We start from the raw sequence: 53576 nt of genomic DNA, 5'->3' as shown, positions 1-53576 counted from the left end.
TGATGACGCGAATGCTGTCGACCCGCTGGTCTCGATATTGGTTGTGACGTGGCCGGTCTGGCCGTCATTGTTCAGATCAACACCATAAAAGGCCTCGACATCCACGACATTGGCTATGCCGGTCCCGCTAACATATTGGCCTGTGGCATCCGTGGTCCATTCGGCATACGATCCGTTCGCATTTTGCCACAGCACCTTGTAGCCACCACCCGATGCTTCGGCCTGAAGTGCCTGCCAGCCTGCAAGCGAGTTTTGCCCAATAGACTGACCACCGTAAATCAAAGCAATGTTCGAACTGCCGCCATCCAGCACATAAAGCCCTTGGCTGGCATGTTGTAACGTTGTTCCCTGAGTATCGATATCTGAAAGCTGCATCGCAGACTTGATATTCGACCGGGAATACTGCTGTAGCCCGTCAAGAAACTGGACCAACTCTACGTCGTCTGCAATCGTGAAGGTTGTTCGCGTGATGACGTCCAAAAACTCGTATAAGACGCCGTTTTCAAAGAATAAATAGTTACTTATCGCGCTGACAAATCTGACAGTGTCTGTGCCGGTTCCACCTGTAAACGTGCCTGCGTTGCTTCGCACGACAGCCAGATCATTGCCTTGGTCCCCAAAGACTTGGTCAGCGCCGGTACCTTGGGCCACAAAAATGATATCGTTGCCTTGGCCGCCATAGATGGTGTTGTTGTTGCTTCCGTTGGACAGCGAGTGAATGGTGTCGTTTCCGTCGTTCCCACGCAAGACGTTCTGCGCAGTGTTTCCGATAATGATATCAGCGCCCGACCCGCCCGACGCGTTTTCAATCACAACGCCGTGCGCGATTGTGAAACCACCTTTTACCCCAGCGGCAAAGGAAACCGCCCCACCGCCCGTGACGGAATAATCCAAGGTGGCAGCCCTTAGGTCGATCTGTGCGTTCGAACTGCCTACATGCTGGATCGTGTCAATTCCACCAGTATCCCAAATGGCTTGGTACCCTGTTCCTGCGACGTTTGCAGAGGGAAGCGTGTAGGTGTTGCCCCCGGAATTGTGCGATGTATTCGCCCCATACATGGCCTGCAACGCGGCAATATCCAAAGCCCCAAGCCCCGTTGAACCACCGTACGTTGCGTTAAAGTACAGCGCCCCGTTTTGTGAAGTCCATCCATCGTTATACGACATCACAGTATAGACGCCCTGATTGAGGTTCGCTGCGCCAAACGAGTCGAATGGCGACGTTACACCGTTCAACACGGTTGTTCCCAATCCGGTGTCATGAGGATGGCCCAACCCGAGGGCGTGACCTAATTCATGGACCAAAGTGGTAAAGAAATACCCGCCCGGATCACCGTTTCCGTTGAAAGAAGCAGTCCAGTATGACGTGTTGAACGCACCATAGGACGTCCCGTTCGATGGCGAATAATGAAATCCGAGAGTTCGCGGGTTATCAAAGAATGAAGAAGGCGCAATAACCTCAACCAAGTCGGCGAAACCGGAGGTGACTTCGACAAAATTAATGTTTGCAACGGCTTCTATTGCGGCCAGCGCCGCACGAAACTCCGCCTTATACTCCGATGACCAAGCGAGTGTATCGGAGAAATGCCCGAAACTGTAGGAAATCACTGTCGTGGTCGACGGATTCCCGTCACCATATGCATAGGTACCCTGGATAGAGCTGAGAGGAGAACTTACGGAAGGTCTGGGGATTGTTGTAACAGTGGCCATTATTCTGTCTTAGAAATTAGGTGTTATTGATTGCGCTGAAACTGTTCGAACAAAGTGTTCTTTTTGGGGCAAACGCGTACCGGAGTGCCTCCTGCAAACTACAATATTAACGGCAATTCAAGAGTTACCTTCTCGAAGGCCAGACGCATTTTTATTAAGCGCATACATGAAAAAGATTATTGCCAATAAACCGGCCGGATAGCGCACATAGTTCGACTTAATGCACGCAAAATTGATTTTCATGGCGGTCCATACCTGCGACAGTTTTGAGCACCTGTAGTGACAGAAGCAAAGGCGTGCGGATTTCTTCTTTAGTCCCGAACGGCAATTCTTCTCAGATCCCAAAAGTTTGGCTCGAACAAGGTGCCTTTCGTTCCGGGTTTCGAACCCAAGGGCGCGCCAGCACAAAGGGCCCAAATACCCGGAGGGTAAGGGCCCCTAGCTGCGACGCCCAATACCGCCGCTCATGTGCGAAGCAAAGCCTTGCCATGGGTCAGACCGTTCACCTTCTCCAGGATGGAGTCCGCGTCAATGCTATGGTGCCGATAGAGGTCGCCGATTGTCCCTGTCTGGCCAAAATGTTCGACCCCTAATGGGATGGTCTGATGTCCCTGTACGGCACCCAGCCAAGACAATGTCGCGGGGTGTCCGTCAATCACGGTAACCAGCTTGCAGTGGCGCGGCAGACCGGACATCAAAGTTTCGATGTGGGACCGAGCCGTCTGATTGCCGCGCGAACGCGCCCGTTGCGCTGCCGTCCACCCGGCGTTTAGCCGATCTGCTGAAGTCACCGCCAGCACTCCGATGTCTTTGCGTCCTTCGCCCATCACGCCAGCGGCTTTGATCGCTTCGGGTGCAACGGCCCCTTGATAAGCGATTACGACCTCGCAATTCGGGCCCGGCCTCCGCAACCAGTATGCACCATCAATGGCACCTTGACGGAACTCATCGTCCACGCGTTTGCCAAGCTGTTCAATCGGGTTTGTCGTCAAGCGCAGATAAACCGAACCGCCTGTTTCGTCACGCAGCCAGGTGCGTTCGTCCGGCTGCCCTTCGCCGTCGCGCTGAAGATAATCAAAGGCCCATTCCATGATCACGGCCAGTTCATCGGCAAAGGCTGGCTCAAAGGCCGCCAGACCGTCCTGGCTCATCCCGATCAACGGTGTGCCAATGGATTGATGTGCGCCGCCTTCTGGGGCCAGCGTAATGCCCGAAGGCGTGCCGACCAGCATAAAGCGCGCATCCTGATAACAAGCATAATTGAGTGCATCGAGGCCGCGGCTGACAAAGGGGTCATACACAGTACCGATCGGGATAAGCCGCTTGCCGAACAGGGAATGCGAAAGGCCCGCAACGCCCAAAAGCAACATGAGGTTCATCTCGGCAATACCAAGCTCGATATGTTGCCCTTCAGGAGTAAATTCCCATTTTGCCGTCGAGGGGATACGGTGTTCAATAAAAGCGTCGGCTTGCTCGGATCTGGCAAACAGTTTGCGCCGGTTTACCCACGGGCCAAGGTTTGTTGTGCCTGTGACATCAGGAGACGTCGTCAGGATACGCTCGGCCAATTGACTGTCGCCCTTCGACAAGTCATCCAAAATCTTGCCGAAAGCCATTTGGGTCGAGATTTCGCGGCTTGTGTCGATGTCAATAGATGGAACATCCAGCTTGTCATCGAAATAGCGTCGCGGACCTTTGGCAAAGAAGGAAACTTTCGACAGAAAGTCTTTCAGCGCTTCCGGGTCCTGCACTGCCGCAAGTGGCTCCCATTCCTCACCGGCAGGCACGCCCATGTGTTCTTGCCACGCGACGAACTGGCTGTTGTTCATCAGCCCACCGTGGTTGTCCTTGTGGCCCGCAATTGGCGTACCCCATCCCTTGATCGTGTAGGCCAAGAAACAAGTAGGGCGGTCATGTTCGATGGCAGCAAAGGTTTGGGCCATGGTCTCAACGCAGTTGCCGCCGAGGTTTTCCATCAATGCAGCGAGTTCGGCATCTGTGCGCCGCTCGATCAGCGCCGTCACATCCCCCTGATCCCCAAGATCGTCCATGAGGCGCTTTCGCCAAACCTCGCCGCCCATGAACGTCAGGGCCGAGTATTCCTGGTTCGAGCAGGCATCAATCCAGTCTCGCAGCCGATCGCCGCCAGGTTCTTTGAAGGCCGCACGCTGCAACACGCCGTGCTTCACGCGCACAACATCCCATCCGAAGGCATCAAAGATTTTCTCAATCCGTTCGAACAATCCTTCACGAACGATGCCATCAAGTGACTGCCGGTTGTAGTCGATAATCCACCACGTGTTGCGCAGGCCATTTTTCCAGCCTTCCTGCAATGCCTCGTATACGTTGCCTTCATCCAGCTCAGCGTCGCCTACAAGCGCCACCATTCGCCCCATCGGGGCATCTGCCCCCCAGTTTTTGGCCTTGACGTAGTCCTGAATGATCGAAGCAAACGAGGTGATCGCGACACCCAAACCTACCGAACCTGTCGCGAAGTCGACATCATCGATGTCCTTTGTCCGGCTGGGATAGCTTTGCACGCCACCAAACCCGCGAAAGTTTTCCATCTTCTCGCGGGTCTGGTTGCCCATGAGGTACTGCATCGCGTGGAAAATCGGTGACGCATGCGGTTTTACCGCAACCCGATCTTCGGGCCGTAAAGCCGAAAAGTAGAGCGCAGTCATGATCGAAACCATCGACGCAGACGACGCTTGATGACCACCGACCTTTATCCCATCAACCTTGGGCCGGATATGGTTGGCATGGTGGATCATCCAATGCGACAGCCACAGCAGACGCTGTTCAACGATTTTCAACTGGTTGGGATCATACGGCATGGTGGTCTCCGGGACTCAGGCGGCACTGCGGGCAGGGTAGGGCAAAGCTTGCTCTAAATCTGCAAGGATATCTTCAACGTCTTCCAACCCGACGGAAAGTCGGATCAGGCCATCGCTGATTCCATGTTCTGCTCGTTCTTCCGCAGTATACGTCGAATGGGTCATGGATGCCGGGTGCTGGATTAGGGTTTCTGCGTCCCCCAAGGACACGGCGCGCTGGATCATGTTCAGGCGGTTCATGAACTTGATGCCACCGGACAGGCCAGACTTGATTTCAAAGGCGATCATGGCCCCCGGCTGCGACATCTGGCGTCGTGCGACATCGTGCTGGGCAAAACTCTCAAGCCCCGGGAAATACACCTCACTGACGGCAGGGTGTGCCTGAAGGTAATCGGCAACAACCTTGGCGGACGCACAGTGGCGATCCAGTCGCAGGTTCAGTGTCTTCAGCCCGCGCAGGATCAGCATTGCGTTGAATGGTGCCATCACTGCGCCTGTCATGTCCTTCATGCCGACAAGCCGGATCTCAGAAATCTGCTCGGCGGTTCCGACCACAAGACCCGCGACCACATCGCCATGCCCGCCCAGATATTTGGTGGCGGAGTGAAGGACGATGTCCGCGCCGTGCTCGATCGGGCGGGTCAGATAGGGGCTGGCATATGTATTGTCGACTACAACCTGCGCACCAACAGAATGCGCGATCTCTGAACTGGCGGCGATATCCACCAAGCGCATGTTTGGATTGGCTGGGGTTTCGAAGTAGACGACACGGGTTTTTTCGGAAACAGCGGCTTTCAGGTTCGCGGTGTCCGTCATGTCAACATGGGTAATAGTGACACCCCATTTTGCCAGACCGTGGCGCATGAAAGCGAATGTGCAGCCATAGAGTGTTTTGTCGACAATGACTTCGTCACCTGGCGACAACAGGGTCCAAAGTACGGCGGTAATTGCGCCCATCCCACTGGAGAGCGCGAGCCCAGCCTCGGCACCTTCCAGCACGGCAATACGCTTTTCAAGAAGGTCACAAGTAGGGTTCGATATCCGGCTATAGATATGACCTGCGCGCTCGCCAGCAAACATTTCACCGCCTGCCTCTGCGGTTTCGAAGGAGAAGGTTGAGGTCAAGTGGAGGGGCGGGGTCAGTGCACCATCATTTTCAAATGGGTTGTAGGCATGATGAATGGCGCGAGTGGCAAATCCGGTTGTGTGGGTCACGGTGGGCTCCTGATCTAAGTCGTTATCACTTTGCGCCTTTACTTTGAGCAATGGGTTGCGAATAATGCCACGTTGAGGACCTACATTGGCATATTATGCTAAAAAATGGAGATAAGATGGACGCCAAGGACAGGCAAATCATTCGAGCGTTACAGCGGGATGGGCGTATGACGAACCAGGATCTTGCTGATGAGGTCAATCTGTCTCCTTCACCGTGTTTGCGGCGGGTCAAAAACCTTGAGGCCAGCGGTGTCATCAAGGGATACAGTGCCGATGTGGACGCTGCTGCATACGGGATGGCTATAACCGTCTTTGTCCGCATCCGGCTTGAGCGGCACAATGAAACAGATGTGCAGAAATTCGAAAAACGCGTTCGGATGATCGATGAAGTTCTAGAATGCCACGTGCTGACCGGCGCAATGGATTACCAGTTGCGGGTATTGGTATCGGACCTCGAAGCATACGAAGACTTTATTCGAAACCGAATTCACCCGATCGGCGGGATAGCTTCGATCGACACCAGCTTTGTTTATGGAACAGTCAAGAAAACAGCGGTGTTTCCAGCCTGAGATGGTTTGAGTTCTCGAAAGTGACCCTTAGCATTGAGTTCTAGATTGTTAGGATGCGGAAGAACCAGTTTCGAGTTTCCGTGACTGTGAGTATTACCTCGGTTAGGTAAAATTCGCCGACTGGATGCGTCTCCGTAAAAGTAACATAATCATCATTACGCGAGCTTCCTGCAAATCAAAGGTGAATTAACCCAACACTGCCCGGACGCTCCACCTACAATTCGCATTACTTCAAAATCTCAAGGTCGGGTCACAACAAAATCCGGCACGATCGCTGCCTGTTTGATCGCTTCCTCGACATCATGCCCGGCGAAGAATCCAAAATCCGAGACAAGTGCCGAAGCCACTCCGGCATGACGCGCGCCCAGAATGTCAGTATGCAAACTGTCACCCACCATCAGAACGCGGGATTTGTTGACAGGCCCAAGTCGCTGAAAAGCAAGATCATAGATATTGCCGAATGGCTTTCCATAAAATTGCGGGGCTACACCTGTCCGGTCGGCCAAACGGTGTGCGAAAAGACCTGGTTCTTTGGAAAAGCCGTACTCGCGCGGGGCAACGATATCCGGGTTGCCCACCAATACCGGGCGGGGGCGGCTTAGCAATGCCGCCTCCAACATCGCCTGCCGGGCTTCGGTCCAGGCGGCTGACCCGATCATCAGAAAACCATCAACAGATTCGTAGGGCTGCGGGTCATCCTCCAGATAGGTTAATTTCAAACCTTCCAAGTCGCGAAGACCGGCGCTGGGTGTCGCCATCAAACCCCAATGCAGCCCACGTTGGCCATTCAGCCCGGACAGCAACGTAGCCCGACTGGTGATCACATCCTGCGGCGCGAAGTCATATCCCAGTCTGGTGTATTTCTCCAACAGCGTGGCGTGGGGAAACCCAGCGGCATTCGACACCACCAAGACACGTTTGCCCGCAGCCTTCAGTGACTTGATCCGTTCGGGCGTTTCGGGGATCGCCGTGTCGCCTATATTAAGAACCCCGAACGCATCCAGAAGAAACACGTCAAACTCATCCTTAATTTCGGAAAGAGTCTCGATACGACGATAGCTCACGTCGTTCGGTTCAATATCTGGAAGGCGGTGCCGGACGGCTTCGTAAGCCTTGAAAGCCTCTTGCGCTGAGAATCCGGTCAAATGATCGCTCCTCGTACTTTTGCCGAAACCCACTCGCTGATCATGACCGCAAAAAGAATTACAATTAGGATCAGGCTCACTTGCGGCCACGCCAGAACGTTAAGCGAGGCCGAAAGCTGCAACCCGATGCCACCGGCGCCAACCAGCCCAAGCACTGTGGACTCGCGAATGTTGATATCCCAACGAAAGACTGCAATTCCGGCAAATGCTGGCAGGATTTGCGGAACGATCCCATACGCCATGACTTGCCACCGCGAAGCACCGGTGGCTGTGATCGCCTCGACCTGACCGTGATCAATCTCTTCAATCGCTTCGTAAAGAAGTTTAGCGCAGAACCCGATTGAACGGATGGCGATTGCTATGACACCTGCGAACACGCCCGGTCCAATTATAGCGATCAATAGCAGCGCCCAGATCAGCGAGTTGATTGAGCGGGTCGAGACAATGACCAACAAGGCAATGGGGCGGATGAACAACGCCGACGGAGTAGTGTTGCGGGCCGCCAAAAAGGCAACAGGTACAGCCAAGCACAGAGCGATGATCGTGCCCAGAGTAGCAATGTTCAGGGTATCCCAGATCGGGCGACCCAACTGGGTGATATAGTCCCATTTGGGCGGCGTTGCTCGGGTCCATATATCGTTGGCGATACGGGGCGCGTCCCAGACAAAAAACCAGGTTGTCGATTCTGAAATGAGCTGCCAACAGTAGACAAAAATCGCTACGCCCAAAAGCCAGCCAAACCAGCGAACCAGGCTTTGGCCCGTCGTCCGCCTGCGCCAGATTTTTGTATCGTCGCGTTCAAGAACAGGCATTACTGAACCCTCGCGCGGATAATCCCCGAAAGGTATTCAAGGGCCATGACGATCCCGATGATAAGGATCAGAATGGCGGCTGCCGTGTCATATTCATATCGATCAAAAGCAGTGTTCAGTGTCGCGCCAATGCCGCCTGCCCCCACCAGCCCGAGAATAGCGCTTTCCCGGAAATTGATATCGATCCGGTACATGGAAAGACCCACAAGCCTAGGCATGATCTGAGGCTGAACCCCGTAGTTGATCCATTGCAGCCATCTTGCACCAGAGGCCTGGATCGCCTCTGCCTGAACTTTGTCCATCGCCTCGATATCTTCAGCCAAGAGCTTGGAAAGAAATCCAATTGTCGCGAAGGACAGCGTCAGAAATCCTGCCAGCGGGCCAAATCCGAAAATGGCCACAAGCAAAATAGCAACGATAATTTCCTGCAGCGCCCGGCTTAACGCGACAATGCCGCGGCAAATTATATAGATTGGCAACGGGGCGATATTACGTGCAGCCCCCAATCCAATCGGGATCGAAATCAGGATACCAACAACCGACGCGGCCACGGTCATCACAATGCTTTCCAGAAGGCCGGCCCAGATATCTGACCACCGTGAAATGAAATCCGGGCTGGTAAAGGCAAGGACGAACGCCCATCCCCTGTCCAGTCCCTCATAGACCCTTCCCCAATCAACATCGATGGTCATGAAAGCCGCGATCAGGTAAGCGAAAAACCCAAGTATCAATGCCCTGCGCAGCAACGTGTTTTTGATAAAGGCCGGTTTGCGCCAACCTTTTCCCAGCATGTCGTCAAGTTCTCGATGGCTCATTCTGCGGCCTCGACATCTTCATCCTCATCCACTTTTTCGATGGTCGCTTCCCAGTCTTCCTCGCCGTAAATCTCGGTCAGCTTTTCCGGGGTGAGCCCTGTTGGGAGACCATCAAAAACGATTTCGCCAAAGCGGAGGCCTACGACACGGGGAACAAACATCTGGGCTAGTGCCACGTCATGGATGTTGATAATGGCCGCCAGCCCGCGTTCCTGACACAGTTCGGTGATCAACCGCATGATCTGACGACTGGTCTTCGGATCCAGCGACGCGGTCGGTTCATCGACCAGCAACAACTTTGGGTTCTGGATCAGAGCGCGGCAGATACCGACCCTTTGGCGTTGACCACCTGATAACTCGTCCGCGCGTTTGTCAGCCATATGCAACAGTCCCACGCGGTCCAGAAGGCGGAAAGCCTCGTCCACATCGGACTGCGGATACCGCCGCAGAAAGCTGCGCCAGAAACCGACATACCCTAACCGACCGGACAATACGTTTTCCATCACGGTGAGGCGTTCGACTAGGGCATATTCCTGAAAGATCATACCCATTTCGCGGCGTGCTTTCCGCAACGCACCCGAGCCGAGTTTGGTCAGATCCATGTCGTCCAGAAGAACACCGCCGCTTGTGGGCTCAACCAAACGGTTTATGCAGCGGATCATGGTCGATTTACCCGCGCCCGAGGGTCCGATCAGTGCAAGCACCTGCCCTTTGGGAACCTCAAGATCGACGGCCTTCAGTGCCTGATCTCCGGTCTTGTAGGTTTTTGTTAGCTTTTGAAGACGCAGCATAAATTGCCCCCGATTAGGGTGATTAGCGGGCCTATTCAGGCCCGCCGGATTGACCAAGGCTTATTGGCAGGCGTAGGAGACGCCGTTTGCCGCGTCAATTTTCCGAATGACGTCCCAAAAGTCCTTGTAGTTCATATCGATAAACTGGGCCTCGTTGGACTTGGAGAACTCTGCCTGTAACGCGGTTCCTTCCCAATCAAACGTGAAGAAGGCCTCTTTAATCTTGTCCTGAAGCTCGGGCGGAAGGTTGTAAACAGTGCCGAAACCAGTAGTCGGGAAGGTTTGAGACTTGTAGATCGACACAACTTGATCAGCACTGATAACATCTCGTGCGATCATACGCTGCATCACAGAATTGGCGACAGCACCTGCAGGATAATCCTTGTTGGCCACACCGAGAACAGTATTGTCGTGCTTGCCTGAGAAGACTGGTTCAAAATCACGATCTGCAAGCATGTCATACTCACCCTTCAGGATAGCAGATGGCGCTTTGAAACCCGAATTCGACGTGGGCGACGAGAAAGCAAGCTTACCGCCCTTGATGTCTTCTACCGACTCCACACCTGATCCTGGAAATGTGATCAATTCCATCTCGTAGCCGAAATGTCCATCTTCCGACGCCATAATTGTAAATGGGCGGAAACCGGCACAATTCACTGCCAAAGGGTTAGATCCAGTGTTGAAACCCGAAATATGCAAACGTCCAGAGCGCATAGCCTCAATTTGCGCCGCGTTCGATTGAACTGGAAATATCTGGGCATTTTTGCCAGTTACACTTTCAAGATGGTCAATGAACTCAACCCAAGCATCCCGGTAGACCGCCGGATCCTCAACCGGTGTATACGCAAAAATCAAGGTGTCAGGATCAATCCACTCATTGGGATCAGTGGGGATATCCGCAATCAAATCCCCATCCACGTCGCAAAATCGCTCGTCCAGATCACCCCTCGGGCAATCTTGCGCCGAAGCTGTGCCGGAAAGCGACATAAGCGAAATTGCCGATGCCCCAATCAATAATCTGATGTCTATCTTCATGTTTTCCTCCCAGTCATGCGCGGTCTTTTTGCAGTCCGCTGTTCGTCATTCGTTTCAGTGTTTACGGGGCGACGAGAACATCAACCTCGGCACCGTTGATCGCGTTAAGCAATTCTCCTGTTGGTTTCGTGTCGGAAACTATGGAATCCAGGCTGGTCAGGTCTCCGACCTGAGACAGGCCTTTACGGCCAAATTTCCCTGAATCGATTAAAAGATGTCGATTTGCTGCGCGCGTCAGCATCATTCTTTTGACAGCCGCAAAACCGCGCACGGTTTCTGAAGGGCCTTCAACCGAAAAACCCGACGAGCCGATCATGCATCTGTCGACATTGAACCGAGACAGGAATTCCAGCGTTTCGGTTCCAATCGTCGCAGATTCGGTTGCCAGATATTCTCCTGGACAAAGCAAAACCTCGGCAGCCCCATGGCCGAGGGTCATTGCCACCGGAATAGAATTCGTAATCACTGTGCAAGGAGTGCCGAGATAGGCCAATGCACGGGCCATTTCGATTGTGGTCGAACCGGAATCGATCATGACCGTTTCACCATCGCGTACCAACCCCGCCGCGCTGATACCTATGCGTTCGCGTTCCTCAATCCGCGCGTTGGCTCGCTCGTCCAGACCTGGATAATGCCCTTGTGCCGGGGCAGATGCCCCTCCGTGCGCGCGTGCGATCAGGCCGTCATTCGACAGGGCGTCAAAATCCCTGCGCACCGTCTCGTTAGAGACGTTGAAACGCTGGGCCAATTCATTGATGCGAACGTGCGGGCGAAGCTTCAACTCCAGCAGTATTTGCTGGCGCCGGTCGGATTTCTTTACCCTACCCCGACCCTTTTCAATCGTTTTGGCACGTATTTTCGTTTTGGACATCCAACAACCCAATCAGGTTTCAAGCCCCACCTTTGTGGGATTTCGGGCATAATGCAATAATTTTTGTTGCATAACCCTCAGTAGGTTGTGACAATTCGGAAGAGTCTAAAGCGCAAGGCAAGAATGTGTGAATTGAACCGTTTCAAAGTGAAAACCCAAAGACCACCATTAACGACTGAAGGTTATTCTGGGTGCGCTTTTGATACCGTGTCATTGAGGGCAGCATGAGCGACGGCAACATAACAGACCAGATTGCAGCACTTCCGATGCGCTGGGACAGGGATGGAAAGCTGCGTGTTCTGATGGTGACTTCGCGCGATACAGGACGGTGGGTCATCCCAAAAGGTTGGTTGATGGAAGGAAAGAAACCCTGGCATGCCGCCGAAATTGAAGCACTGGAAGAAGCAGGTGCAGTCGGGGCAATCTCGAAACAGCCAGTTGGTCATTTTTTCTATGACAAACGCTTTGAGGGCGCGAATAGCGTTCGTTGCCGCGTAACCCTCTATCCCATGGTCGTTGAAAAACTGAAACGGCGTTGGAAAGAACGGGACGAACGGACACGTCACTGGTTTTCACCAGGGAAAGCGGCAAAGCTGGTGGAAGAAAGAGATCTCTCAAGTATTCTGAAAAATCTGACGGGCAATCAGAACGCCCAGTCTGTCATTAACAAGCTTCGAAAAGCTGGATGAGAAAGCGCCTGACAAAACAAAAAATACTGGGCGCAAAATAACCAAAGGGAGGAATGATAATGAAAAAACTTACATCCACGGCCGTCGGGTCGCTGATTGCAATAGCCGCGTCTGTGTCGGCAGCGCAGGCAGACAAGCTGACACTCTATTGCTCCGCGCAGGAAGACTGGTGCCAACTCATGGCGCGTAGCTTCGAAGATGCGACGGGCATCGACGTCAACATGACGCGTAAGTCGTCAGGTGAAACTTTTGCTCAAATCCGTGCCGAAAGCTCAAACCCGAAAGGAGACGTGTGGTGGGGCGGCACGGGTGACCCGCATTTGCAGGCCGCTGAAGAGGGCCTGACAATGGAATACATGTCGCCAATGCGCGACCAGCTTCATGATTGGGCGATTTCCCAGGCCGAGAGTGCCGGAAACAGAACGATAGGTATCTATTCCGGCGCACTTGGGTATGGCTATAACGCAGACCTGCTGGCGGCCAACAACCTGCCTGAACCCGCCTGTTGGAAAGACCTGCTAAAGCCTGAATACAAGGGCCACGTTCAGATGGCCAACCCGAACTCGTCTGGTACGGCCTATACGACGCTGGCCTCGATGGTGCAGATCTTTGGCGAGGATGAAGGTTTTGAGTTCATGAAAGGCCTGCATTCGAATATCAACCAGTATACCAAATCCGGATCGGCACCAATCAAAGCAGCTGGTCGTGGCGAGAACACGATTGGCATCGTCTTCATGCATGATGCGGTAAAGCAGGCCGTATCGGGTTTCCCGATCAAGGTCGTCGCGCCGTGCGAGGGTACGGGATACGAAATTGGCTCGATGTCCATAATTGAAGGCGCCCGCAACGAGGAAGAGGCTAAGAAGTTCTATGACTGGGCACTGTCGCCCGAGGCGCAGAACCTTGCTCTTCAGGTCAGCGCGTTTCAGGTGCCATCGAACAAGAGCGCGGAAACATCGGAAAGCGCGCCTGACATGAGCCAGATCAAGCTGATTGACTATGACTTCAAAAAGTATGGTTCCTCAGACGAACGGAAACGTCTGTTGCAGAAATGGGACGAAGAGGTTTCGGTTCTGCCGCAGTAAATGACTGACCAGACTTCAAAAAAGACCCGCCCGGTTCTGATCTTTTGGGTCATCGCCGGGTGGGTCGGGTTTTGCCTGCTGCCGTGGTATATGGTCGACGGCGGCCTGTGGTCATTCGAATGGCTTTTTGACGGCTACCCGTTTGACGAAGATTATGCCCCCGCTGCATTCCTGATCGCACAGGGTGAGAAGCTTTGGCTTGCCCCGCTGTTGATCGCCCTGACCTTACCCCTTCTGGTGTTGAAACGAGCGAAATCTGACCCGCTCTATGCCCGTGTTCTGATCCTTTCCGGTGCACTCGGCTTCGGCTGGTTGATTGCACAGGGCTTTGGGATTGGCATCAGGGGTTTCAATTTCAATTGGTTGGCAGCCTATTTTGGTGAACTTGGCGATCGCCAGTTCGGCATGGGCTATGGTGCAATGATTTGCGCATCAAGCTTTCTGTTCCTGTTGACCCAAGGCATTGCGGCAAGAGGTGCCATCAACGGTGACGTCTTTGTTGTCAGTGCGATTGGCGGTGTGATTACTATCGTCACCGTCTTTGTCTTTTTTCCGATCGCCAAGATGCTGTTCGCTGCTTTCGTCACTGAAGATGGCGCATATTCGATTGCTGTCTTCTTCTCAAAGTTCTTTGATGGCCGGCTTTGGGGGTTGGGGTGTTTTTATGGTGCCAGGTGCGGCGCGGCATGGAACTCGCTGTTTCTTGCCATCTTGGTTGGCTTCGTCACGACTGCCCTGGGTTTGTGCTTTGCACTGGTCGTGACCCGCTCGGGTTTCCGCTACAAGCGCATGCTGCGGGCTTTGACTGTTCTTCCGATCATCACCCCGCCATTTGTGATTGGGCTCGCGCTGATCCTGCTTTTTGGCCTGTCAGGCTCAGTCACACGGTTCGTCGCCGATCTGTTCGGCACGCAGCCAACGCGCTGGCTGTACGGAATGCCAGGCATATTCATCGCACAGGCCCTTGCGTTCACACCCATTGCATTCCTCGTTCTAATCGGCGTGGTGGAAGGCGTCTCGCCATCTATGGAGGAAGCGGCACAGACTCTCCGCGCCAGCAGGTGGCAAACGTTCAAGACAGTGTCCCTGCCTCTGATGCGCCCCGGACTTGCCAATGCATTTCTTTTGGGCTTCATCGAAAGTATGGCCGACTTCGGAAACCCACTTGTTCTGGGTGGGAATTTCGACGTTCTATCGACCGAGATTTTCTTTGCCATCGTAGGGGCGCAATACGACCAAGGACGGGCCGCCGTTCTGGCCATGGTATTGCTGTTTTTCACCCTTTCGGCCTTTTACGCACAGCGTGTTTGGCTGGGTAAGAAAAGCTATACAACCGTAACAGGCAAAGGCGACGCAGGCGTGCACCCTTTGATGCCGACAGGCCTTTCTGTTCCCGTGCTGGTATTCGCCCTTGGCTGGGCGGTGTTCACGATCATTGTCTATGCAATGATCATCTACGGCAGTGTGGTCGAGCTTTGGGGTGTCAATAACTCCCTGACCCTAAAGCACTACGTCACTGCATTCTCTGTTCGATTTGAAGAAGAGGGCATTCGTTGGACCGGCGCTGCTTGGGACAGCTTCTGGACCACCATAACCATTGCGGCAATTGCTGCACCTCTGACGGCGGCGGTTGGGCTGGTAACGGCTTACCTGTTGACCCGGCAGAGCTTTGCAGGAAAGAACACTTTCGAGTTTGGAACCATGCTGTCCTTTGCTATCCCCGGTACGGTGATTGGTGTCAGCTATATTCTTGCCTTCAACGTTCCGCCAATCGAAATAACCGGCACAGGCGTTATCCTTGTTATCAGCTTCATATTCCGCAACATGCCGGTTGGGGTCCGTGCGGGCATCGCCAGCATGTCGCAACTTGACCGCAGTCTTGATGAATCGTCGCTGACCCTTGGTGCAAACTCGTGGCAGACATTTCGTCGTATCATTCTGCCGCTGCTACGCCCCGCGATACTGGCCGCACTTGTTTACAGTTTTGTCCGTGCGATGACGGCGATCTCGGCTGTGATCTTTCTGGTCAGTGCCGAATACGACATGGCAACCAGCTATATTATCGGGCGGGTCGAGAATAACGACTATGGTCTAGCCATTGCGTATTCGACGACGCTTATCTTCGTGATGCTGGCAGTTGTTGCGTTGATGCAGCTGATCGTTGGTCGCACTCAGATCGGGCGTCGAATGACGCAGTCACGCACCAATGTTTAGGAGATTTTGACATGAGCCTGCAATCCAAGGCCGCGCCGGTACGGTTCGAGAACGTGTCGAAAGTGTTCGGCAAAAACGTTGTGGCTGTTGATAACATTAACCTTCATGTCGAAGCGGGAAAACTGGTCACGCTGCTTGGTCCGTCAGGCTGTGGGAAAACAACGACGTTGCGCATGATCGCCGGGTTAGAAATGGCAAGCTCTGGCAAGATTATGATTGGCGACCGGGACGTCACCAAACTGCCCGCAACAGATCGCGACGTATCAATGGTGTTTCAATCATACGCGCTGTTTCCCCACATGAGCGTGCTGGAGAACGTGATGTACGGCCTCACATTCTCGGGCTTTGCCAAGGATGAGGCTCGCAGCCGCGCCTTGCATGGCTTGCAATTGGTAGGGCTCAAGGGGTTCGACAATCGCCTTCCCTCCGAACTCTCGGGTGGTCAGCAACAACGTGTCGCCGTCGCGCGAGCGCTGGTTCTTGAACCACAGGTTCTGCTGTTTGACGAGCCGCTATCCAACCTCGATGCCAAGCTGCGACGCCAGGTGCGCGAGGATATCCGGGCCATCCAGCAAGACCTTGGATTAACGGTTGTCTATGTCACCCACGATCAGGAAGAGGCCCTGGCCGTCTCTGACGAGATCGTCGTGATGCGGAACGCCGCGATCGCTCAGATGGGTACACCTCGCGAGCTTTATGACGCCCCGAATGACCGGTTTGTTGCCGATTTCATAGGCGAGGCAAACCTGCTCAACTGTCAAATCATTGCAACCGACGATGATACGGCAACAATCGAGATCGAAGGTTACCGCCACACTCTGCCGCGTCGGGGTTTGACCAATGGGGCCGCGACCATCGCTGTACGACCCTCGCGCCTTGTGATTGGTTCTGATGACGGCATCGCCGCTACAGTGGCCAAGGCAACCTATGTTGGCGTGCGGATGGAATACACGCTGACCGGCGCATTTGGTCAGGTTTTTGCGGTCCACGATGATGTTGATGCACCGCTTGTACCGGGTACCGAAATCAGGATGGGGTTTGCGGGCAAAGGACCGGTACTTCTGCCTGACTAGATGCCGAATTTACTGATCATCACTCACCCCGAGGTCGTTATTGATCCGGATACCCCCATTACGGAATGGGGTCTGAGCACGACAGGTCGCTGGCGCGCCGCATCCTTTGCCGCCAGTGAAGCTATGGCCAATGTCAGCCATATCTGGGCCAGCAGCGAACGAAAGGCTCGCGACACTGGTGAGATTCTGGCTGCGCCCTTGGGGTTGCCCTTATATTTCCACCCGGATCTTGGCGAGAATGATCGGAGTGCCACAGGTTTCCTGCCACGGGAAAAGTTCGAGGCGGCCGCCGACGCATTCTTTGCCCAGCCGGACATTAGCTTTCGCGGTTGGGAAACTGCGGCCGATGCTCAGAGGCGCATTCGTCGTGCAGTGTCGGAGATCATTCGTGCCCATGGAGCCGGAGACCTCGCAATCGTTACACATGGCGCGGTCGGTACATTGTTGTGGTGTGAACTTTCTGGAAATCCGATTAACCGCCAGTACGATCAACCGTCACAAGGCCATTATTGGCAGGCAAGCCTGACAAATCTACGACCTTATTCCACTTGGTTATCAATGGCCTAGACGTTAAGCACCCCAAGCGTTCTCTGCGATTTCCAGCAAGCTTTCAAATACATCTGGCGTTCCGACGATCACACGCCCACCGTCGCGGATCATCGCGTCGGCGTCTTGATCTTCGACAACACCACCCGCTTCCGTAACCAACAATTGCCCAGCCAGACAATCCCAAGCGTTCATGTGTTCTTCCACATAACCCAGAAGTCGCCCGGCTGCGACATAGGCCAATGACAATGCACCACTGGCGTTTCTGTGAAACATGGAACCGCGCTCGATCAGCGCTGCGACCACCGGCACGACGTGGCGAGTTTCGATCCGGTTCGAATACCCCACAGAAACCGTCCCGTCCTGAAGAGCAACCCCAGAGGCCACGTGTATCGGTGAACCGTTCAGTGTCGCGCCCTCTCCACGTGTTGCCACAAAGGTTTCGTCCATATTCGGATCCCGGATCACACCGACCGCAGTGCGCCCTTCGGTGACACCGGCCAGAACAATCGTCCATACCGGTATGCCATTGACGAAATTCGTAGTTCCATCAATTGGATCAATCACCCAGTCAAACCCGCTCTCACCGGTGGCAGTGCCGTGTTCTTCGCCAAATATCCCGTCTTGCGGCCAGGCATCCATGATCTTTTGGCGAATGAAGGTTTCGACGTTTTTGTCCGCCTCACTCACCCAGTCCTGAGCACCTTTTTGATCGATGACCAGATTACTCCTGTCCAAGAAGTATTTCTCTGCAATCACCCCAGCTTCTTCACAGACCGCGATGGCAAAATCTCTGCGTTCCGAAAGACGATTCATGGCCTGTCCTTTTGTGTTTGTGTATCTAGGGCCAACATTGCGGTCCAAGCGGAAGGCTTGCAATGACTGAGTTGCAGCACCGTTCAATTCAATTCATGCCGCTTCGAGGTTGCCGAGCAATATGGACGTCATATCGGCGGTTATCACCCCGTCTATGGCAACAACATCCATTCCAGTCTGATAATCAACGTTGCTTTTTGTAATTCCCGACAAGTCCGCATCTGAATCCAAAAAGACCCATTGAGGTTCATGCGCAGTGGTTTGCCCAACGGCCACCTGCAAGATCGCCAGTGCATCCAGGGCATTGATGGTTCCATCTTGATTGATATCCGCCGCGATCAAGTTCTCCGCATCGGCAGGTCCCCATGTCGGATCGAGGCCAACCGAAATGCGTAACACTTGCAAGGCATCCAGGGCGTCGATCTCTTTGCTCGCCGTTGAATAATGTTTGACGACGTCCAGTCTTCCGGGGAAAGTGCCATCCGGAAGGTCCAAATCAAATTGCCCCTGATCGTCAGCCGTGACAGATACCGTGCCACCACCGTCAGGAGTGAACTTGATCTCTGCATCCGACAATCCGGGATTTGCAGATTGGCTGTCCACAGTGATTGGCCCAAGCACGCCATCCGAACTGTCGGGCGTCAAACCGCCGAAATCACCAAATTCAACCGGAATGTAATCGGGGCCTTCAAACCCGGCCCCGAAAATATCGGTACTGGTCAGCGATCCACCCGAAGCAGACTGAACCTGCACCACCTCGCCCCGATACTCTATCCGCGCCCCTTGAGTGGTGCTGGTAAAGGTCAGTTGCTGAGGGGACCGCAACAGCAAATAGTCGAACATGTCCAGACGGTCCACACCCGGTTGAAAATCCGTGATCGTGGTCAGACCGCTGCCCGACTGCATCACGAAAATGTCGGCCCCTGCCCCACCTGACATAGTCGTAGCACCTGTTCCGGCTATCAGTATGTCATCGCCATCTCCGCCAATCAGGGTGGTATCCAGAATACTGCCGCTCAGCATGTCGTCTGAGGTCGTCCCCGACACTGTTCCAAACCCTTTGTCCACGATCCCCAGATCATCGACAGGAACCGAAATTACAGTGACTCCAGCGTCTTGTTGCGACGTAACCAGAATCTGCAACTCATTGCCGACATGTGCAATGCTCAGCGATTCAACATTCTGCAATCCACTAGTCAAAGTGTCGGCGAAACTGTCCAGATAGACCAGCTGGCCTTCCGGAGTCAGCGTGAACAATGTAAGCCCATCGTCGCCGCCACCCGCCACGACGAATACGCGCCCGTTGATGTCCACGACCTCAAGGTCCTGCACTGATTCAAAGCGGGTCGTGAGCGAATCCAGAATATGGTCTGTGGCGCTCAGGCTGCCGTCAGCGTTCAATTGAAGCACACTGAGCGAGTTGCTGCCTGCACCCGCCACGATTACCCAGGGCTTGCCGTAGGCCTCGATCGTTTCGATGGCTGTCGGAGTCGAGATTCCAAGGGTTCCGAGGGCTGAACTGTTGTCAATCTCGGTCAACTGACCGGAAATGCTGTCGACCCGAAAAGTTGAGACTGTATTGCTGACCGCATCACTTGAGATCAGGAAATGGTCTGTTCCTGCGCGCAACGTCTGCATCGCGCCACTAGAGCCAGCAACAAGGCCAGCAAGGCTCAGCGTTCCGTCCTGATTAACAAGATATGTCCCGATTTGACCCGTTTCTTCATGAGCCATTGCTAGAACATCCATGGGCCCGATCGACACTTGAACAATGGCCGAGATATCTCCGCCTCCCGTCAGAGATCCGGTTTCAGTAAGGGTGTCCAGGGTGCCATCCGGGTTTAGGTCATATCCGACCAACCCGACCGCCATATTCACATCCAGTACAAGTTGTTCGGTTCCCGCCAGCGTTATTGGTGTACCACTGCGACCAACGTGAAACGTGATTGTGCCGCTGTAATATTCCGTGTCGACCAGTTGAGGCATCGCGCCCTCGACCAGCCTCCAGACCGCGACGCCGCCGCCCGGTCCGGCGACGGTATAAAGATACGTGGTTCCGTTAAGCGTTTTTAAAGCCGTATCGCCGATACCTGAATCGAGCGCCGCGCTCCCCGTTGCCACCACACCTTCGAATTGAAGCATCACAGCCACACCTCCTGCGCCACCCCTGGCCTTGACCAAAAGATGACCTGATGCACGGACCGAAACAAAAGCGGAATTGTGGTGAAAACGAGAAGTTCGGTTTCAGATTAACTCAATTTTTCACTTTCGATCGCAACAGTAACCAGCGGGAAAGACAGATGAGCCAGCCGTTATCAGCGCGACATGTCTTCCTTTTCGGTGATCGCGGAAACCACATGTGAGGGTAAGATGACCAAAGCACCAGAGTTCAACAACCGTCCGGCGGCTGAACCTTCGGAAACGGACCGCAAGCAACACATTCGTCAGTGGATCGATGGAAAACTTGGTCGCTGGGCAGGGCGCGGCGCTGCCGGTGGGTTGATTTCAACTTTGATGGCCTTGCCCGCGTTATCACAAGTCACAATTGAAGAACTGTATGCTTTTCAATTCGCGGAAACCATTCCAGGCGTTCGCTCTGTCAAGTTGTTGAAGAATGGCGATGTTCTTCTAAAAATGGCCGATGGCCGCACAATGATTGTGGCGGCTGAAAACGTCCAGATCCTGGACAGCGGTGCCATCATGATCGCTGAGAATGTGGTTCAGGAGATTGCCCAGTTCAGCGCTGTGGAAGCAGGCGCGTCCGCAGGCGGCATCAGTGGGGCCGGCGCGGCGTTGGGCGGATTGGGTCTGGCCGGGGCGGCTGCGGCCGCAGGAGGTGGCGGCGGTGGCGGTGAAGACAGCCCCGTCGTATCCGAACCCATGCCGACATACACAAGCCTCAACCTCGCAGAGCTGCAATCCACTGCACTGAACAATGTCAGCACCAACGCCATCGCTCCCGAAGGGACTGCGACTATCGAAGTCACAATAGGGTCACTGGTCAAAACCGTGACACCCAACCCCGATGGCAGCTGGAGCATCTCTCTGACAGCCGCCGAGGCCAGCGCGCTTCCACAGGGGGTGTCGACGGTGACCATCAGGAACCTGGATGGGTCGGGGGCTGAGCTGTCGACACAATCCGTTCAGTTTGACATCGATACGGTCCCGCCAAGCCTGTCAATCACCGGATTTTCTGACGGGCCGGTACTCAACCTGGCCGAACAGGCCACCGACCTGACGGTCACCGGTGTAACTGATGCTGAAGACGGGCAAATCGTAACGGTTTCACTGAACGGGCAAAGCTATTCCGGTACGGTTTCCGGTGGACAGTGGAGCGTAACCGTCCCGGCGGCTGACCTTAGCGCCTTGCCTGACGGCGCAATCGTAAATGTAACGGCAGACGTGACTGACGCGGCTGGAAACCCGGCCGCACAGGCCAGCGGAAGCGTTGATACGGATTTCACCGCGCCAAGTGTTTCTCTGGATCTAGTTGCGGGTGGATCAATTGACCTGATTGATGTGGCTGGTGACTTAACCTTAACGGGTTCCACCACGGCCGAGGACGAGCAAACCATCATCGTCACGTTCGACGGTCAGGTGTACACTGGTACTGCGACAGGCGGAAACTGGACTGTCACGATCCCCAATTCCGACCTCGGCAGTCTGTCCACCGGAACACCTGCTGCAATTGTTGTGGCGGTCGAGGATATCGCTGGCAACCCGGCCGCGCCGATTCTTGTTACTGTACCTGTGGACCTGACCGGCCCCTCAATTTCGATATCTCCGCTTTCCGTCGGCGCTGTTCTCAGCACCGCTGAAGCCGGGTCTAGCTTGGCTATAAGCGGGACAACCGCCAATGTCGAAGATGGTCAGCAAGTCACCGTCACACTGGATGGCCAAACATATACCTCAACAGTGACGGGCGGAACATGGACTGTAACAGTCCCAGCGGGTGATCTGGCATCTTTGGCCGACGGAGGCAGCTTTCAAATCACTGCAGACGTCAGCGACGCAAACGGGCTGGCAGCCCCTCAGGCTGATGTGACACTATTGAAAGACGTCACAGCACCAACCCTCAGCATCGACACATTCTCGACCGGCGCATTCATGAATGCTGCCGAACAGGCGGTGGACCTGACAATATCGGGCGCAACGTCGGCCGAAGACGGTCAAGTCGTGACCGTCACTTTGAACGGTCAATCTTACAGTGCTACAGCAGCCGGAGGGTCTTGGAGTTCAGTTGTCCCCGCTGCCGACCTTGCGGCCCTCTCTGACGCCGCCACCATAACGGTCACGGCTGATGTTTCCGACGAAGCAGGAAATCCGGCATCACAGGCCAGCAATAGTTTCACGACCGATTTCACACCGCCTACCCTGGGAATAACCGGTATTTCTGACGGCACTGTCATGAACGCTGCTGAGCAAGGTACCGACCTGATTGTCTCGGGAACCTCTGACGCTCAGGATGGAACGGTCATTACCGTGGAGGTCGCACGCACAGACGGAACTGTAGATGTAAGCGGTACCGCAACGGTAACCGGTGGTGTCTGGACCTATACGGCAACAGTTGCCGAGCTGTCAGGCCTCCAGGATGCGAGCACCTACCACGTCACGGCTTCTGTTTCCGACGCGGCTGGGAATGGCAACCAAACCTCGAAAAGTTTTACAACCGATTTTACGGCGCCAGCAATCACGACCGACAGTTTGCCGGTTGGCTCCGTATTGGATGTAACGGAAAAAGCTACAGACCTGACAATTTCAGGCACGACGACCTCGGAAGATGGCCAAACAGTGTCTGTCACGTTTGGCGGGCAAACTTATACCGGTATTGCATCGGGCGGAACCTGGGCGATCACTGTGCCAGCCAGCGACCTAGGCGCGCTGTCCGATGGAACAAACCACACCATCACCGCAACAGTTGACGATATCGCCGGCAACAGCTCGGTTGCGGCAAGCAGTTCGGTAACGACGGACTTTCGGCCTGTTCTGATGCTGGACGATATCGGCGTGAACAACACGGTGGCCCTTGCCGACGCTAAGGTGTCAGGCATTACTGTCAGCGGTTCCTCTGCCGGGCTTTCAAACGGCCAAGTCGTGGAAGTCTTGCTGAACGGCAGTCCCGTCGGTAGCGCGACAGTAACCGCGGACGGATCCTGGACACTGGCTGTCGCGTCGTCAGATTTCGCCGCCATAGAGGCTGGGGATGATCTTATTATCTCTGCCCAGGCAACTGTTGCAGGGGGACCTGATCCCTTACCTGTATCGGATCAGGCGGTTGCTCATGAGCCTGCTGCCTACGTGATCTCTGAGGTCGGACGCAGTGGGTCAACCGTTACGTTTGCCATTTATGCCGATGCAAATCGTGACATCTCTGGTGGCCTGGCTTTTACAGCGGAGCTTGAGTTCGACTCAGCCGTTGCCACATTCGACATCGGATCAGACACGGAACACAGTGCGTTTGATTTGTTCCTGGCAAACCCAGGCACAGGTGACATCATCAACTTCGCTGGGGCGGCGACTGTTTTTTCTGATTTGTCCCAACCTCTTGTCACCTTCACGATGACAGTACAGGACGCTGCTCAACCCATTGAGTTAACGATAAAATCACCTGAAGGTGGCCCTGTTGCAATTCAGTTTGGCACCAATGGCAATGACATCCTAACCGCGGCAAACACGGATACAATCATTCGTGGCGGTGGTGGCGATGATAGTATTGACATCACCGAAGCTGGGCGGGACGTCGTTGTCTTTGAAGCCGACCCTAATAACAATGGCGTAGACAGCATAACCGGCTTCACAATTGGGTCTGCAGCAGATGTAACCGACGCCCTAATGTTCAGCGGACTGAATGTCGCCACGCTCCGCGGTGATGGTACGGGTTTCGAACTGCTTTCTGTCGGTGGCACATTGGGCATAGACACTGGATTTGTAGGCCTCGATACCGTTCTTGCGGACCTCAATGCCGTTACACTCGAAACGGCTGTAGAAAGCCTTGCCGGGGCATCTACAGGTGATGAGCTCTATGTGATGGCAACGGACGGAACGGACAGTGTTCTGATCAAAGTTGATTTCGTGACACCAGGCGACGCCAACGTCGAAACCCTCGCCACTTTCCATGGTTTGGGCGATCTCAGCGGCTTGACCGCGGACAACATCATACACACCGACCCAACCGGCGCGACCGCCTGACGCGGCTTCGAAACAAATTGGCGCCCATCATTTTCCTGAGGCAGTTATGGCACAGAATGGCTTAACCCCAATCACACGATTACGACATGGTCATCGGTTCTGGAAACGTTACACGTCGTTCGAATTCGCGCGCGATAAGGTCGACTGCCCGGTGGCAGAGGCAGAGATCCTTCAGGCAGCAGCCACTTTTCCAATCGCATTTTTGAAATCCGACCGGGGATTTTACCCCGTCGCAATCTTATCGGTGACACCAGACAAACCGACGCCATTCGTGTCAGCGGAAGGGGATTGGCGTGCAAGCTATGTTCCTTCTGCACTGCGATGTGCACCGTTTCAATTCCTGCCACCTGAACTTCACGATAAAATCGGTGAGGGGGAGTTTGACTTGCTTGTCAACGAAAGCTTGGACTTGGTTACCGACAACCCCGAAGATGAGCCGTTCTTTGACAAAACCGGAGAGTTGGGGCCGGAACTGCAAAAAGTCCAAGCGTTCTTTCGCACTCTCACAGCATCACTGGAGAACACAAATCAGTTGTGCCGTACGATAGCCGGTATGGGGCTTCTTTCTCCACTCGCCTGCGCACAAACGGACGAAAGCCTCGACGGTTACTTTGGTGTCAACGTGGTTGCCTTGCAGCAAGTTCCTTCAGCGCATCTTTCATTGCTCGCCATGAACGGTGGCCTGCGCCTCATATATGCCCACCTAGTTTCCTTGACCCATTTTTCGTGGCTAACGACCGCTCAATTGCGCGCCGAACAAATGGTCAAAAGGTCGTCGCCAAGCGTACGATCTGATGCTTCGGATTTTCTAGAAGCGCTGGCCGCCGCCCAACAAAAAGAAAGCCTGCTGGACCATCGGTGGCAGGAGGGTCAGTATGCGATTTAAAAAGTATTCACTGCATCTTGTCACGCTCAGTCTGCTTTTGGTCTCGATTTCTGCCTGCACCCGCCCGCCCGATTTGACGCCAGTTACGATGTCCTTTGCAGCCCAAACAGCCGGCGCCAGGGCAACAAAACCATCAGAAACACTAAGCCACAGCGCCTTCGGGCAGCGGGTGAAAAAGGCGGTCGAGAACAGCCCCAACCTGGCGCAAGTCAAATCCAGAATGGGCATCGCGAAAGCCAAACAAGACGCAGCTGAAGGCGCTTTTCTCCCGGAGGTTTCGCTGGGGCTAAACGCACGATCTGAAAGGATTGCCTCAGATGTAGCGGATGTATCGCCGTATGTGAGGGTCTCACAATTGGTCTATGACGGAGGGGCGTCCTCAGGGGATCTGACCGCTGCGCGGGCACGTGTCTTGGAAAGCAGAGGCGATCAGATTCAAACAGCCTCATCCACTGCTCTCGCAGCTATCGAGACCTATGTATTTGTCCTGGATCAACGAAAGATTCGAAGCATCGCAGCACAGAATATTCTGACACATGAAGAGCTTGTTCGCCAGATAACCGACCGAACAGAAAACGGTGTCGGTTCGAGTGCCGACGTTCTGGCAGCCCGGTCGCGCATGTCCGATGCGCGCACAAAGCTGGCTGATGCGCATGCGCGAACAGACCGCGCCGAAGCGCGATTCCGCGAGGTATTCGGGGATGAGCCCGGCGCTCTTTCTGCACCAGTTCCGGCACCTGGACTGGAAAGAAGTGACATGCAGATCATAATGAACAGCCCTCAGGTTCGGCGGTCCGATGCAAGCCTGCTTGCTGCCAAGGCAGAATGGTCCGCAGCGCAAGCGCGTCGCAGCCCTGATGTCAGGGTCGCCGCATTCGCGAACCAGAATAACAATCGTGACGCGAACTTTGGAGTGGATTTTTCTTTCAATTACGAGCTGGACAGCACCGGCCAGCGCCGCGCTGCAATAGCAGCGGCGGAATCGCTGGTCAAAGAGACCGAGTTTGCGCGCGAGCAGCTTATCCGCGAAATAACGCGAGAATTGGGTTTTATCCGTTCGGATCAAAAAGCGGGTGCCGATCGGTTACAAGAAGCCCGGATTGCCGTGGAGGCTAACGCGGAAAATGTCGCTGCTTCCCGCGAACAATTTTCGATCGGTCGCCGTGGCCTCATTGAAATTCTGGATGCGCAGCGGGACTACGTTAATGCTCAGGAACGTTTGATCCTTGCGGAACAGAGCTACTTTCTGACCAATTATGCAGCCCTAAGCCTGACCGGCGACATACTCGACCTGCTCGGCGTTTCATTGGGCGACTGGGGCAATACGCAATGAACGCATCTGACCCTGCCCCCAATGCTTCGCTGCTTACACCGTTTGAAGCCTGTCTGTTGAATATCTCGTCGGCACTTGAACGGCCATTGAGTCTCGCGGCGCTGCACGCGGCGCAAAGTGGCGCGGACGGGGATCTGACAATACGGGACATTCTCACCCTCGCGCAAAAGGCGGGTATGCAGGCGGGGTATGGGGCAAAGCGCCTTTCCGATTTGGATAACAATCTGACACCCACCCTGTTGCTGTTGGCAGAGGGTAAAGCCGTTGTCTTTCACGGACGAAGGCAGAAAGGTACTTTATTGGTCTTCGACCCAGAGCTAGGTGAAGGTGTCGGTGAGATTTCCGAAGACAGGCTGGCAACCTGCTATACCGGTTATGCAATCCTGTTCCGGCGCCATCACGACGGTGAAACATTGGGGGTGCCCGGTTCACATGGCGGTCACTGGTTCTGGAACGCACTAACCGCAAACCGGTGGTCATACATTCAGGTCGCGCTAGCAGCGGCGCTGGCAAATCTTCTTGGTTTGTCCACGTCCGTATTCATCATGGTGGTCTATGACCGGGTATTGCCCAACGAAGCAACGGAGTCGCTGATCGCTTTGACCGTGGGTGTGGCGTTGGCACTGTGTTTTGACTTTACCCTCAAGTTGCTGCGGGCGGGGTTTATCGACAAGGCCGGGCAGAAAGCCGACTTGTTGATGGGCCGGCGCATTTTCGACCAGTTGCTGAACATCCAGATGAAATCGCGCACGGGGTCTACCGGTGCCATGACCAGCACCATTCGCGAATTTGAAACTCTGCGAGAGTTCTTTACATCCGCGACGCTGGTGGCCGTTGTCGACCTGCCGTTCATTGGATTGTTTATCCTGGCGATCTTTCTGGTAGGCGGACAACTGGCTTTGATCCCTGCACTGGCCGTACCGGTGGTGCTCCTGACAGGTTTGGCGGTGCAACCAATTTTATCAAGAATGGCAGAACGAAGCTTGTCCGACGGGCAGTCCAAGCAATCAGTTCTGGTTGAGGCTGTCTCGGGACTTGAAACCATTAAAACAACGGCAGCAGGCCGAAAAATGCGCGCACGATGGGAACAGGCCATCGAACAGCAATCAGCGCATGGTGCGCGAAGCCGGACTGTCACGCAATTTGCCCTGAACCTGACCGGTTTCACCCAACAGGCCGCGCAAGTGCTTGTTGTATTTCTTGGTGTTTTTCTGATCACTGACGGGCAGGCCAGCATGGGTGCCCTGGTCGCTTCGGTAATGTTGACTGGACGGGCGTTGGCCCCTCTGGGTCAACTGGCGCAGACTTTGACGCGCGTAAACCAGGCCAGATGCGCCTATCGCAACCTCAATGCGCTAATGCACGCAGAAAGCGAACGCCCGGAGGGGCGCACATGGCTGACCCGATCTGATTTCAAAGGGGCAATTGCCTTTAATAACGTGTATTTTTCGTATTCTGACCAAAGCGAAGATACCCTGCGAGGCGTGTCTTTCACTATAAAGCCTGGTGAGAAAGTCGCAATTCTAGGTCAAATCGGATGCGGGAAAAGCACGATTGCGCGCCTGCTGTTGGGGCTTTACACGCCACGAGTAGGCTCGGTCATGATTGATGGGCTCGACATACGTCAGATCGACCCAGGTGACTTGCGGCGCAATATTGGATCTGTCCTGCAGGATGTCTGGCTTTTTTCGGGGTCTGTCCGGGAGAATATCGCCAGCGGTGCAGTCCGACCCAGAGATTGCGATATAGTCGAAGCCGGTCGTATTGCCGGTGTCGAAGAATTCGTGAACAGCCATCCGTCGGGCTATGACCTTCAACTCGCGGAACGCGGTGAGGGGCTTTCCGGGGGTCAACGGCAAGCAATCGCACTTGCAAGGGCACTTGTCGGGCGTCCTCCGGTTTTGCTTTTTGATGAGCCAACCAGTGCGATGGACGTCAAAACCGAAGCCCAACTGGTTCAACGCCTGAGTACGTCAACCTCCGGATCAACCCTGGTCATTGTAACGCACAGAACCAGCCTGCTGGAGCTTGTGGACAGGGTTATCGTTCTGGAAAACGGAAAAATCGCAGCTGATGGACCCAAGAGCTTGCTGACGCAGCACATGCGCCAGAAAGGGAGGCACTTGAATGTCGCAGCATCCTGATCTGGCGAAGTTGGCGCGCGAAATGCAGGGGCGCTCTCCCGTTCGTTGTTCATTGCTCTTGCTGTTGATCCTGTCCTGTATTGTCTCGGCCGGGTTGTGGGCGCATTTGACCGAGTTGGATGACGTAACACGCGTCAATGGGCGGATCGTGCCTTCGGGCGACATACAGGTGATCGATGCCGCCGAGCCCGGCGTGTTGCGGTCGCTTCATGTGCGCGAAGGCCAGTTGGTCGACAAAGGGGCATTGTTGATGGAATTGGACGCCACACAAATCGACAGCCAACTTAGCCAGGAACAACAGCGCGCTTTTGGGCTGCAAGCCCGTGCACAACGTCTGCAGGCAGAAATTGATGGAACACAATTAAGTTTCGATGCGCAGCTGATCGAAGGTGCACCCAGTGTCGTGCGTTCGGAAACTGCATTGTATCAGGGTCGGCAAGCAGAGCTGGCGGCAGAAATCGCAATTTTGGAACGTCAGCGTGAACAAAAGCAGCGAGAACACGAAGAAGGTTTAGTGGATCAGGTGACGGCAGAAGAAACCCTAAATGTACTTGGGGAGGAGCGTGCGATCATTGCTCCGCTTGTTGAGCGGCAAATGGAACCTGCGACAACATTGCTGGCGTTGCGGCGCAGCGAGGCTGATTGGCGCGGTCGCAAGGTCCGGGCCGAAGCCGTGACCAACAGGTTGCAAACTGGTTTGGATGAAATCGATGATCGGATTCTGGCTGCTCATAGCCGATTTCGAAGTGCGGCGCTTACTGAATTGGCAATTGTAACTGCGGAACTGGCGGCCTTGCAACCAGCCTTGCCTGCCCTACGCGACCGCGCTGCACGAGCGCAGGTTCGCTCTCCGGTTCGCGGTATCGTTAATCGCATCCACCGAACCACCATTGGAGGTTTGGCGCGAAGTGGCGAAGACCTTGTCGAGATTGTTCCCCTGGACGACACACTATTGGTCGAGGCTTACGTAAAGCCCGAAGATATTGCATTTTTGCGTGCTGGACAGCCCGTAAAGGTAAAGATCACGGCTTATGATTTTGCGCGATACGGGGCGCTGGATGGTGAAATCGTACGGATTGGCGCCGATACCGTCACACGTTCAGAGCGGAACGACGAAGAGGTGTTCGTTGTGGAAATTCGCACGAGCAACACCATGCTCGACGGAAGTGGTGTCGCGGTGGAAATCATACCCGGCATGATCGCAGAGGTTGACATTTTGTCAGGTAGAAAATCCGTATTGGAGTATCTGCTGGAACCTGTCGTGAAGATTAAAGATCAAGCTTTGCGTGAGTAAGTGAGAAGACTAAAATATCTTTTTTCAGATGCTTACAGCATTTTGCATCAACATCTCCTGACGCGGAGGGGAACAAAAGAAACTCAGGTTTACACTCTGGCCACCAGAGCGTCACTATTTCCAGTCGACATCCCCCAGGAAAATATACCCGGCACCGTAAATCGTTTTGATCAGGCGCGGATTCTTTGGATCTTCACCAAGTTTCGTACGCAACCTGGAGATTCTGACATCCATAGCACGATCAAAACTGTCGCCGGCCGCACCGCCCAAGGACTCCTGCATCTGCCCCCTGCTGATCAGCCGCTTGGGGCTTTCCAGAAACAGACGCAAAACCTCGCCTTCAGCATGGCTGAAAGGTGTTTCAGTCCCTGACCCGTCTTCCAGAACATACCGATCAAAATGCGCAATCCAGCCGTTGAATTCCGCCCTGTCCGATTGTGATGTCCGACCGCGCGGCGCGCGCAACCTGGCCCGCACCCGGGCAACGACTTCTGTCGGGTCAAACGGCTTGGTAATATAGTCATCCGCGCCCAACTCCAGCCCTGTCACACGGTCCTGAACCTGTGCCCGGCCGGAAATAATGATCACTGCTGCACCCTGTTCCAGCGCCAAGCGATGAACTAGCGCCAGCCCGTCGGTATCTGGTAAAGACAGGTCCACAAGGCAAACATCAGGGGTTACTCGATTAAGGGCTGCTTCAAACTCTCTGGCACGGGAAAAACTCTGCGTCCGGAAACCGGCATCCTCCAGTGCATCCGTCAGAATGCGCCGTATCTCGGGTTCGTCGTCGAGAATGGTCACCAGTGGTTGCGACATCAGGCGGCCTCGGTTTGGATCAGAGCAGACAATTGAGCCTGTGAGAACGGTTTACGCAAAACAGGTGCCAGGGCAAGCGCCCGTTGATGCAGCGGATCTGAATTTGGCAGAGATGTCATAAGGATAAGCGGCAACCCCGGTTTCAACTGTTCAAGGATGTCCAAGCCTGTACCGTGTCCTTCCAGACGGATATCCGACAAGACCAGCGAAATGTCCTTCACACTCGATATCAAGGCCAGTGCTTCATCAACTGAATTTGCTTCAATGACAGTAAAGCCCAAATCCACCAGCATGTCCCTAAACTGCCCGCGCAGGTCTTCGCTGTCTTCAACCAACAGTACCAATCCACCCTGAGCCGGAGGAGCGGGCCGAAAAGGCAAACGCATGACAACTGAGGCCCCAGATGGTGTATTTCTTAGATTCAGATCGCCACCGGCAAGCTTGACCGTATCATAAACCATCGGCAGCCCCAGTCCTGACCCGTCGCTCCCTTTTGTTGTGAAAAACGGGTTCAGTGCCTTTTCTAGCGCCTCGGGTGAAAACCCCGGCCCGGTGTCGGAAACCGTGACTTCGATCCAGATCTCACCTATGGCATGTGCACTGATTGTGATTTGACCCGTGCTCCCGCAGGCATCCCGGGCATTCAGGACCAAATTCAAAAGCGCATCCTGAACCATACCCGGATCAAGCATCAATGTTTGTTTTGGCAAGGTGTTTACGACGGACAGGCCCACACCGCGAGGCAGTGAGGGTGTCGCCAGAATCCTCAGGTCTTCCAACAATCCCCCGATGTCCGTTGCCTGCGGTTGCGGCGTTCGGTTTCCAGTCATGTCGGCGATCCGGTTCAGCAGCTGCCCGCCCCGGCGCGCGGTTTGTTGAGTTGCGGCCACAAGTTCCTGCGCGCCATCCGGCAAATCCATCTTGTCGAGGCGGGACTGCATCCCCAGGATGATAGTGAGCAGATTGGAAAAGTCATGGGCAAGCCCGCTGGTCATCTGGGCTGCCATCGCCCGGCGGCGGGTTTGCTGTAATGCAACGCGTGCCTGTGTCTCTTCGGTGATGTCCACCGACATCACGTACACACCCCCTGCCCCATCCGGCGTAAACGAAACCCGGATGCGTCGGGAATCCTGATCTTCGGTGAACTCGAAAACCGACGGCTCTCCGCTATAGGCCTTAAACAAATGGGCCTGAACCCGTTCAAAGGCGGTCGCACCCAGCGCTTCAGAAATGTGAAGCCCCAGAATATCGGACGGACGCCCAGGCATGACGGCGCTCAGGCGACGGTTCGAGTAATCGTATCGGCCGTCGCTGTCCAAATGCGCAATATGAGCCGGCATCATCTCGGTCACCATACGAGTACGGGCTTCGATTTCGGTCAATTCCCGCTTGGCCTCTTCCAGTGCCGCGATCGTGGCCGCAAGTTTGCGATTGGTTGCGGACAGTTCTTCCGCATGGCTCAGCAACTGTTCCGACAGTTCCTCTGACCGCGCGCGCAACAGGTTTTCCGCCCGCCGCGTTCCGGTGATATCGGTGTAGACCGCGACCCACCCGCCTTGTGGCAGCGGTGCGCCTTCAATTGAAACAACCTGCCCATTGGGACGCACGCGCTCCATGTAGTGAGGCTCAAACGCCAAGGCTTGCTGGACGCGCAGATTGACCATTTCCTCGACACTTTCATCGTCGCCATACTCACCGCGGCTGGCAAGAAAGTGGATCGTATCCCGAAACAAAGCACCCCTTTGAACAAGCTCGTCCGGCAAACCGAACATTTCCTGGAAGCGGCGATTGCTGAGCACCAGTTGCAATTTGCTGTCATAAATGGAAAGCGCCTGACCGATCAGGTTCAGCCCGGCGGTCGTCATCGCCTTGATACGCTTTTCCGTTATGTCCAAATTCGTCGTCTCCTCGGCTCATGCCTAGCATCTGAAACCATGCACGGGTAGTGGAATTGAGGGGAGGCGTTTCGGACCCTGTCTTCGTTCAATTGCTTTTTGCAATCCGGGAGTGCACAAAGCAAAATACTTCGACACACCCGCCCGTGACCGAGCATCCGGTACAGGCAGAATAGATGAACGTTGACAATAAACCGCGTTCTAAGATGTGTATCTGGGACAGGATTTTGCGCCTTCAGATGTGATCGAGTGCAAGGACAATGTGTGGTCCATATTTTTCATCCGGTGGCGCAACATCTGTCGGCCTAACCGTGCGAGATCTGTTGCAAAATCCGGATTCTCCGCGACATTCTCAAATTCGCCCTTACCTTGATGGTCGAACAGGATCGGGGGCAGGTCGGCAGCGAACTCGACCAGGGTGAACCGTTCATCCCGCAATATTCCCAAACACGAGTCGCTGTTACCGGTCCCCAATTCTTGCTGCCATAACGTCGGGTTTTCAGGTTCTGAGAAATCAAGTTCGCTGAAAGAATAGTCGCGCCAATCGTCTGGGATATTACCCCGCAACAATGGCAGCAAGGACCGTCCATCCATAGCGTTCGGAACAGCCTGTCCAATCCAGTCCAATATGGTTGGTGTGACATCCACAGACTCGGTTGGAACGGTGATCTTGCTTCCCGCCATAGCTTCATTCCCGGGCAAACGGATCATCAGCGGTGTGTGATACGCCGCATCGTAGACCGTCATCTTGCCCCAGCTGTGTCGATCCCCCAGCATTTCACCATGATCGGCGGTGATAACCAGCAGTGTATCGTCGTATTGCCCGCTGTCCTTCAGGTACTGGACAACACGACCGATGTGGTGATCAACCTCTGTTGCCAGGCCAAGATATATAGCACGCAAAGTGCGATTGTTTTCGTCCGTAGGTTCAACGTCATCAAAACCGTGAACGAATTTTTTCGCGCTATAGGTATCCAGCTTTGGTCCGAAGAACGGATGCAGCGCTTTTTCTGCTGCTGCGCTCGGCAAGCAGTGCGGCAGAGGGATGTCCGCCGGGTCATACATGTCATTGTAGGGGGCCGGTGCGACCAACGGCGGATGCGGGCGGATATAGGTCAAATGGGCGAACCAACCCTTTCCACGATGAGGCGCGATTCCGTCCAGAAAGGCATCGGTCAGAAAGGCTGTATCGCTGTCTTCTGCCCGATACAGCGCGGGATCATTCAGCCGCGGGTGTCCACCATCGGGCGAAACGGGCTTGTAGACGTCCCAGTACTTTTCGAATTGATACCCCTTTTTCATCAGATGGGCTTGCCATGGATATGATTCTTCAAGGCGCATTTCGACAACTTCAACGAACCCGGTCATCGACTGTTCGTAAGACTTGAGGTCAGGGTCATTGGGATCATGGACGCGCGGATCGGCGGAGGTATCTGTGTACCCAAACAACATTGGCAAGTAACCAGCTTTGCGCATTTCCGTGGCAATGTTCGGGGTATCGTGTCGCAACGGCGTTCCGTTTCTAACCGACCGATGATTCATCGCATATTGGCCGGTCAGAATCGATGCTCGCGAGGGACCGCAGGGATTGGTGACCGAGAAATGGCGGGTAAAGGTCACGGCCTCATCCATAAAAGCCCGCAAATTCGGAAGGTTCACATGGTCTGCCAAGGCCCCGGACAGGCAATCCGCTCTGAGTTGATCGATGATGACAAACAAGACGTTCTTGGTCTGATGCATACCGACTTCTCCGATTCCGCGCCGTAATAAAATAAACAACGCGGAATGTGTATTGCTTCCCGCCATAGCGCAACCGATTTGTCGGTCGGACAAAGGCGTATTATCCCGACAAAGTTGCTGTGCGATAACTTCTGGTAAGCACCTGTTCAGCATAGCTCCAATGCGACGGTCGGCGTGACGTCAAGGCCATCCGGCGCGGCAAAAAGATGTTCAATGGCACAAAGCCATTGCGGTCATTGAATGTTTCACTTCACATGACCTCATGACGCAGCCTTCGATAATCTCAGAACACGATTCCAGCGGTACTCGTGTACGCATATCCGGAGAGCTGCTCACGCAATCGCTGCAAACCGTTGAACAAGGTTTTGCCTCTGTCCGCCCAACCGGAGACAGGCTTGTTCTCGATCTGTCCGAGGTCGAAGCCCTGGATACCGGCGGTGCCTGGCTGATCGCGGACCTTGGCAAACGCTTCACGTCGCAAGGTGCAACACTTGAATTTCAAGGGGTGAAACCGGCACATGCCACTCTGATAGATACTGTAACCCGCAGCATACCCGACGAACCCGGTGAACTTGATAAACCGCGAAGTCTGTTGGATTTGATCGCACAAATGGGTCACATCACCGTAGGTGCCTGGCGGGATACGCTTTCCATCCTTGAATTTCTGGGTCTGACACTGCATCGGCTGTTTCGTACCATTGTTATGCCATGGCGACTGCGCAAGGCAGCGCTGGTCACACACATGGAAGAGACCGGGTTCAAAGCACTGCCAATCGTGGCCCTTATGGGATTTCTGATCGGTGTCGTACTGGCCTTTCAGGGCGCAACCCAGCTGAAGCAATTTGGAGCTGAGATATTCGTGGTCGAACTGATCTCGATCTCGGTTCTGCGTGAATTGGGCATATTGTTGACGGCAATTATTGTTGCCGGGCGCTCGGGTTCTGCATTCACCGCATCTATCGGTTCGATGAAAGTGCAGGAAGAAATCGACGCAATGCGAACGCTGGGTCTGGACCCGATCGAAGTTCTGGTCATTCCCCGCGTTTTGGCCTTGTTGATCATGCTGCCCATACTGGGTTTTGTCGCCGATATCGCGGGTCTGTTTGGTGGCGCATTGATGAGCTGGATCGACCTGGGGGTAAGCCCCGGCATGTTTCTTACTCGTTTGAAGGAAAACACCGACGTCTGGCAATTGGCGGTCGGTCTTATCAAAGCTCCGTTCTTTGCGCTCGTCATCGGCGTAATTGCCTGCTGGCAGGCAATGCAGGTCAAAGGGTCCGCCCAAAGTGTCGGTCAACGTACGACAGCATCAGTTGTTCAATCCATTTTCATGGTGATCGCAATCGACGCTTTGTTTTCGATCTTCTTCTCAGAGATCGGAATATGACATGACCGGGGATACACCACAGCCATCAGTCGCCACAACTAAAGACCGTGAGGCTGTCATTCGTGTAAGCGGGCTCCGAACTCAGTTCGGTACCCAGGTGGTACACGAAAACCTGAATCTTGATGTCTGGAAGGGAGAAGTTCTGGGAATCGTTGGCGGGTCGGGCACCGGTAAATCCGTATTACTCAGAACTATCGTAGGGCTGAACAAGCCCGCCGCCGGAGAAATCGAAGTGCTGGGCGTCGATGTTCTGAATGGCCCAGAGGATGACCGCCGCAGGATCGAACGCCGCTGGGGTGTTGCCTTTCAGGACGGGGCCTTGTTTTCGTCACTGACCGTGCTGCAAAACGTGATGGCTCCGTTGCGGGAACACACAGGTCTCAGCGAAAAACTAATGGAGTCTCTGGGTGCGTTGAAGATCAGCCTCGTGGGACTGCCACAGCTGAGTTGCGGCAAGTTTCCGTCAGAACTGTCGGGTGGCATGCGCAAGCGCGCTGCGCTGGCCCGGGCGCTGGCTCTTGACCCCGAGATCGTTTTTCTGGACGAACCAACCGCAGGATTGGACCCGATCGGCGCAGCGGCGTATGATGAACTGATCGGCGAATTACAGCAGGCACTTGGGTTGACCGTTTTCATGGTCACCCATGATCTGGACAGTCTTTACGCGATCTGCGACCGCGTTGCAGTGCTTGCAGAAAAGCGCGTGCTGGTTGAAGGTCCGATTGAGGATATGACCAAGGTCGACCATCCTTGGGTACAGGAATACTTCACAGGCCCCCGCGCCCGCGCGGCACAACAGAAGGGGCAAAACAGGTAAAGGCAATGGAAACCCGGGCGAACTATATCCTGATCGGCGCGTTTACCCTTGCAGGGTTGCTGGGCGCATTCGGCTTTTTCCTGTGGCTCGCCAAGTTTGAGATCACGCGCCAATACGCTTATTACGATGTACTTTTTGACAATGTCGCAGGTTTGTCGGCGGCCGGCGGCGTGAACTTCAACGGCTTGCCTGTCGGGCAGGTCGTTTCCTTGCAACTGGACGAAAATGACCCGTCAAAGGTTCGGGTGCGGATCGAAGTGGACGCAGACATTCCGATAACCAATGAGACAATCGCACAGCTTCAGTCACTTGGCGTAACCGGTGTTGGTTATGTTGAACTGACCGGCGGATCGGCTAACGCTGAACGATTGCCACAAAAGAGCATTATCAAGAGCAAACGCAGCGCAATTCAATCCCTGTTCGAAGGCGCGCCAAAAGTTCTGGATGAAGCCGTGACGCTTTTGGAAAACCTGAACAAAGTCGTCGATGATAAAAACCGGGAAGCTGTGAGCGGTATTCTGGACAATCTTGCTTCGGCCACAGGTAAACTGGACAAAACACTGACAAGTTTTGAATCCGTGGCAAATGACATCGGCAGCGCTGCGCAGGATATTGGCGCGTTTTCAAAGCGGCTGGACCCACTGATCGAAACTGCTCAAACAACGCTCAAAACTGGTGCGGAAACATTGGAAGCCGTCAAAACGGCTTCCGGGTCCGCCAAGACCGCGCTGGACGATGCTAAAACAACCCTTCAGACGGCTGACCGCATTTTGCAGCAGGACGTGAAGCCTTTCATCGAGCGAGGCTCGCAACTGGCTGAACGATTGACCGTTTTGTCTGATGAAGGCAGCGTTACCCTTGGAATTGTGAACGAAACCGTTCTGAACGCCAATACGGCGCTTGGCTCGATTACTACGGCGATGGAGTCCGCCAAGGGGGCGCTGGCTTCGGCAGAATCCGCTTTTGACTCTGCAAATCGTGTCATGGAGGAAGACGTGGCACCTGTTGCGGAAGATGTCCGGAAGGCGGCCAATCAGGTGACCGAAACCGTCGCGGGCATAACGGAAAAGATCGATCAGATCTCGGATGACGTCCTGAGCGCGTCAAATTCCGCGTCCGAATTGCTGGGAACCATCGACGACATCGTGCAGAGCAACCGCCGACAAGTGTCAGACTTCCTACGTGTCGGGTTGCCTCAGTTTGTTCGTTTTATCGAAGAATCCCAGCGTCTTGTTATCAGTCTGGATCGCCTCGTAGACAAAGTTGAACGCGATCCGGCACGTTTCCTTCTGGGCACCCAAGCATCGGAGTTCCGTCAATGATCAAGCCCGTACTTGCAATGTTGATGGTCGTGTTGTTTGGCGGCTGCGCTGGTCTGGGCACGTTGAAACAAGCGGCGAAACCGAATGACTTGTATCTGCTGACCCCTAAAAGCACTTTTTCCTCAGCACTGCCCAGGATTGAAAAGCAGATCGTCGTTCAGGAACCGACGGCAACTGCCGCAGTGAACACGGATCAGATTGCCATTCAACCTACCGCGTTGCAGGTTCAATATTTGCCCCGCGCCCGCTGGGTGGATCGCGCGCCCTTGATCGTTCAGACGCTGTTGGTCGAGAGCTTTGAGAACTCGGGCAAAGTCGCAGCCGTTGGACGCTCAACCGTTGGTCTGCGAGCCGATTACGTAATCGCCCCGGACCTTCGAGAGTTTCAGGGGGTCGTGATCGAAGACACCGAGAATGGAACCAAAATTCGCGTCGAAGTTCGTATTAACATCAAGGTGATCGACGAATACGAAGACAAAATCATTGCGTCCAGCTCGTTCCAGGAAAACGTCGTGGCGGCAAGCGATCAGACACCCGACCTGATCAATGCGTTTGACCTTGCTTTGGGGCGCGCGATGCGAGATTCTGTAGAATGGAGCATTCGCAAGATCAATACCCACGTGGCAAACAACCCGCGATCCATTCCCAGATAACGAAAGCTGCATAAGACGGCGGAAAAAGCGGGCAATTACAGCCGCGCTTTCACATGACCAAACATTGCTCTACCCAATGTGGTTTTCAGAATTGTGCAGCCGAAGCTCGATTCCAATCATCTGCAAATTCTTCGGGAATGTCGTCCTTTAACAAGGCGCCGTCCTCCAGATAGGTATAAAGTTCGGCATAGCTGCGCTCATGCTCGTCCGCAGTGCGGCGCAAGATATCACGGGGATGTAACTCGGATGCTTTTTCCTTGCCCATGGCGCCCAAAAGCTCGCGGAAACTTTCCAGCGTGGCATCGTGATAGCGATGAACACGCCGACGTTTCTGCGGCACATTCACGGCGCGCCCGCGGATGGGATCTTGTGTAGCCACCCCTGATGGACAACGGTTTGTGTTGCAATGCAATGCCTGGATGCAACCAACCGCAAACATCATCGCGCGCGCCGAGTTGCACATGTCTGCACCAAGCGCCAACTTCTCGACCATGTCATAACCGGTCGCCACTTTGCCGGAACAGATGATCCGAATCTTGTCACGCACTCCGACACCGCGCAAACAGTTGCTGACAAAGATCAAGGCTTCGTTCAGGGGCATACCCAACCGGTTGGTAAATTCCACCGGGGCTGCGCCTGTGCCCCCTTCTGCCCCGTCAATCGTGATGAAATCCGGCAAGATACCCGTTTCTAGCATTGCTTTGCAGATCGCCATGAACTCGGACGGCCTGCCGATGCACAGTTTGAAACCGACAGGTTTGCCACCTGACATTTCCCGCAGGTGCTGGACAAAATGCATCAAACCCGTGGGCCCATCGAATGCACTGTGGGTGGGCGGAGAAATCACATCCTGATGTTCTGGCACACCACGTATCTCGGCAATCTCAGCATCAACTTTGGCAGCAGGCAGAACACCGCCATGGGCGGGCTTTGCACCTTGTGACAGCTTGATCTCAATAGCCTTGACCACGTCCTTTCTTGCCTTTTCGGCAAACTTGTCCTTGTCAAATCCACCAGCCGGGGTCCGGCACCCGAAATAACCCGTCCCGATCTGCCAGATGATGTCTCCGCCTTCAGCCAGGTGATGCGGTGACAGACCGCCCTCTCCGGTGTTATGCGCGAACCCCCCATCCTTGGCTCCTCCGTTCAGCGCGCGGATGGCGTTGGCGCTGAGCGCGCCAAAGCTCATGGCAGACACATTAAGACGCGAGGCGCTGTATGGTTGCGTACATTGTGGACCGCCCAGCAATATGCGTTCTTCACTTTTGTCTACATGTTTGGGGGCAAGTGAGTGGTTGGCGCGATGATACCCGGTTTCGGTAATGTCGTATTGCGTACCGAACGCCTGTGTGTCCACCTGCCCCTTGGCCCGAGAATATACCAGCCCTCGGACAATTCTGTTGAAAGGCCGGCCACTTTCGTTGGTTTCAACGAAGTACTGGCGAATTTCCGGACTTACAAATTCCAACATGTACCGGAAATGGCCAAGAACCGGATAGTTGTTCAGGACGTTGTGCCTGGTCGTCAAAACATCATAAAGACCGATGATCGCGTACGGCACCAAAATGATCAGAAGCCAATGGGCAGGCGACCAGAAGAACCCAAGGATCAGAACCACTGGCAGACAGACACAGCTTAGAAAAAAGAAAATTCTGCGTACAATCATGTTCCAAACTCCTTGTGTTTTTATCGGGCTGATGAGCCATGCTGTCAGAACTCAACGTGAAACAGATTGAAATTTTATTTCAAGTGTCAGCGGTAAAATGTCTGCTGAGGGACGCAAATGTGAAATCATGTTACGAACGGACCAACTGTTGAACCCAGTGCAACCAGCGGATAAATCACGCGAACCGGACGACAAAGGGCCGATCCTTGGCAAACACACACTCCCACCTCTGGCGTGAACGAAAAAGCGTGATGTTTCTGTCCGTCTTCGTCGGTGGGGCGCTTGGGTCGTTGATGCGTGAGGCGTTTGCACTAGAAATCCCCGGCCTCAGCTTTCTAACTTCGACTTTCGGCATCAACGTGACCGCCTGTTTTGTTCTGGGCTGGCTGTATTCCGTGCGCCATAAGGTGCACGCGCATGTTCTGCATCTTGGCGCCGTCGGATTTTGCGGCGGATTGTCGACCTTCTCATCTTTTGTTGCTGATCTTGAACGTATGGCCGAAGGCGGCCTATGGGTAACGTCCCTGGCAATCGGGCTGGAAGTTTCATTTGGCCTTGCGGCCGCGCTGATTGGCGAAAGCCTTGGTCGTCATTTTCACTCTGAAAAGTCGCCGTCATGAGCGAATTGTATCTTCATTCCATGTTCGCGTTGGGTGGGGGTCTGGGGGCCGTGATGCGCCATTGGCTGGCGCTGAAAATTCGGCACGACTTGCCACTAGCAACCTTGCTCGTAAATGTATTGGGCAGCTTGTTGCTGGGGATCTGGGTGGGGTATTTGGGAGGTCCTGTAGACATAGCCGAGGACCAAAAACGCCTTGTTTTCGGGTTTTGCGGCGGTTTTACAACCTTTTCCAGCTTTGCCTACCAATCGCTCGAGCTTCACCGCGAACGCACATTGTTTTTGGCAGCAGGCAATATTCTGTTCAGCCTTGCTCTGTGCTGGTTCGCTTTCTGGCTTGGCCTGCTGTTAACGCGCTGAAGCGCACCAAGCTGGGCAATAAACTCGAACACTGATTTGCTTTTCTTTCCGACCTACGTTGGGTCCCAAGCCACGCCAACGCTTTGACAAATAAAGAGTTTGAAAAGACTTATCGCAGTAAGCTGAACTGCATCGAGTGTTCTGGCGTGTGAGCAATGGCCTGTGTCCTTGACCCGGACATGGGCCATTTCTTAATCGGATCAGACCCCATAACGGGCAAGAAACATATCCACGGCTTGTGTCGCCACTTCGGTGATTTCTTCTTTGCTGAACGAATTCTGAATTCCAAATGCGGCCCGGGTCCAGATTCTTACCTTGCAAAGCTCGGAGAACTGCTCAGCCGCGATATAAACATCTTCAATCGCCAACTCACCTTTGGCCACGGCTTTTTCAAGATATTCCGCCATTTGACGCTGGCCATTTTGCGGCCCCGCTTCGTAAAATGCGCGGCCAAGTTCCGGAAACCGGTCCCGTTCGGCAACACAAATCCGGAAAACTTGCTGCGCGAAATCTGAAACCAGAAACGCCGTCAATTGCGTGGCCGCGATCATCAGTACTTCGCGGGCGGGTTTGGTCTCGTCAATCATCGCGATGACCCGTTCAGCCATCAGGCAGCATTCCGTTTGCGCGACTTCCATGAACAAAAGACGCTTGTCCGGGAAATAGCTGTACAAGGTTGCTTTTGACACTCCAGCCGCGCGGGCAATATCGTCCACGCTTGCGCCCTCGAATCCATCCGCCATGAAAACCTCTCGGGCCCCGCGCAAAACCTGATCGAACTTTCGGCCTGTGCGCAGGATGGTGGCGGTCTGGGTCATGTCATCTCCTCGAGCAATACCTGATACAGTTTATAAACCGTTCGGTTCAGGTACAAGGATTCTCGTATTTCGCTAATATCTGGCAATGTTCTAATTGTGCCGCAGGTCTCTTGCGACGGTTTCAAACCGTGTTAGGACTTGGCCTATGGCCGATATCTTTTTGCGTACACTTCCCTTTTTTGCGATCATCGGCCTTGGCTTTTGGGCTGGGCGCACACGGTTCTTTACGGCCGAAGCAACCGCATATCTGACCAAGTTCGTATTCTTCTTCGCACTGTCGGCAATGCTTTTTCGATTTGCGGCGACCCTGCCCTTTGCAGAGATTTTTAACGCAAGACTGATCTTCGGTTACCTCATAGGCACCGCCGCTGTTTATGGCATAGCCACTTGCGTAGCGTGGATTCGCAGCCTTGATGTGCCGACTTCGGCGGTTGAAGCACAATGCGCTGCCATTGGAAACGTTGGCTTTCTTGGCCTGCCAATGCTCGCGGTGCTGTTCACCGAAGCAGCTATTGGCCCGGTCATGCTGGTTCTGACCGTAGATCTGGTTGTATTCTCGTCTCTGATCGTGATCCTGATCAACGGTGGGCGTGACGGAAGGCTGACGCCAGCCACTTTCAAACTGATTGGAATGGGTCTGCTCAAGAACCCCATGATTGTCTCGATCTCTGCCGGGCTCGTCTGGTCATCCCTGCAAATCCCGGTTCCCGATCCGCTGAACAGCTTTCTGACCATTCTCGGTGGTGCCGCTACCCCCGGAGCGCTTTTTGCAATCGGCGCGTCCCTGGCTGGCAAATCCGCAGAAAGAATTCAGATCGCAGCCTGGTTGAGTTTCTGCAAGCTGGTGCTCCACCCACTTTTCGTGGCAATCGCCCTGATCTGGCTGATCCCGGTCGAAACATTCCCGGCAAGCGTTGCAATTGCGGCGTCCGCTCTGCCCGTAGCAGGAAATGTCTATATGTTGGCCGCGCATTACGGCATTGCCCCACAGCGCGCCTCGGCTGCTATTTTGCTGTCGACGCTCGTCAGCATTGTCACAATACCGCTTGTTATTGCGACTCTAGGAACTCCCTGACTTTCACCTTTTTAAAAATACTCACTCCAAAGGCACTCGGACTTTACGCCGGGTCCGTGGATCGTTAGCCATGTTGCGACTCTAGAATAAGGACGATGCCTGATGGAAACCCTTTCGGAAAATGCCTGTTTCGGCGGAGTGCAAGGCGTGTATCGCCATGCTTCGTCGGCATGCCAATGCGACATGACCTTTGGCCTTTTTCTTCCGACCGAGGCGAAAGATGGCCTGGTTCCGATATTGTGGTATCTGTCTGGTCTGACCTGCACTCATGAAAACGCGATGACAAAAGCCGGCGCACAGGCGTGGGCTGCGGAACTGGGCATTGCAGTGGTGTTTCCCGACACTTCGCCACGCGGTGAAGGTGTTGTGGATCACGACGACTACGATTTGGGCCAGGGCGCTGGGTTCTACGTGAACGCCACGCAGGAGCCTTGGGCGCCGCATTTCAGGATGTGGGATTACATTGCCGACGAACTGCCCGCCTTGCTGTTCGAGAACTTTGCCATCGATAGCGAACGTCAGGCCATTTCCGGTCATTCCATGGGCGGGCATGGTGCATTGACACTGGCCATGAACCTTCCGGGACGGTACCGCTCGGTTTCGGCCTTTGCGCCCATCTCGAACCCGACGGGTGCAGACTGGGGGCGCAAACAGCTTGGCGCGTATCTGGGGGATGATAAATCCCTTTGGGCCAAACACGATGCTTCCTTGTTGATGAAAGAAACCGGTTTCGACGGTCCCGTCCTGATCGATACGGGCAGCAATGATCAGTTCATGGACCTGCTGCGCCCCGAAACGCTTGCCCAAGCCATCGCTGAGCGTCGCCAGCAAGCAACCTTCCGCCTCCAGCCAGGGTATGACCATTCGTACTTCTTCGTATCCACCTTCATGGAAGACCACATCGTTTTTCACGCCGAAGCGCTGTACGGAGACTGAGGTATGAGCAAATACGACTATGATCTGGTCATCATCGGATCCGGGCCTTCGGGGCGTTCCGCTGCCATTCAGGCTGGCAAGCTCAAGCGACGGGTTCTGGTGATCGACCGCAAAGACCGTTTTGGTGGAGTATCCGTTCACACCGGAACTATCCCATCCAAGACATTGCGTGAAACGGTTCTGAATCTGTCGGGCTGGCGCGAGCGCAGCTTTTATGGCCGTTCCTATCGGGTCAAGGACCAGATCCGCGCCGAAGATCTCAAAGCCCGCCTGCACATGACCCTTGATCACGAGGTCGACGTGCTGGAACATCAATTCAACCGGAACCATGTCGATACGTTGAACGGTCTGGCAAGATTCATTGGACCGCACGAAGTGGAAGTCGCCACTGATGCTGGCGAGACTACCCGAATAACAGCCGCCAAGTTTTTGATTGCGACAGGAACCAAGACTTATCGCCCCGATTACGTTCCGTTCAACGGCAAGACAGTGGTCGATGGCGACGAATTTCTGGAAATGGCAGAAATTCCGCGTTCACTGGTTGTTATCGGTGCCGGGGTCATTGGCGTCGAATACGCCACGATGTTCTCGGCGCTGGACGTTCGGGTTACGCTGATCGAGCCGCGGGATACGTTTCTGGATTTCATCGATAGCCGCTTGATCCATGATTTCACCCATCAAATCCGCGAAAACGGTGTTGATCTGCGGTTGGGATCGGCTGTCGAAAAGATTGAAGATGCGGGCGAGCACGTCGAAGTGACCCTAGAAAACGGGCGCCACGTGCGGGCGGAAATGCTGCTGTTTGCCGCCGGGCGCATGGGCGCAACATCGAAACTCAATCTGGATTCTGTCGGACTGGAAACCGATCACCGCAACCGGATCAAGGTAGACCGCAAGACATATCAGACCGCTGTTCCGCATATCTATGCGACCGGTGATGTGATCGGCCACCCTTCGCTGGCTTCTACTTCACTGCAGCAAGGGCGCGTGGCTGCCTGCCATGCGCTTGAGACACCTACACTGCCGGAAAGCCCATGGTACCCCTATGGCATCTACTCTGTTCCCGAAATTTCCACCTGCGGCATGTCAGAGGAAGAACTTCAGGAGCGCGGCATACCCTATGAGGTCGGCGTTGCCCGATTCCGCGAGACCTCACGCGGGCATATCATGGGTTTGGAACACGGCATGCTGAAAATGCTGTTTTCGCTGAAGACCCGCCGTGTCTTGGGCGTGCAGATTGTGGGCGAAGGTGCGACCGAACTGATCCACATTGCTCAGGCGGTGCTGAACCTGAAGGGCACTGTCGATTACTTCGTTCAAAACACGTTCAACTATCCAACTCTGGCCGAGGCTTACAAGATCGCCGGGCTGGATGCTTTCAACCGGATGCCGATCCCGGAGGAATTCAAGGTGCGGAAGAAACCTGCAGAACCGGAGAAAAAAGAGGCCAAAAAGGCGTGACAACGCTCTATGTCGATGGCGATGCCTGCCCTGTAAAGGCCGAGGCCGAACGGGTTGCTACGCGACACAAGGTGCCTATGGCACTGGTGTCGAATGGCGGTCTTCGACCGTCAGCAAACCCGCTTGTACAGGTCATCGTGGTCTCGGAAGGTGCTGATGAAGCGGACAAATGGATTGCAGAACGCTGTGGCGCAGGGGATGTAGTTGTGACCTCCGATATTCCTCTGGCCGCGAAATGCGTCGCAGCGGGTGCCCGAGTTTTGCGCCCGAACGGCGAAGCTTTTACGGCAGCGAACATAGGCCAGCAATTGGCAATGCGTGATTTGATGGCTGACCTGCGGGCCGCCAATCCGCTGGGGGCCGGAGGCGGCGGCCGACCATTCAGCAAAGCAGATCGTTCAAGGTTTCTGGATGCGTTAGAGCGGGAACTTCGCGCTGCGACCCGAGGGTAAGTGCAATCACCAGCAAGCTAAAATGCGAGCCTGCAACCAGAAACGCCCGTTTACAAGCCCGCTGAAAGAACGCAGGCTGCGAAAGACTTCTGATCAGGCTATTCGCAAACGGAGACCAAATTATGAAAGTACAGGGTGCTCATTACCGGTCAATTTGGTGGGACAAATCGGCAGGTGAGGTTCGGATTATCGACCAGCGATGGCTGCCCCATGACTTTCGGGTGGTTACCCTGAAAACGCTGGATGAATTTGCGACAGCGATCCGCGACATGTGGGTCAGGGGTGCGCCACTGATTGGTGCAACAGCCGCGTTTGGAATTGCCGAACAGATGTCCCGTGACAGCTCTGACGCTTCGTTCGACGCCGCATATGACGTATTGCACGCGACCCGGCCAACGGCTATCAACCTGCGATGGGCGTTAGACAGATGCCGCGACGCGCTGATGCCACTTGCCCCAAGTGATCGCGCTGAACGGGCCTGGGCACTGGCACAGGAAGTTGCAGACGAAGATGTCGAGATCAATGCATCGATAGGTCGCCATGGGCTGCAACTGATCAAAGATATTGCAGCCCGAAAGCCTGCAGGTGAACCGGTGCGGCTATTGACGCATTGCAACGCCGGATGGCTGGCAACGGTGGATTGGGGAACGGCGACAAGCCCAATGTATCATGCGCATGACGCGGGCATTCCGCTTCATGTCTGGGTGGATGAGACCCGACCGCGTAATCAGGGGGCGCTGACATCCTGGGAGCTTGGTGAACACGGCATTCCCCATCGTTACATCGTGGACAATGCAGGCGGTCACCTGATGCAACATGGTTTGGTTGACGCGGTCATCACCGGTACAGACCGGACTACGGCACAAGGCGATGTCTGCAATAAAATCGGCACCTACCTGAAGGCTTTGGCGGCGCGGGACAACGGGGTTCCGTTTTTTGTCGCCCTGCCCTCACCTACGATTGACTGGATGGTTCGGGATGGAGTGTCGGAAATACCGATCGAGGAACGTGATACAAAAGAAGTGACCCATGTCATGGGCGTGGACGGCCAAGGGGATATTGCCGATGTTCGCGTCACCCCGAACGGTACGGAGGGTGGCAATCCTGCCTTTGATGTCACACCAAACCGGCTGGTGACCGGGCTTATCACCGAGCGTGGCGTCTGTGCCGCCTCTGCCGAAGGCCTTGCCGGATTGTTTCCGGACCGAGCCGGCTAGATTTACACCCCACGCGGCATGACCGCTGGCACGCTCACATAGGTCGAGAGCGAAACGTCACCTCAGGCAGGGACTGCCAGACGGTTCTCTCGGATCGGTAGATGAACGATGGCGCTGAAAGCCCCTATTGCCACACCGATCCACCAGACAAGGGCATAGTCACCATATTGGTCATACATACGTCCCCCCAGCCAGACGCCCAGGAAACTGCCAACCTGATGGCTGAAGAAGATTATGCCATAGAGTGTTCCCATGTAACGCAGACCATAGAGGTGCGCGACAAGACCCGACGTAAGCGGAACGGTGGCCAGCCAAAGTGACCCCATCACCAGCGAGAATGTAATAACGGACAACGGCGTTATCGGGAAAATGATGAACAACGCCGCAGCAAGCGTCCGACCGGCATAGACCGAGGCCAGCAGATATTTCTTGGGAAAATGATTGCCAGCCCAGCCCGCCAAAAGGGTCCCGGCGATATTGGCCAAACCAATCAGTGAAATCGATACCGCGCCAAGTGCGGACGTGGATGTGATGCCGATGGAATGCAGCACGCTGCCGGGTTGGATCGGGCCGCACATTTCGGTCACGAATGCGGGGAAGTGAGCCGTGATAAATCCCAGCTGGTAACCGCAGCTGAAAAATCCAATAAATATCAAAGCGTAAGAGGGGTCTCGGAACGCCTTGCCCAGAATTTCGCCCATGCTTTCTTGCAACGCTGCCTTTGAACCTAGCTGAGGCGCCCGCATGAAGGGCAAGGTCAATACAAGCGCTAGAATCGCAGCCGCAAACACGACGAAGACCTGTTGCCAGGGCAGGAATGACAGCAACCACTCAGCTGCCGGCGCGCCCAAAACCTGTCCGAAACTGCCCGCCGCTGTAACGACGGCCAGCGACATGGACCGATTTTCATCAGAGGACGCACGACCGACCACAGCCAAAACCACGCCGAACCCGGTTCCGGCAATGCCAAACCCCACCAGCCACGCATAAACCTGATGCCCAAGCGGTGTGACGGACCAGGCCGACAGAACCAGACCGGCAGCATAGGTCAAGGCACCGAGGACAATGGCCTTTCGGTCTCCTGCTTTCTCAGCGATAGCTGCAAAGATCGGTTGACCGATGCCCCAAGCCAGATTCTGGATGGCGATCGCCAATGAGAAATCCGTGCGCAGCCAGCCAAATTCGCTGGCAATCGGAATCTGAAACACGCCGAAAGACGCGCGCACGGCAAAACTGACCGTTATGATGATGCATCCAACGATCAGGATCGGGTTCAACATGCGGGTGGATTGCGGCATAGCGACCTCGGGTAGTTTGGTCCGACGGACCGTACTGCATTTACGGATCGCGTCAATTCAACAGATTTGCGGTCACGAATAAGCAATTTTGATACGTCAGGGAAATGGCATCTTTTCAACGCGCTGGGTCACGGGTAAGGCTCTGGGTCATGACGGATCTGATTTCGCTTTACGAAGCCCGCGTTGCGGATGGAACTCTGACGCGCGACGACGCTCAAGAAGCCGTTTTGCCCCAGTTTGATCGCATCCGCGCGGCACTGGCCGAGCCGGTAAAACGAGGGTTTTTCCGCAAGGCTCCGCCAACGCCCAAAGGCCTGTACCTATGGGGCGGCGTCGGACGTGGTAAATCGATGCTGATGGACATGTTCGTCGACACGCTGGGTGAAGTCCCCGCACGGCGCGTTCACTTTCATGCCTTCATGCAGGAAATCCATGCCGGAATGCACAAGGCCCGAAAAGAGAACGTCGAAGATGCTCTGGCACCTGTGGCGAGAGAGGTTGTGAAATCCGTCCGCCTGCTGGCCTTCGACGAGATGCAGATCACTGACATTACGGATGCGATGATCGTTGGCCGCTTGTTTGACCTGCTGCACGAGGGTGGCGTTGTTGTTGTGACCACGTCGAACAGGCATCCGGACGAGCTGTATAAGGATGGGTTGAACCGGCAATTATTCTTGCCTTTTATTGCCCATATCAAAGACCAGTTGCAGGTATGGGAACTGGTATCGCCCACGGATTACCGTCAGAACAGACTAGAGGGTGCTCCGGTCTATTTTACACCCATCGGGCCCGAAGCGCGGCAGAAAATACGGGATGTCTGGAAAGATCTTGCAGGCGGTCCTGCCGATCCGTTGATATTGCAGGTCAAAGGCCGCGCTGTCGAACTGCCCGCATTTCGCAATGGTGTTGCACGGGCTTCGTTCTATGACCTGTGCGGCCGGATGCTGGGACCGGCAGACTATCTGGCTATCGCAGAAGCAATTAAAGTGCTGGTGCTTGAGGACATCCCCCGTCTGTCGAGAAATAACTTCAACGAAGCCAAGCGCTTTGTCATCCTGATTGATGCGCTCTACGAGGCAAAAGTTCGGTTGATCTGCTCGGCTGCGGCAGAGCCCGAGATGTTGTATGTCGAAGGTGAAGGCACCTTTGAGTTTGAGCGTACTGCGTCGCGCCTGCGGGAAATGCAGGACCAGAACTGGGGGAAGTAGGGGGCTCTGCCCCCGTCGCGCTGCGCACTCCTCCCCCGGAGTATTTGCGAAAAGATGAAGCTTAACCGTTTTCTCGCAGGATGTTTCCGGCAAGATAAAGGGAGCCGCAGATCAGGACACGCGCCTGTGGGTCTTGATCCGTGATTGCCTTCAACGCATCCGAAACGCTTGCAGCGACCGAAGAGGGCAAGCCAACTTTGGCGGCGGCGGCGGCGGTTTCATCGGCGCTGAGCGTGGCCGCCTCGCCCGGTATGGAGACGGCAGTCAGACTTGCAACCTGTCTGGACAGTGGCGCGAGATACCCAGTCACGTCTTTCGTGTTGAGCATACCGCAGATTAAATGTGTGGGACGTTGCGGCATTTTCGCCAGCACATCGGCCAGCGCGATACCTGCGGCCGCGTTATGCCCTCCATCCAGCCACAGTTCGACCTGAGGGGCTTGCTCGGTCAGCGGGCCGGTTTTGAGACGTTGCATACGCGCAGGCCAATCGGCATTGGATACGGCAGCCTCGTAGGCCGCATCACCCATTGAAAGATGACGCAGAACCGCTAAGGCGGCACCGGCATTCTGGAACTGATGTGCACCCAGCAGGTTGGGTAGCGGCAGATCACGCAGCCCGGTTTCGTCCTGATAGATCAAGCGCCCGTTTTCTTCATGAACGTGCCAATGCTGGCCATGTACAAGCAGCGGTGCGCCCAACCGGGCGGCTGTGTACTCGATCACCTCCAGCGCCTCGTCTTCTTGCGGGCCGACGATGCATGGCACACCAGGTTTGATAATGCCCGCCTTTTCGGCGGCAATCTTTCCCAGGGTGTCGCCCAGATACTGTTCATGATCGATTGAAACCGGCGTAATGACTGTCACCGCCGGTTCATCAATCACATTTGTCGCGTCAAGCCGTCCGCCCAGACCGACCTCGAGCAGAGTGTAATCTGCTTTGCAGCGAGAGAAGGCCAGCAAGGCGGCGCAGGTTGTGATCTCGAAATACGTGATGTTCTCGCCGCCATTCGCCGCGTAGCACTCATCCAGAACCGCGGTCAGGCCGGGTTCCGAAATCAGTTCGCCCGCCAACCGGATACGTTCGTGAAATCGCGCTAGATGGGGCGAAGTGTAGGCATGAACGGAACGCCCTGCCCCTTCCAAGCCCGCCCGGATCATGGCCTGGGTCGAGCCTTTACCGTTGGTTCCGGCAATATGGATAACTGGAGGCAGCTTGAGCTGCGGGTTGTCCAAAGCGGCCAGCAATCGCCAGACGCGGTCCAAGGTCAAATCAATGATCTTGGGGTGCAGCGCCATCATCCGGTCGAGGATGGCGTCAGATGTCTTGGTGTTCATTTTTTTCCGGTCTCTTCGGCCTGCGCGACCTTGGCCGTTTCATCCGGGATCGGTGCTGGCAGATCACCTTTGATCGCCGGCGGTTGGTTCATCAGCATCCGGGTGATGGTGATCAGTTCGTCGCGCATCTCGGTACGTTTGGTGACACGGTCCAGCATCCCGTGATCCAGCAGGTACTCGGCCCGCTGGAAGCCGTCGGGCAACTTTTCGCGAATCGTCTGCTCGATAACTCGGGGACCGGCAAAGCAGATCAACGCGTTCGGTTCAGAGATGTGGACATCGCCCAACATCGCATATGACGCCGTCACACCACCGGTGGTGGGATGGGTCAGCACAACGATATAGGGCAAATTCGCTTCTTTCAGCATTTCGACGGCTACGGTTGTGCGCGGCATTTGCATCAGGCTGAGTATGCCTTCCTGCATCCGCGCACCACCAGCTGCCGAGAACAGGATCAGTGGGCGCTTTAGCTTAACCGCTTCTTGAGCGGCCGCGATGATCGCGTTGCCCACATACATGCCCATTGATCCGCCCATGAAGGAAAAATCCTGCGCTGCTGCAACGATAGGCGTGCGCCCGATTTCTCCTTTGACAACCAGCATCGCCTCTTTTTCGCCGGTCTTTTTCTGCGCCGCTCGCATACGCTCGGGATATTTCTTCTGGTCGCGGAAATGCAAGGGATCGTCTTTGGGGGCTGGCACTGCAACCTCAGTGAAAATACCGCCGTCGAACAGGTGATTGAATCGCTCGCGTGGGGTAATCGCCATGTGATGGTCACATTGGGTACAGACGTTCTGATTTTCCGCAAGTTCACGATGAAACAGCATCGTTCCGCACTCGTCACATTTCTGCCAGAGGTTTTCGGGCACTTCGCGGCGAGAGAAGATCGAGTTGATCCGGGGGCGGACGTAGTTTGTGATCCAGTTCATGTCGGAACCTTGGCTTGTGCGGTGTTGACGTCAAATAAGACGCCACGGGAAGAAATGCAATCAACGCCTGAGCGCAAGCCGCGCTGCCAGCCAGCATACGAACATCACAGCCAAATCCACCATCAGCCAGGGACGAAGCCGTTCGGCGTCAGATGCATCGAACGGAAGCGAGAAAAGCGCCAGCCCACTCAAGTTATCTGGCAAAGAAATGAACAATAATGCGATGATGTTATTGAAGAAATGCAAGGCGATAGCTGGCCCCAATGTGCCTGATCGCGCTGTGAGATCGGATGCAAACAACCCAAATATTAATGCCCAAAGCACAAACAGAATTGCATTTTCTCCTGCCAGTTCCGGTGTGTAGTGGCCGGCGGCAAACAAAACAGACGGAACCCCCATCCAAATGACGGGCGATTGAAACCTGGCTGCAAGAGCTTGCTGAATGTACCCTCGAAACAGAACTTCTTCGGCGCTGGTCTGAATCAGGACAACCAATACCGAGACCGGAAGCAACAAGAGCCAAGTTGAAAATGGCAGATTCTTTGACAGAGCTTCCCCCAAGCCGTAGGGCGGCAGCAAGACACCGACGGCGCCCAAGATAAGCAGGGCTTTCAGCACTTTCAGAAATTGGGCCGCAACCAGACCCCGTTGGCCAAAAATTGATCGCAAAGATCGGTGCTGAAGCTGACGCGCGGCCACTGCCACGCCAAGAATGATGAACCCGAAACTGGCCAGCATCAGAAGCAGCGCCAAAGGTGTGTTGCCTTGCAAAAGTTCCTGACCCCACTTCGCTGGGCCCAACCCCGTGATCACGGTAAAAAACACCAGGTTCAAAACGCTGACCAGCGCGGCGATCAATGCCAGCCCCAGCAAAAGACGCCAGAGTTCGGGTCTGGCGCGGGCTGTTTCGACCAAACGCGCATGAGCCGAATACGCTCTAGGCATTCTTACCAATACCTTCCTGCGCCGTTTCATCTGTCACGGGCGGAAACATGTCTTCGGCGTTCTGGGCCACGCTGATCCTGTTCGAGAGCGTCGTCAGATACCCTGCAACCGTCTGCAGCAACTGCATAGCGACCGAAGCATCGCTTTCAACAACGGCACGCAGCTCTTCTGCGCCGATACGCAAGAAGCTGCTATCTTCCGTCGCGACCAGATCCAGCTGCCGTGGTTCCCCTGTAATGATGGACAGGTCGCCGATGAGCCGTCCGGGTTCTATGATCGAGATTGTCCGTTTCGTTCCATCCTCGTTGGACCAATCCAGTTTGGCCTGTCCTGAAATGCACAAATAGGCCGCATCCGGCGCCTGACCGCGGGAAAAGATGACTTGTCCGGCGCTGGCCTCGTACCATTGCGCCGAAAACGCCAGCAGCCGCTGGTTTCTGCCATCCAAGCCAGAAAACAGCTGCGTTGCTGACAGGATCTCGAGTTTCCGGCTCAGATCGTCCGAAGTGCTGTCCTCATGCGCTGGCCTGCTCCGCGAGACGCCGTCGATCCGTCCA

Annotated in this window: 44 protein-coding genes (1 of these 44 only partly in view); 23 read left to right on the top strand and 21 right to left on the bottom strand. The window is 54.8% G+C overall.

Annotated features, from left to right (window positions below; translation table 11 throughout):
- The 3 genes from ACR0NZ_RS14980 to ACR0NZ_RS14970 form a co-directional block, all read right to left on the bottom strand.
- A partial coding sequence (locus ACR0NZ_RS14980; RefSeq protein WP_480519968.1) for a M10 family metallopeptidase C-terminal domain-containing protein occupies window positions 1-1710 on the bottom strand: 1710 nt, incomplete at its 3' end.
- A 464-nt stretch (window positions 1711-2174) separates the two neighbouring features.
- Window positions 2175-4547: a 1-deoxy-D-xylulose-5-phosphate synthase N-terminal domain-containing protein gene (locus ACR0NZ_RS14975; protein ID WP_480519966.1), complete on the bottom strand. Its 2373-nt coding sequence runs from the start codon at window positions 4545-4547 to the stop codon at window positions 2175-2177.
- A gap of 15 nt (window positions 4548-4562) precedes the next feature.
- Complete coding sequence (locus ACR0NZ_RS14970) at window positions 4563-5762, bottom strand: methionine gamma-lyase (RefSeq protein WP_480519964.1); 1200 nt, start codon at window positions 5760-5762, stop codon at window positions 4563-4565.
- Between the two features lie 116 nt (window positions 5763-5878).
- Between ACR0NZ_RS14970 and ACR0NZ_RS14965 the strand changes: the two genes are divergently transcribed.
- Window positions 5879-6331, top strand: a complete 453-nt coding sequence (locus tag ACR0NZ_RS14965; RefSeq protein WP_209507088.1) for an Lrp/AsnC family transcriptional regulator — start codon at window positions 5879-5881, stop codon at window positions 6329-6331.
- A gap of 239 nt (window positions 6332-6570) precedes the next feature.
- Here ACR0NZ_RS14965 and ACR0NZ_RS14960 read toward each other — a convergent pair whose 3' ends face one another.
- From ACR0NZ_RS14960 to ACR0NZ_RS14935, 6 genes are all read right to left on the bottom strand, one after another.
- Window positions 6571-7476 carry an HAD-IIA family hydrolase gene (locus ACR0NZ_RS14960; protein WP_480519962.1) on the bottom strand — a complete coding sequence of 302 codons (906 nt, stop codon included), beginning with the start codon at window positions 7474-7476 and terminating at the stop codon, window positions 6571-6573.
- Window positions 7473-8288: a phosphonate ABC transporter, permease protein PhnE gene (phnE, locus tag ACR0NZ_RS14955; protein ID WP_480477272.1), complete on the bottom strand. Its 816-nt coding sequence runs from the start codon at window positions 8286-8288 to the stop codon at window positions 7473-7475. The genes ACR0NZ_RS14960 and phnE (ACR0NZ_RS14955) overlap by 4 nt, the downstream gene beginning before the upstream one ends.
- Window positions 8288-9103: a phosphonate ABC transporter, permease protein PhnE gene (gene phnE, locus ACR0NZ_RS14950; RefSeq protein ID WP_480477270.1), complete on the bottom strand. Its 816-nt coding sequence runs from the start codon at window positions 9101-9103 to the stop codon at window positions 8288-8290. The genes phnE (ACR0NZ_RS14955) and phnE (ACR0NZ_RS14950) overlap by 1 nt, the downstream gene beginning before the upstream one ends.
- A complete protein-coding gene (gene phnC, locus ACR0NZ_RS14945) occupies window positions 9100-9894 on the bottom strand; it encodes a phosphonate ABC transporter ATP-binding protein (RefSeq protein ID WP_480477268.1) in 795 nt (264 codons plus the stop codon). Before phnC ends, phnE (ACR0NZ_RS14950) begins: the two co-directional genes overlap by 4 nt.
- Before the next feature lie 60 nt (window positions 9895-9954).
- A complete protein-coding gene (gene phnD, locus ACR0NZ_RS14940) occupies window positions 9955-10929 on the bottom strand; it encodes a phosphate/phosphite/phosphonate ABC transporter substrate-binding protein (protein ID WP_480477266.1) in 975 nt (324 codons plus the stop codon).
- Window positions 10930-10990: 61 nt separating this feature from the next.
- The gene (locus ACR0NZ_RS14935) at window positions 10991-11800 is read right to left on the bottom strand and encodes a DeoR/GlpR family DNA-binding transcription regulator (RefSeq protein WP_480477264.1); all 810 of its coding nucleotides are present in this window, start codon (window positions 11798-11800) and stop codon (window positions 10991-10993) included.
- A gap of 224 nt (window positions 11801-12024) precedes the next feature.
- On the opposite strand from ACR0NZ_RS14935, the gene ACR0NZ_RS14930 reads away from it, so the two are divergent.
- From ACR0NZ_RS14930 to ACR0NZ_RS14910, 5 genes are read left to right on the top strand one after another with little or no spacing between them, the layout of a single operon-like run.
- Complete coding sequence (locus tag ACR0NZ_RS14930; protein ID WP_480519960.1) at window positions 12025-12489, top strand: NUDIX hydrolase; 465 nt, start codon at window positions 12025-12027, stop codon at window positions 12487-12489.
- A 59-nt stretch (window positions 12490-12548) separates the two neighbouring features.
- Window positions 12549-13574 carry an ABC transporter substrate-binding protein gene (locus ACR0NZ_RS14925; protein WP_480519958.1) on the top strand — a complete coding sequence of 342 codons (1026 nt, stop codon included), beginning with the start codon at window positions 12549-12551 and terminating at the stop codon, window positions 13572-13574.
- The gene (locus ACR0NZ_RS14920) at window positions 13575-15788 is read left to right on the top strand and encodes an ABC transporter permease (protein ID WP_480519956.1); all 2214 of its coding nucleotides are present in this window, start codon (window positions 13575-13577) and stop codon (window positions 15786-15788) included.
- Between the two features lie 11 nt (window positions 15789-15799).
- On the top strand, window positions 15800-16861 hold the full coding sequence (locus tag ACR0NZ_RS14915; protein WP_480519954.1) for an ABC transporter ATP-binding protein: 1062 nt from the start codon (window positions 15800-15802) through the stop codon (window positions 16859-16861).
- Window positions 16862-17428: a histidine phosphatase family protein gene (locus tag ACR0NZ_RS14910; RefSeq protein WP_480519952.1), complete on the top strand. Its 567-nt coding sequence runs from the start codon at window positions 16862-16864 to the stop codon at window positions 17426-17428.
- 3 nt (window positions 17429-17431) lie between these two features.
- On the opposite strand, the gene ACR0NZ_RS14905 is transcribed toward ACR0NZ_RS14910, so the two are convergent.
- A complete protein-coding gene (locus tag ACR0NZ_RS14905) occupies window positions 17432-18223 on the bottom strand; it encodes an inositol monophosphatase family protein (protein ID WP_480519950.1) in 792 nt (263 codons plus the stop codon).
- Window positions 18224-18316: 93 nt separating this feature from the next.
- On the bottom strand, window positions 18317-20365 hold the full coding sequence (locus tag ACR0NZ_RS14900; protein WP_480519973.1) for a dockerin type I domain-containing protein: 2049 nt from the start codon (window positions 20363-20365) through the stop codon (window positions 18317-18319).
- 228 nt (window positions 20366-20593) lie between these two features.
- On the opposite strand from ACR0NZ_RS14900, the gene ACR0NZ_RS14895 reads away from it, so the two are divergent.
- The 5 genes from ACR0NZ_RS14895 to ACR0NZ_RS14875 are packed head-to-tail and all read left to right on the top strand — an operon-like array spanning window position 20594 to window position 30069.
- Window positions 20594-24412: an Ig-like domain-containing protein gene (locus ACR0NZ_RS14895; protein WP_480519948.1), complete on the top strand. Its 3819-nt coding sequence runs from the start codon at window positions 20594-20596 to the stop codon at window positions 24410-24412.
- A 46-nt stretch (window positions 24413-24458) separates the two neighbouring features.
- Window positions 24459-25298: a SapC family protein gene (locus ACR0NZ_RS14890; RefSeq protein ID WP_480519946.1), complete on the top strand. Its 840-nt coding sequence runs from the start codon at window positions 24459-24461 to the stop codon at window positions 25296-25298.
- Window positions 25288-26631, top strand: coding sequence for a TolC family protein (locus tag ACR0NZ_RS14885; RefSeq protein WP_480519944.1), 1344 nt, complete (start codon window positions 25288-25290; stop codon window positions 26629-26631). The genes ACR0NZ_RS14890 and ACR0NZ_RS14885 overlap by 11 nt, the downstream gene beginning before the upstream one ends.
- Complete coding sequence (locus tag ACR0NZ_RS14880) at window positions 26628-28775, top strand: type I secretion system permease/ATPase (RefSeq protein WP_480519942.1); 2148 nt, start codon at window positions 26628-26630, stop codon at window positions 28773-28775. The genes ACR0NZ_RS14885 and ACR0NZ_RS14880 overlap by 4 nt, the downstream gene beginning before the upstream one ends.
- On the top strand, window positions 28759-30069 hold the full coding sequence (locus tag ACR0NZ_RS14875; RefSeq protein WP_480519940.1) for an HlyD family type I secretion periplasmic adaptor subunit: 1311 nt from the start codon (window positions 28759-28761) through the stop codon (window positions 30067-30069). The genes ACR0NZ_RS14880 and ACR0NZ_RS14875 overlap by 17 nt, the downstream gene beginning before the upstream one ends.
- Window positions 30070-30183: 114 nt before the next feature.
- Here the strand turns inward: ACR0NZ_RS14875 and ACR0NZ_RS14870 are convergent, their stop codons facing one another.
- From ACR0NZ_RS14870 to ACR0NZ_RS14860, 3 genes are all read right to left on the bottom strand, one after another.
- Window positions 30184-30885, bottom strand: coding sequence for a response regulator transcription factor (locus tag ACR0NZ_RS14870; RefSeq protein ID WP_480477238.1), 702 nt, complete (start codon window positions 30883-30885; stop codon window positions 30184-30186).
- On the bottom strand, window positions 30885-32780 hold the full coding sequence (locus ACR0NZ_RS14865; protein WP_480519938.1) for a PAS-domain containing protein: 1896 nt from the start codon (window positions 32778-32780) through the stop codon (window positions 30885-30887). The genes ACR0NZ_RS14870 and ACR0NZ_RS14865 overlap by 1 nt, the downstream gene beginning before the upstream one ends.
- Window positions 32781-32981: 201 nt before the next feature.
- Window positions 32982-34520 (bottom strand): alkaline phosphatase family protein, encoded by a 1539-nt coding sequence (locus ACR0NZ_RS14860; protein ID WP_480519936.1) that lies wholly within the window; start codon window positions 34518-34520, stop codon window positions 32982-32984.
- Window positions 34521-34782: 262 nt separating this feature from the next.
- Here ACR0NZ_RS14860 and ACR0NZ_RS14855 point away from each other — a divergent pair, with 262 nt between their 5' ends.
- Genes ACR0NZ_RS14855 through ACR0NZ_RS14840 form a run of 4 tightly spaced genes read left to right on the top strand, consistent with a single transcriptional unit; the run spans window position 34783 to window position 38699 of the window.
- Window positions 34783-35907 carry an ABC transporter permease gene (locus ACR0NZ_RS14855; RefSeq protein ID WP_480519934.1) on the top strand — a complete coding sequence of 375 codons (1125 nt, stop codon included), beginning with the start codon at window positions 34783-34785 and terminating at the stop codon, window positions 35905-35907.
- Window position 35908: 1 nt separating this feature from the next.
- Entirely contained in the window at window positions 35909-36724 is an 816-nt protein-coding gene (locus ACR0NZ_RS14850; RefSeq protein WP_480519932.1) for an ABC transporter ATP-binding protein, read from the top strand.
- A gap of 5 nt (window positions 36725-36729) precedes the next feature.
- Window positions 36730-38046, top strand: coding sequence for an MlaD family protein (locus tag ACR0NZ_RS14845; RefSeq protein WP_480519930.1), 1317 nt, complete (start codon window positions 36730-36732; stop codon window positions 38044-38046).
- A complete protein-coding gene (locus tag ACR0NZ_RS14840) occupies window positions 38043-38699 on the top strand; it encodes an ABC-type transport auxiliary lipoprotein family protein (RefSeq protein WP_480519928.1) in 657 nt (218 codons plus the stop codon). Before ACR0NZ_RS14845 ends, ACR0NZ_RS14840 begins: the two co-directional genes overlap by 4 nt.
- Before the next feature lie 85 nt (window positions 38700-38784).
- On the opposite strand, the gene ACR0NZ_RS14835 is transcribed toward ACR0NZ_RS14840, so the two are convergent.
- The gene (locus ACR0NZ_RS14835) at window positions 38785-40365 is read right to left on the bottom strand and encodes an FMN-binding glutamate synthase family protein (protein ID WP_480477224.1); all 1581 of its coding nucleotides are present in this window, start codon (window positions 40363-40365) and stop codon (window positions 38785-38787) included.
- A gap of 251 nt (window positions 40366-40616) precedes the next feature.
- On the opposite strand from ACR0NZ_RS14835, the gene ACR0NZ_RS14830 reads away from it, so the two are divergent.
- Together ACR0NZ_RS14830 and crcB are read left to right on the top strand one after the other, a co-directional pair.
- Window positions 40617-40985, top strand: a complete 369-nt coding sequence (locus ACR0NZ_RS14830; protein WP_480519926.1) for a fluoride efflux transporter FluC — start codon at window positions 40617-40619, stop codon at window positions 40983-40985.
- Window positions 40982-41344, top strand: a complete 363-nt coding sequence (gene crcB / locus ACR0NZ_RS14825) for a fluoride efflux transporter CrcB (protein WP_480519924.1) — start codon at window positions 40982-40984, stop codon at window positions 41342-41344. Before ACR0NZ_RS14830 ends, crcB begins: the two co-directional genes overlap by 4 nt.
- 200 nt (window positions 41345-41544) lie before the next feature.
- On the opposite strand, the gene ACR0NZ_RS14820 is transcribed toward crcB, so the two are convergent.
- Entirely contained in the window at window positions 41545-42162 is a 618-nt protein-coding gene (locus tag ACR0NZ_RS14820; protein ID WP_480519922.1) for a TetR/AcrR family transcriptional regulator, read from the bottom strand.
- A 145-nt stretch (window positions 42163-42307) separates the two neighbouring features.
- Here ACR0NZ_RS14820 and ACR0NZ_RS14815 point away from each other — a divergent pair, with 145 nt between their 5' ends.
- The 5 genes from ACR0NZ_RS14815 (at window position 42308) to mtnA (ending at window position 47303) form a co-directional block, all read left to right on the top strand.
- The gene (locus ACR0NZ_RS14815) at window positions 42308-43237 is read left to right on the top strand and encodes an AEC family transporter (protein WP_480519920.1); all 930 of its coding nucleotides are present in this window, start codon (window positions 42308-42310) and stop codon (window positions 43235-43237) included.
- Between the two features lie 102 nt (window positions 43238-43339).
- Window positions 43340-44173 carry an S-formylglutathione hydrolase gene (gene fghA / locus ACR0NZ_RS14810; protein ID WP_480519918.1) on the top strand — a complete coding sequence of 278 codons (834 nt, stop codon included), beginning with the start codon at window positions 43340-43342 and terminating at the stop codon, window positions 44171-44173.
- Window positions 44174-44176: 3 nt separating this feature from the next.
- Window positions 44177-45634, top strand: a complete 1458-nt coding sequence (gene sthA / locus ACR0NZ_RS14805) for a Si-specific NAD(P)(+) transhydrogenase (protein WP_480519916.1) — start codon at window positions 44177-44179, stop codon at window positions 45632-45634.
- Window positions 45631-46086 carry a YaiI/YqxD family protein gene (locus ACR0NZ_RS14800; RefSeq protein WP_480519914.1) on the top strand — a complete coding sequence of 152 codons (456 nt, stop codon included), beginning with the start codon at window positions 45631-45633 and terminating at the stop codon, window positions 46084-46086. Before sthA ends, ACR0NZ_RS14800 begins: the two co-directional genes overlap by 4 nt.
- Window positions 46087-46208: 122 nt before the next feature.
- Window positions 46209-47303 carry an S-methyl-5-thioribose-1-phosphate isomerase gene (mtnA, locus tag ACR0NZ_RS14795; protein ID WP_480494166.1) on the top strand — a complete coding sequence of 365 codons (1095 nt, stop codon included), beginning with the start codon at window positions 46209-46211 and terminating at the stop codon, window positions 47301-47303.
- A gap of 62 nt (window positions 47304-47365) precedes the next feature.
- Here mtnA and ACR0NZ_RS14790 read toward each other — a convergent pair whose 3' ends face one another.
- Complete coding sequence (locus tag ACR0NZ_RS14790; protein WP_480519912.1) at window positions 47366-48601, bottom strand: MFS transporter; 1236 nt, start codon at window positions 48599-48601, stop codon at window positions 47366-47368.
- Window positions 48602-48750: 149 nt separating this feature from the next.
- Here ACR0NZ_RS14790 and zapE point away from each other — a divergent pair, with 149 nt between their 5' ends.
- Window positions 48751-49809 (top strand): cell division protein ZapE, encoded by a 1059-nt coding sequence (gene zapE, locus ACR0NZ_RS14785; protein WP_480519910.1) that lies wholly within the window; start codon window positions 48751-48753, stop codon window positions 49807-49809.
- 61 nt (window positions 49810-49870) lie between these two features.
- On the opposite strand, the gene ACR0NZ_RS14780 is transcribed toward zapE, so the two are convergent.
- The 4 genes in view from ACR0NZ_RS14780 to ACR0NZ_RS14765 are tightly spaced (at most 60 nt apart) and all read right to left on the bottom strand, a layout consistent with a single transcriptional unit that may run on beyond the window.
- Window positions 49871-51145 (bottom strand): bifunctional folylpolyglutamate synthase/dihydrofolate synthase, encoded by a 1275-nt coding sequence (locus tag ACR0NZ_RS14780; protein ID WP_480519908.1) that lies wholly within the window; start codon window positions 51143-51145, stop codon window positions 49871-49873.
- Window positions 51142-52074, bottom strand: a complete 933-nt coding sequence (gene accD, locus ACR0NZ_RS14775; RefSeq protein ID WP_480477200.1) for an acetyl-CoA carboxylase, carboxyltransferase subunit beta — start codon at window positions 52072-52074, stop codon at window positions 51142-51144. Before accD ends, ACR0NZ_RS14780 begins: the two co-directional genes overlap by 4 nt.
- A 60-nt stretch (window positions 52075-52134) precedes the next feature.
- On the bottom strand, window positions 52135-53019 hold the full coding sequence (locus ACR0NZ_RS14770; protein WP_480519906.1) for a CPBP family intramembrane glutamic endopeptidase: 885 nt from the start codon (window positions 53017-53019) through the stop codon (window positions 52135-52137).
- A protein-coding gene (locus ACR0NZ_RS14765) for an ABC transporter transmembrane domain-containing protein (RefSeq protein ID WP_480519904.1) crosses the window boundary here: on the bottom strand, window positions 53012-53576 show its end. The gene runs 2543 nt beyond the window's last position; the window shows 565 of its 3108 coding nt (coding positions 2544-3108); its start codon lies off the right edge, out of view; it ends in the stop codon at window positions 53012-53014. Before ACR0NZ_RS14765 ends, ACR0NZ_RS14770 begins: the two co-directional genes overlap by 8 nt.

The sequence above is a fragment of the Ruegeria sp. AE3 genome (assembly GCF_056542225.1).
This window is presented reverse-complemented; position numbering and strand designations above follow the sequence as displayed.

Coding starts and splice junctions, on each gene's coding strand:
- ACR0NZ_RS14975 (WP_480519966.1), bottom strand. CDS start 4,547: ATGCCGTATGATCCCAACCAGTTGAAAATCGTTGAACAGCGTCTGCTG.
- ACR0NZ_RS14965 (WP_209507088.1), top strand. CDS start 5,879: ATGGACGCCAAGGACAGGCAAATCATTCGAGCGTTACAGCGGGATGGG.
- phnE (WP_480477272.1), bottom strand. CDS start 8,288: ATGCCTGTTCTTGAACGCGACGATACAAAAATCTGGCGCAGGCGGACG.
- phnE (WP_480477270.1), bottom strand. CDS start 9,103: ATGAGCCATCGAGAACTTGACGACATGCTGGGAAAAGGTTGGCGCAAA.
- phnC (WP_480477268.1), bottom strand. CDS start 9,894: ATGCTGCGTCTTCAAAAGCTAACAAAAACCTACAAGACCGGAGATCAG.
- phnD (WP_480477266.1), bottom strand. CDS start 10,929: ATGAAGATAGACATCAGATTATTGATTGGGGCATCGGCAATTTCGCTT.
- ACR0NZ_RS14935 (WP_480477264.1), bottom strand. CDS start 11,800: ATGTCCAAAACGAAAATACGTGCCAAAACGATTGAAAAGGGTCGGGGT.
- ACR0NZ_RS14930 (WP_480519960.1), top strand. CDS start 12,025: ATGAGCGACGGCAACATAACAGACCAGATTGCAGCACTTCCGATGCGC.
- ACR0NZ_RS14925 (WP_480519958.1), top strand. CDS start 12,549: ATGAAAAAACTTACATCCACGGCCGTCGGGTCGCTGATTGCAATAGCC.
- ACR0NZ_RS14920 (WP_480519956.1), top strand. CDS start 13,575: ATGACTGACCAGACTTCAAAAAAGACCCGCCCGGTTCTGATCTTTTGG.
- ACR0NZ_RS14915 (WP_480519954.1), top strand. CDS start 15,800: ATGAGCCTGCAATCCAAGGCCGCGCCGGTACGGTTCGAGAACGTGTCG.
- ACR0NZ_RS14910 (WP_480519952.1), top strand. CDS start 16,862: ATGCCGAATTTACTGATCATCACTCACCCCGAGGTCGTTATTGATCCG.
- ACR0NZ_RS14905 (WP_480519950.1), bottom strand. CDS start 18,223: ATGAATCGTCTTTCGGAACGCAGAGATTTTGCCATCGCGGTCTGTGAA.
- ACR0NZ_RS14900 (WP_480519973.1), bottom strand. CDS start 20,365: ATGCTTCAATTCGAAGGTGTGGTGGCAACGGGGAGCGCGGCGCTCGAT.
- ACR0NZ_RS14895 (WP_480519948.1), top strand. CDS start 20,594: ATGACCAAAGCACCAGAGTTCAACAACCGTCCGGCGGCTGAACCTTCG.
- ACR0NZ_RS14890 (WP_480519946.1), top strand. CDS start 24,459: ATGGCACAGAATGGCTTAACCCCAATCACACGATTACGACATGGTCAT.
- ACR0NZ_RS14885 (WP_480519944.1), top strand. CDS start 25,288: ATGCGATTTAAAAAGTATTCACTGCATCTTGTCACGCTCAGTCTGCTT.
- ACR0NZ_RS14880 (WP_480519942.1), top strand. CDS start 26,628: ATGAACGCATCTGACCCTGCCCCCAATGCTTCGCTGCTTACACCGTTT.
- ACR0NZ_RS14875 (WP_480519940.1), top strand. CDS start 28,759: ATGTCGCAGCATCCTGATCTGGCGAAGTTGGCGCGCGAAATGCAGGGG.
- ACR0NZ_RS14870 (WP_480477238.1), bottom strand. CDS start 30,885: ATGTCGCAACCACTGGTGACCATTCTCGACGACGAACCCGAGATACGG.
- ACR0NZ_RS14860 (WP_480519936.1), bottom strand. CDS start 34,520: ATGCATCAGACCAAGAACGTCTTGTTTGTCATCATCGATCAACTCAGA.
- ACR0NZ_RS14855 (WP_480519934.1), top strand. CDS start 34,783: ATGACGCAGCCTTCGATAATCTCAGAACACGATTCCAGCGGTACTCGT.
- ACR0NZ_RS14850 (WP_480519932.1), top strand. CDS start 35,909: ATGACCGGGGATACACCACAGCCATCAGTCGCCACAACTAAAGACCGT.
- ACR0NZ_RS14845 (WP_480519930.1), top strand. CDS start 36,730: ATGGAAACCCGGGCGAACTATATCCTGATCGGCGCGTTTACCCTTGCA.
- ACR0NZ_RS14840 (WP_480519928.1), top strand. CDS start 38,043: ATGATCAAGCCCGTACTTGCAATGTTGATGGTCGTGTTGTTTGGCGGC.
- ACR0NZ_RS14835 (WP_480477224.1), bottom strand. CDS start 40,365: ATGATTGTACGCAGAATTTTCTTTTTTCTAAGCTGTGTCTGTCTGCCA.
- ACR0NZ_RS14830 (WP_480519926.1), top strand. CDS start 40,617: ATGTTTCTGTCCGTCTTCGTCGGTGGGGCGCTTGGGTCGTTGATGCGT.
- crcB (WP_480519924.1), top strand. CDS start 40,982: ATGAGCGAATTGTATCTTCATTCCATGTTCGCGTTGGGTGGGGGTCTG.
- ACR0NZ_RS14820 (WP_480519922.1), bottom strand. CDS start 42,162: ATGACCCAGACCGCCACCATCCTGCGCACAGGCCGAAAGTTCGATCAG.
- ACR0NZ_RS14815 (WP_480519920.1), top strand. CDS start 42,308: ATGGCCGATATCTTTTTGCGTACACTTCCCTTTTTTGCGATCATCGGC.
- fghA (WP_480519918.1), top strand. CDS start 43,340: ATGGAAACCCTTTCGGAAAATGCCTGTTTCGGCGGAGTGCAAGGCGTG.
- sthA (WP_480519916.1), top strand. CDS start 44,177: ATGAGCAAATACGACTATGATCTGGTCATCATCGGATCCGGGCCTTCG.
- mtnA (WP_480494166.1), top strand. CDS start 46,209: ATGAAAGTACAGGGTGCTCATTACCGGTCAATTTGGTGGGACAAATCG.
- ACR0NZ_RS14790 (WP_480519912.1), bottom strand. CDS start 48,601: ATGCCGCAATCCACCCGCATGTTGAACCCGATCCTGATCGTTGGATGC.
- zapE (WP_480519910.1), top strand. CDS start 48,751: ATGACGGATCTGATTTCGCTTTACGAAGCCCGCGTTGCGGATGGAACT.
- ACR0NZ_RS14780 (WP_480519908.1), bottom strand. CDS start 51,145: ATGAACACCAAGACATCTGACGCCATCCTCGACCGGATGATGGCGCTG.
- accD (WP_480477200.1), bottom strand. CDS start 52,074: ATGAACTGGATCACAAACTACGTCCGCCCCCGGATCAACTCGATCTTC.
- ACR0NZ_RS14770 (WP_480519906.1), bottom strand. CDS start 53,019: ATGCCTAGAGCGTATTCGGCTCATGCGCGTTTGGTCGAAACAGCCCGC.